The organism is Dehalobacter sp. DCA, assembly GCF_000305775.1.
In the GTDB taxonomy this organism is placed as follows: Bacteria; Bacillota; Desulfitobacteriia; order Desulfitobacteriales; family Syntrophobotulaceae; genus Dehalobacter; species Dehalobacter alkaniphilus.
In genome coordinates this window covers 57,672-115,342 of sequence record NC_018866.1, presented here as the reverse complement: position 1 = coordinate 115,342, position 57,671 = coordinate 57,672, and the positions used below count along the sequence as shown (strand labels likewise).

Here is a 57,671-nt window from a genome sequence, read left to right as displayed (position 1 = left end):
TTGCCCCCAGCCATCCTCGAAGAAACGATAACGTTGTAAAAGTCCCTGAAAGATTGCAGTTTTAGTAGTATTGATATTTTATATATGACCGTGTCGAATTCTTCCCCATTATTCACCCGGGACTGGATTCGGCTAAACAAAGACCGCATTCGAGGCGGCATGCCAGCAATTGAATCCCAGGTTGCAGCTTCAAGATTATTACGGACAATATAATTGTTTAATATAAGATTGAAAGTGTTCAAGGCTTGTTTATTCAGCATTCTTCGCATACTGTGATAGATTAAATTTAACAATACCCACGGGATCATGAAGCCGACAATCATAAAAATAACAATCCCGAAAATATTATGGCTTACGATTATAGCCCCCGGATTCTGATAGATTGGATTCGGAATTTTTTCAGAAAGGATCACTATTGACAGGAAAAAAGCAATAAAACAGAAAACTATACTAATAAAAAGAAGAGCTTTTAAGCTCAACTTCAAATTTGTAATATAGATTCTTTGATTGCAATATCTTGCAAAATTACTTATCCTATTGTTATTTTTCACTTTGTCATGCAAATAGTTTATTCTTTTATTTATGAAACCTGATATTTGCTTCTTTTCTTTTTTCCCGAGAAACCATACAATTACAGACAATAAAAGCCCAATGCTTATTCCATAACAAAGAACAAGCCTCATACCAACCACCTCTTAACATCACCAGCATTTTTTCTGCCCTTGGCAATAAGACGATAAGCAAGTTTTTTGCTTATGGGGATAAAGATCATTTTCTCGTCGCTGTCTCTTTTAAAAATATCTTTAATGACTATATTACATTCCGAATCCAGGTCTAATTCAGCTACTTGGGTGATTTCAATTTTTCTGTCCACTATCCCTAACTGGATAATAATATCCACTGCCGTGACGATTTCCGTATTAATGACCTTATCACTGACATTGGAGATAGCTTGAACCTTGGTTCTTAATTCCTGACAACAGGATTCAGCATCATACGTATGAATTGAAGCCATTGTATTTGCATGGCCGGATCGCATGGCCCGCAAAGTATACATTGCCTCGATCGGGAAACGGATTTCACCAACCAAAATCACATCAGGGTCCATTCTCATAACCTGCGGGTAAATCTCCTCTACACCTATAGGATTGTATTTTGTGTCGCGTTCAAGCATTTCAACTACCTCCAGGCCAGGGTAGTATTTAACCAGCTGCAACTCCGGCCCATTTTCGATAGTTATTATTCGCAAACCGCTTTCGGGATCGCCCGGACCGTTTTCATCCGGAATGATATCTTGAAAAATTGAGGCCAAGGTACGAATCAAAGTTGTTTTCCCTGTGTGAGTCCCGCCGCTGACTATGATAGTCGCACCCGCGCTTACCACATCCCGAATAAAATCAAGCTGTCGATAGGAATGTTCTTCGCTTGGAATACTTTTGATCTCTTCATACTCTCTATTAAGAGAGCTACGAGATTTGCTTCTCTCAGCTATTTTTAACGTCCCGATCTTTTCAAGTTCTTCCAGGGAAAAGTTTTTATCCCTAAATCTCCGGATATTTAATGTGATTCCGTGGCTGGGGACGATTGCGCTTTTATTGATTACAACCCTGCTTCGATCCGGAAGCCAGGCATTATCCACCATAGGGCTGCCTTCGTTGGCTTCCGAGTGGCAGGTGAGCAAGATGCGTTCTGTTATTTTTTCAAGATGGGCCAGATCGGTAAACTGAATTTCTTTTGCCAAATACCTGATTCCACTCTTTTTATAAGTAATTTGATACGGACCATTTACGCAAATTTCCGTTATCTCCGTATCAAGAAGAAGGTCATGGATAACATCATACCCAATAATGTATTTATATACCTCCCAAGCAATTTCATCGATACTCATATTAGGTACATCGAGTTTCTCATGACGAATGATATCTTTTATAACATCGAGAATTTGTTTTTGACATTCTCCGACCCCATAAATAGCATCATTAAGTAATTTTTGCTGATTTTCAGTCAATATTGACTGTATAATACTTGTTGTTTTATATAGATAATTTTTGCCCTCTGTGTCATATGTTTTTGGTTCAACAGCTTTAGCTGAACTGATTCTCATATAAATATCCCCCAATTCGAATTCTGCATCAGCGCGAACTCCCCAAGCGCGGTGCGGTAAAAAATATACGGTGTTTTTTTACCGCTTTATACAAATGAAGCTGTAACAAAATATCTCCAATTGATTTATCAAACTTGCCGTATTTTAATAATGGAATCAACGAAACAGTAGAGTTATCATAATTTACCTTGGAAACACACGGTATTGTCCCAAGCAAGGGCAGCGCGAGATTGCTCTCAATTTTATTTTTCGTGTACAGTACCTTATTTGAATATTGGTTTATGATCAGTTTGAATTTACTTATTTCCATATTTCGGGCATGCAAATTGTTAAGCCATTTAGCGGTGTTCTCAATCGTGTTTCTGTTTTGGTCAACAACAACCAAAACATCTGTTGCTGCTTTAAGCGCTACGTCGGTAGGAATAATCAGCGTATCGCTTTGTACGTCAATAAAGAGAATATCTACGAGATCGGACAACTCAGAGATTATTGTACGAGCTTGAATATCCCCAAGTTTATCTATCAATTCAGGTTTTTTCATTAATCCCGTCCAACATAATAAATTTGGAAGGTTCTTATTTATGTGGGCGTTTTCCTTAAGTAACTCGTGATAAGAATAATTATCCTGCCAAGACTTAAGGATATATTCAATCGAGCTTTCTTTATCTTCCAGATCTAAAAAAAAGTGGAGACAGGGCGTTATTAACGAAAAATCCAACAACCCTATTTTGAAGTTTGTTTCCTTTGCCAGTTTTCGGGCAAGATTGCATGCAAGTGTCGACTTTCCAACACTGCACACACTCCACAACGCGATTATTTTCTTCACCTGCTCATTAACCGCTTTATTTTCATCAGCCATAAGATTTCCTCCAATAACATTTACTTTTGAAGCTGAAGCAATGAAACAATAAAATCTTTGCCAATATTCATCTGTGAATTTTCGATAACACTGTTTATGTTGTATAGATCCTTAGCATTCTTATCGCGCTGCCCCAATGAAATAGTTCCCATTGTTTCGGCTTGTTTTATTACTAAAAACTGTTTAGGCGTAACCTTTGCTATTATTTCTGTCGGGATACCGGTTGTTTGCTCACTGCCTGATAAACTCACAACAGATGTTGATTTATTTAAATTCGGGATATCTGCAGAAGATAATATCTTCCCCGATGAATCAGCAGTCGCTTCAATAAATAAATCAGTGATAATATATCCTGCAAGCGATAAATTGCCTGTTTGTTTCGGGTCAAGAGTTAAAACAAGGTCGACGGTTTGTCCGTATTTGGCGAGACCGGCAATGGATCCGTTGTAATCTGTTTTGAAGGCGATTAATCGCGAATTCTCAACCTCCGCCTTCGTGTTTTGTTCTATCTTATCCAACCGCACCGGATCGCCTTCTTTTAAAGGCCAATTAAGAGACTTATTTACTACCTGGTTGATACTTGCTGCAACTCCTGAAGGCACACTTTCCCTTGGAACACTTTTAACTTTTAATTGCTGTGCGCTTATAACGGTATCTTCAGTAATATTTGTGGCGGCATAAACCACAGGAATCAAACCTTTTGCATAATCCATATAAAAATAAAGGCCTATGCCACTTCCTAAAGCGATAACTAAACCCAAAATGAAAAATACCTTTCTCAAAAAAAACACTCCTTAATTTATAATTTTAGAAACCGGTAAATATAGTTTTTCTTTGTTTTTGCCACGATAGAATATTTTGCAACAGGGAGAGAGCATCTTCTACTTATTCCCCGTTACAATCACCTTTTCCAAATAATTTCAGGTTTTCCGAGGAAGTAACCTTGTCCATAGTGAGAACCATTTATCCTTGCCGCCTGCAATTGTCCACGGTTTTCTATGCCTTCAACAATCACCTTGGTATCCAGCCTTGTAGCATGTCCAACAAAAGCCGTAATCAAGCTATCACGGCTTGCAACATTCTTTGATTGGATGAGACTTTTATCAAGCTTAATATATTCAGGCTCGACAAGGCACAAAGATTCTAATGTTGCCGAACCGGTACCAAAATCATCTAAAGCCAAAGTAAACCCTAAGTCTCTTAGGATATTTAAAGCAGGAAAGCAAATTGTATCCGATTCCGTTATTTCTAAAATCACATTTTGACCTTTTAAACATTCCCAAAAATAAGGATCGGGCAAGCTTGGATGAACGTTAATAAACGTCTTTCCTTTAGTACTTTTTCCGATCCGGCATATTTTCGCCAAAATCAAAGTTTCCAATTCCAGCACTAAATTATTTTGGGCAGCCTCTAAAAAAACTTCATCCGGCCTAAGATTTTCCCATCGGGCTAATGCTTCAAAACCGAATACCTTCATTTTCTGCAAATCCCAAATTGGCTGAAAAGCTATTTCTGTTTTTATCCTACCGGACAAAATATTGTCCAGAAAACAGGCTGAACTTTTTGATTGGCAATTCGTGATAATCACCCGCCTTTACTTTCCAAAAAACTTTGGTCTGCCAATTGTATAGAAGCCTGATGAACTTGCACCGGAAACACTGCTTACCGCTACATTGTTCTGTCTGGCATTGCAATTGGCAATCAACAGCTCTCCGTTTTGCTTGCCTACAACTATGCCCACATGGCTTAAATCGGAATAAAACGCCAGATCTCCCGGCTGTGCCTGATTCCAACTTACCGCAGTACAGGCAGTATACTGACTGGAGGTACCGAATCCGATTCTATCCGCGACATCTGAATTTTCCGTAGCATTGGCAAACACCCATGCCACATAGCCCGAGCAGTCCAATCCGAAAGGCCGTACTGTTCCGGTGGTAGGACTTCCCTCGGCTGTTACCTTGGTAAGTGTTCCCCACCGGCTGTCCCAGCCGATAACTGTGGATTTGCCGCCCCAAAAATAGTTTACTTTGCCAAGAAGGGAATAAGCAGCCAGCACAGTGTTTTTCCGTTGTTCATCCAAATCTTCCGGCAGGTTTTGCGTAATAGCCGCAATTTCCTGCGGGGAAAGGGTAATATCCGTATAGCTGCCGATAAGCCTCATAAATAGCTGCTGGTATTTATCCTGCATAAGCTCGTTCAACATTCCCGCTTGCTGCGGATTGAAATTGTATTCGACGATCATGTTCGAATAAGATTTAGAGGTGACATGAATATGCAAGACTGTCTCGGTGCTGGTAACCGTTTCTTCGCTTGTGTTACCGTCCTTGTCTGTGGTGGTTGCCGTTCCCTCATGCTCAATCGTTTCTAGCCAGTAGTCGATTTTGTTCATATCCCAAAAAATATTCCGCAGGATCCCAACTTTTGTGTCGTCAAGGGTGGCAACTTCAATGCCATTTTCCGGATCAGAGGCCACTTTTACCGCGTAAACCGCCAGTATGTCCCGCCAGTTACTGACCATATTGCTACTATCGTTGTTGGATAAATCCAGCGTGTCATGCGGGTTTTCCTTCTCTATCTGATCAAGTTTTGTCGCAAATTCTCCGTTCAGACGGCTGACGGTCTCCGTCATAACCGGCGTGTTCTTACTGATATCTTCATTGGAAAAGAAAACCCCGAAAACTGAGCCTGACATAAGCCCCACCAGGCATACCAGCAAGATAACAACAACCGCCGCCCAGCCGCCTGCGGTAATCATTGTAATCAGGCTCTTCAATGCTGCAATGATCGCTTTAATTGTGGCCGCCATTGACTTTGCCACCGTTTTTGCCGAAACAGCTGCTACTCTCGCTGCCGCCCGCGCTGCTTGTACCGCCCTTTTGGTGGCTTGTGCGGTTTTGGAGGCGCTTTTTGCCGCCGACTGTGAGGTCTTAATGGCAGTCTTTGCACTGTGCTCAGCGGTTTTGACTGTTCTTTGCACCGCTTTAATCGTACCTTTAGCTGCTTCCTTTACAGTTTTTTCACCGACTTCGGCAGATCGCTTAATCGTACGCCCTGTTTGGCCGGAGGTATTGCCGATCTGCGCAGCTGCTTTTTCTACCCGTTGGAAAACAGGGTTTTGGACAGTCTGCGCAATTTTTCTTTCAGCCGCTTGTTTCGCCTGAGCTTGAGCGGCTTTTTGATTTGACGTCTGCATTGCTTTGCTCTGAACAAATTTCTGCTCTATCCTTGGATTGCTGGTTTCACTTTTAGAGATATGCCGCGCCTGATTCCCACTTAAAGCACCAGAATATGAAGCATCTGTATTCCCCATCCGGCGTTTTCTGATTTTTCGAACCGTATTTTTGCCGTAGTTTCCCGTAGTATATCCCGCTTTTCGGGTAATGGTTTTCGTGCCACTTTGTACTCTATCCCCTGCATTGTCCACATAATTGCAATCATCGTTTTGCCCGTTCTGTTTCGCCTGATCTTTGGTGCGGATATAGGCATTTTTCATTCTGTGGGATACATCCGTGACTTTATCCAGCGCTTTAATGTCCTTGATAGTCGATTTGATTTTGATTTCTTTCAAAGCGCGTACCTCCTTCCGCAAGTGAACTCAAGTTTTTCCTGCAAAATTACCGTTCCTTTGTGGAAAAATGCGGCATTGGATGCTCTAGGCTCCTGCAATATTCGGGATAACGTAGCGGGATTGCTTCAAAAAAGTACGGCGCAAAGCGACAGTCAAACAGTTCATAAGGTGTTGAGTATTTCTCTTTTTCGTCCTCCGTCCACCCGTTCCAAAGGTTAAAGGCCAGACGGCACAATCGGGTAGTGCCGCCTGTCTGCCAAGCCGCCACAAGGTTTTGTGGCCGGATACAATTCTCCTCAAAGTTAAACAAGGAACGGATATGGTTCCTTGTTTCCGCACTGATTCCCATCGTGTAGAAAAACGCCCTGTGGTACACATCGGTATTGCCTGCCGCTGCGAGCATATTGAAATAAAAAGCCTCATGCTCTTTGTTGGCAAACCGAATATTTTCCATTGTCTTTTCCTCCTCAATAATGATGGAAAAAGTCGTCCGTTTATTTGCCCAGCCTTTCGCCTTAGCTTATAGGGTTAGACTTCCGCCTGTTCCCCCGGTTTTGTGGTCATCAAGCGGTAGAGCTTGGTGTTGCGCGGGAATTGATCGGCGAAGGGTACAAGGGAGCTTCCCACCTTAATCAGACCGTTCCCCGCATCCACGTTGGTGATGTAGCTTAACTGAAGGTCGGAAATATTTAAGAGCCTGGCAAGCTCCATTCTGTCTGTAGAAGCCTGATTGAGCATGACAATAAACTCAGAATTCGCAAGCATTGTTCTTGCCGTGTGGCTCTGCAAAAGATCGTCCACATTCTGCGTGATGCCAGTGCAAAACGCCCCGTATTTCCGGACGCGCTTCCACAGGGTAAAAAGAAAATTGGCGGAATACTCATGTTGGAACAGCAGATAGATTTCATCAATGATGATGAAGGTGTTTTTGCCTTTTGCCCGGTTCTGCGTAATACGGTTCAGGATACTGTCCAGCACCACCAGCATTCCTATGGGGAGCAGCTGCTTGCCGAGGTCAAGGATGTCGTAACAAATCAGGCGGTTGTTCACGTCCACATTGGTCGGTTTGGCGAAGGTGTTCAGACTGCCGCTGGTGAACAACTCAATCGCCAGAGCAATTTCCTGCGCTTCTGATTCGTCCTGCTTTATGAGCTCTGCGTGAAAATCCTGCAAGGTGGGCGTAATTCCCTGGAAATTGCTTTGCAGGTACTTCCGGTACACGCTCGCGGTGCAGCGGTCAATCAGGGATTTCTGCTTGGCACCTAGGTTTTGGCCGCCGATTAACTGCTCACACAGGGACAAGACAAATTCGGATTTCAGAATGACGGGGTTTGCGCCGTCACCGTAATCCCGGTTCATGTCCATGGCGTTGATGTGGTTCGGGGAGGTCGCGGAAATATGGATGATCTCGCCGCCCATCGCTTTGACAAGGGAGGAATATTCGCGTTCTGGATCAATCAGGATAATATCGTCATCACTGGACAGAATCTGATTGACGATTTCCCGTTTGGCGGTGAAGCTCTTGCCGGAGCCGGATACGCCCAAAATGAAGCTGTTGCCGTTTAAAAGCAGCTTGCGGTTGGCGATAATCATGTTTTTACTGATAACGTTCTGCCCGTAGTAAATGCCCCCATTCTGAGAGATTTCCTGCGCTCGGAAAGGAATAAACACCGCCGTACTTTCGGTGGTCAGCGTCCGGATGGCTTCGATTCTCCGCAGTCCGTAGGGCAGCGCCGTGTTCAATCCGTCCATCTGCTGGAAAGTCAGCGTGGAAAATTGACAAAGGTGCTTCCGTACGGTGGTAAGCAGAGTTTCGGTGTCGCTATCCAGTTGTTCCTTGCTGTCCGCAATGTGCACCATCGTCAGGACAGCAAACATCATCCTTTGATCACGGGTTGTCAGGTCGTCGAGGAATTCCTTGCTTTCTTTGCGCTGTTGCTCCATATCGTAGGGAACCACAGCGGAATAATTGTTGCTCTGATTCTGCCGCCTTTGCCAGTTGGTGATATTGGTTTCTACGCCGAGCAGCCTGTTTTCCACTTCTCGCACGGCTTCGTCCGTGGGAATGGGGATGATATCCAAAGACAGCATCATACTTCGGTTTAAGTCGCATAGCTCGGACACCATGCTATCCTTGATGTAGCTGGCATATTCCCGCAGGAAGATGACGCGCCCGTATTTATTCCCCATGCGGAAGTGGTCTTTTTCAAATTCAAAGGTGTCTGGGCAGATATAGTCCTTAAAGTCGTGCCCTTTTCTCATCATTTCGGAAAAGTCGAAATGAAAATCCGTTTCCTCACCGGAACGGAAAAAATCGTGCAGGATGCGCAGTCGGTCGATCGCATCCAATTCCACGCACTTAGAACCCAGATGGGAAAAATGGGTGATCAGGTCGGTGCCGATGCGGGAAAAATAGTTCCGCGCTTCCTCAACGTTCTTTTTCAGCACCGATACAGTTACATATTTATCCTGCACAATACTGTTAGAACCCGTGGCTTTATCCAAAAGCATCTGGTTGTATTCCCTGCGGTATTCGTCCAGCCCATCCTCCATTAGCGGGATCAGGATGGAGCTTTCAAAGTCCGCTTTGTTTAAGCGGCGGTTGTTGATGGTAATTTTGGTGGTCGCTCCGCTGTCAAAGGAATTGAGAAGCTCCGAATAGGAGAGAAACATCGCTTCCTTATCTTCTTTAGACGCCACCGCGTAGTTAATGTCCTCAAAGCGAAAGGATTTGGAAAACTTGTTGCCCACCCGAAATATCCCATCCGGCCAGATGGCACGGACAGGGATGGCCTGCTGGATGCCTTTGGGTACGACAAACCTTTCTTTATCCTGCTTCATGATTTTTTGCAAAGTCTTAATCATGGCGTTTCCATTCCTCCTTTTCGCGGTTTTGAATGTTCTGTTTCAATGCTTCGTAATACACATTCGTCGGATAAAAGGTCAGCTTTTTGGGTATGAGAAACTCCGATTTGATATACGCCCATAAAAACTGCTCAGCCGTCATGCCGTGGTATTTGATAAACCCCAACGCCGCAAACGGAAACGCCCCCAAAATGCACACCCAGCTCACAGTTTCCGTGCCCAATAAATTCCGCAGGCCGAAGTATATGCCAACGGCAATAGTGACAGCCAAGACAGAAAAAACGAACTGCCGCATGGACAGTCCAAAGAACAAGCTTTCCGTGTAATCCCGGATTTCCCGGTTGATTTTGACTTCCAAAATTCAATCGCCTCCAAATAAAAAATAGCACCTAAATAAAGCGCTATCAGAATTTTTATCGTTCCTGCCGGTTTTCTTTGTGCTTTTCTTTCTCTTTTTGGATCTTAAATACCAATTCGTCAACCTTGCGGTTCTGAGACATAAAAGCCTCGTCCTCCCTGAGGGGGATACCCTTTTTCATGGCTTCATCCCCAAGTTTATGGAGTTTTTCCTTTTCTTTTTCCAACTTTTCGTTTAAGCTTTCCTTTTTCATCCCGGTACCTCCTTTTGTCTTAATCAGCGCAATACCCTTCCATTTTTTTCCTTACTGCGTCATAATGGAATCAGAAAAGGAGGGTTAATTGATGTTGTACGTATCGATCTGCATATTTTTGTTGATGTTCGTGTTAAATTTCCTGTTTAAAATCGCGTCGTTTTTCCGGTTGGGTATTCCCCTGCTTTATGCCTTTGTCGTGCCGCTTTTCTTCACGGATTGGCTTCATAATAATGAAGCCCTCGCCATGGGCATCTGGTATGTGCTGATCGGTCTTGTCTTATTGAGCTGGATTGTAAGCATCCGCAAGAAAATCCGGTGCAGACGGGAGCTGAAGGAGAGCCGGTATAATGAGGACATCAATACTTGACAGCCTTACAGTCCCATCATCTCCCGCACCACGCGGTCGGCCATTTTCACCGCGCCGACCAGCACCAGCATATTAAAAATCAGTTCCCCGACGTAGGACCATACCATGGTCACGGCGCTGGCGCTGGTATCCACCACCGGCGGGGAGGACGCAAAAACGGAAAAAATAATACAGGCTAGGACAATAATCGCCCCTTCCAGGCAGGTGGCGGCATAGCCTTTTAAAAAAGATACGCCAATGCTCTGGCTCGGCTCCCCTGCAAAAGAGGACAAAGGCACGGGGGCAATGGCGGTGTATAAATAGAGTTTAAAAAACCTGCCGTACACCGTCATGATCATAATGAAAGACAGCACCGTGATAAACAGGCCGCCGATCAGCGTCACGGCCCATAAGGGGATGCTCTCGAAAAATCCACAGTTCTGAATCGCTTGGACGATAGGTTCCGGCAGGACGGATTGGTCAGCCGTCCCGAAGCCGGCACTGCTCATGATGGTAGAGATAATCCCCTGCACAATGTTGAAGAGCGCCATCATCAGATCCAGCCCGTAGGTTACGACGGCTTTGGCCAGGGCGAACCGGATGAAAAGCTTCAGGGCGTGTTCCGGCTTTTTGACTTCCGCAAAGCTGCCGCAGGTCTTGGCCACGCCGATGACAAAAAACAGTACCAGCAGGGCAAGACCGATGGCCTGCAGCGCGCCGTGAATATTTACGATGACGTTCCAGATACCGCCGCCTTTAAATTCCGTGGGCGATTGGGAGATTATTTGGAAAATCTCCACCAGCTTTTCGTTCCATGTTTGCAGGGCGATATTCAGATTGTCGATTACCCAGTTGCCGCTTGACACAGCGTAATCACCTCCTTAAGTACATTGGGGGAACAGGCTTTTTCTTCGTCTGTTCCCCTTAAACGTGTGACGCTTCATCCGCCTGTAATAAGAGTCAGAATCTCTTTGGCAAAGGTAATAATCACACCGCCCGCCAGGGTCAGAAAGCCGTTTGCCCGCTGGGACGGGTCATGAGATTTGAGGGAAAGGCCAATTTGCACAATGCCGAAGCCTAGCAGGATCATCCCGATGGCGCGGATCAATCCGAAGATAAAATCGGACAAGTTGTTGACGACGGTTAGCGGATCATTTGTCGCATAAACGGATAAGGGAAAGAGGGCAATTATTAGCACGAGTACGCTATAAACAGCAATCGTCCTTTTTATTTTTTAGACATTTTCAAAAGATAATACCTCCAGATATTTTTTAGGATTGCAACAGGGTTTCGAGTTCTTCCTCAGAGAGAAGCTCGTAATCGCCTTCTTCGTTTAAGGTTGTGGTTTTCCAGTCCAGAGCGTTTTCCGTACCTCCATGCCGGTACGGCTCACCGCCGCCGTCAACTGTCAGCTTTAAATTGGGATGTTTGAGAATATTGTATTTGTCGTCCATAACTGCCCGTTCGCCCCGGATGAACAGCAGGGCATAGCGGTTGTCCAGCATCCGTACTTCGTCGGGAGTCAGAAGCTCGCGCCCCGACAACTGGTAATTGGTAGAGTAGCTACCGTTCCTGCCCCGGCTCTGTCCGTAACTGTTTACGTCGATGGTTTCCTTTCCTAAAAGCTCGGACACATACTTATGTGTAGATTGCTCGTTGCCTCCTAAATATAAAAACTCGTCGCAGTTGCCGACAATGGACTCCCAGGTATCTTTGAACAGGGCTTTCAGCTGCGCCAGATTTTGCAGGATGATGGACACGCTAATCTCCCGGGAACGTACGGTGGAAAGCAGCTTGTCAAACTCGTCCGGCAGGGCGACATTGCTGAATTCATCCATCACAAAATGAACATGAACTGGAAGCCGCCCGTCGTACACGTGGTCGGCAAGGAAATAGAGCTGCTGGAATAGCTGCGTATAAAGCATTCCGACAATGAAATTAAAGGACGAATCGTTGTCGGGTATTACGGCAAAAAGCGCTGTTTTGCGCTCTCCGATGAACGGCAGCTCCAATTCGTCCGTGGCGGTAATCCCGGCTATGGAGGCAAGGTTAAACTTCTCTAAGCGGACACCCAGGCTGATCAGAATTGATTTTGCTGTTTTGCCCGCCGCCAGCTTGAAGATGTTGTACTGCTTGATCGCCAGGTGCTCCGGTTCGCGCATTTCCAGCCGTTCAAACAACTCGTCAAGCGGGCTTTGGTATTCCTCGTCCTCCTCCCGGACTTCGGCAGCGGCGATCAATTCCATGACCATCGGGAAATTCTGTTCTTCCGGCGGCGCTTCGTACAGCAAGTATAGGATTAAAGCTTCCAGCAGCGCGGTTTCAGAGCGTTCCCAAAAGGGATCGTTGGTATTGGAGCCTTTGGGCGTGGTATTGCGGATCAGGTTAGTCACCAGCTTGAGCACATCCTTGTCGTCCTGCAAATAGGCAAAAGGGTTGTAGCAATACGAAAGGTGCAGGTTGATAAGATCAAGTACCTTGATTTCATAGCCCTTTGCTTTCAGTAAATTTCCCGAGTCCCGCAGGATTTCGCCCTTGGGGTCGAGCACGACAAACGAGGTGTTGGCCTGCATAACATTGGGCTTCGCGTAAAAGCGGGTCTTGCCTGAGCCGGAGCCGCCTACCACCAGCACGTTTATATTTCTTTTGTGTTTTCTGCCGTCCAGACCGATGCGGACATTCTGTGTCAGGATTTTATTCCTGTGTCGGTCGTTATTCCTGTATTTTTTGTTGACAGCCGCCGCCCCTCCCCAGCGGGCGCTACCGTGTTCCTCCCTTCGCCGGTAATTGCGTTTAGTGGAAAGGTAAATTCCGATGCCAAGACCATAGGCGGCTATAAACAGTAGAATGCATTTGGGCGTATCCTTTACCCACTCAATATCAAAAGGACTATTCATTGCCGCAGTGAGCTTGGCAAGAATCTCGGGAAGCCCTCCCGATAAGGCAGGAGCAATCAGTAGAGCTGCCCACACAACAGGAATTAAAAAAACCGCAAAGAGTATGAATTCACTCTTTGCGGTATCAGCGCGCTTCATCTTGTTTTCTGCTTTTCAGCCTTTTTGTTGGAGCGTCAATTGTTTTAAGTAGCAGTTCGTCCACTGCATCGGTCGGACGTTCTTCTTTAATCAGGTCGTTCCTGAGTTCATTTAAGGCATTCACTACTATGCCGTGTTCGTAAGTGTCAAGGGTGAGTGCCCGTTCCTCATCTTTCATGCCACATTCCTCCTAACGTACTGGTTCCTTCCGTAAATGCTCTCTCTGCTGCGCCAGCATCCGGTTCATCCTGCCGCAAATTTCACCGGCAGCTTCCCTTATGACAGAAAGCTCGGCGCGGATTTCCTGTGCATTCATGCCCTTCAGCATTTCCGGAGCGCGACCAAAGCGGTATTCGCCCGTATCTACGCCGTACTGCCTGCAGAGCATATAGGACACAGAGTAGGCGTGGAAGGCATGATCAGTTCGGCTGTAATTTTCGTTTCCCGTATCCATTTCCGCATGGGCAAGCTCCTGGGACAGAGTTCGAAAGATATTGCCTGCATCCATTCCCCTCCTGATTTGGATTTCCCTTACTTCCGGATAGTACAAGGCGTTAACACCTTCCGGCAGAGCATCGCTGATTCGAATCGGCACGAGCGCGTGTTCCATCAGGGCCTTTAGGCGGGTGCGCTCATCCGAAACTAGCGCAGGGTCTTGCCTTTTGCGGTTTCCTGTCTGGGAAATGTCAAACATCTTTTTCGGATTGTAGCTGATGCCCACGGAACCGTCTTCGCGCTGATATTCATCGCCCGGCTCCAGGATATAAAAGCCGCTTTCCTTTTTGCGGATGAAAATGCCTTGCTCCTTCCATGTATCAAAATCCGCAATTCGGGTAGCATCCGGCTTCTGCGCAAGGATTAAAAGAACGTTGGCCACGCTGTAACGGTCAAAGCGGCTTTGCAAATCTAGATATTTTTGGTAAGCAACACCGTCCTGCGCTACGGTTCCCGCCGCATCGTCGATTATGGAATAAACCAATTCCCGCTGTTCCTGTTTCTGCTGCTTCCATGCCTCTTTGTCAAAAGGCAGGCCGTTTCCGGGGATAGGCTGTTCATTTTCCGGCCTGAACAGGTCGTCATAAGTACTCATCAAGACTTACCTCTCTTTCGGTTTTAATTTTGGAGATTTTGATTTTCGCCTCTTTGGCTTGGCGTTCTGCTTCACGGCTTGGGCTTGTTCTTTGACTGGTTCGCGCTTAGGTCTTGCCGCCTGTTCCTTTTGAGCGTCCTTGATTTTCCGCAGTTCTCCGCGGACGGATTCTCTTGGCGGCTCAACACCCTCGGCGGCTTTCCCGCTGCGCTCGGAGATAGGCTCGGACGGACGGGATTTCTCCGTCGTCGCCGTCGTGGGGTTTGGGTTTCCAACCGGTTCTGCGGTTTTTTCTTGTTGAGCCGGTTTTGACATCAGCTCATTCAAAAAATCCTCGGTGCTTTTCTCGGCTGGAGTAACTTTGACGGCAGGCTCAATACGGGATTCTCGGGCGGCTTTAGTTTTCTCGATTTCACTCTTGATGCTTGCCGTATCCACGGTGGCCAGCTTAAATCTTTCCACAATGCGGTTGATCTTGGAAGCGTCCTCCGCCCGCACCATGATATCGCACATCCCGTCCAGGCTCTTTTTGTCCCTCAGGGCGCAGTATAGAACGCCGTAGCGTTTGGCTTCCTGACAAAACTTTTGTAAATCATCGTTTTTGACCGCAAAGACTTTTAGCTCCTTGCCACTCCGCAAAAGCCCCTCCAGACGAGTTTTACCTTTGGTTTTTTTCTGGTCCTTCAGGACGGCATACAGGTAGGTGGCAAGGTTTTTAGCACCTTCGCCCGAGATTTTGGCAAATACTTCAATCCCTTTAAGACTCATATTGACGATTTGGTCTGCTGCGTCGGCTCCGCTGTTCATATTCCTTTTCCTCCCTTCTTAGCTCGTTTTCCTCAAGGCTTATCCGGGACAATTTCTTCTTCATTACCTCGGAACGGGACAGGATGCCCGTGCAAAGTTTCACCTCCTTCCCAAGCAGAGACAGCTTCTTGGAAAGTCCCGCAATCTGCTGTTTGCAGTCCGCAACCTGCGAATCGTCTTTGCATCGGCGCAGGCGGTGGTAAAGAGATTTACGGTCGCCGGATAAGGCTGTCATTTCTTGCTCCAGCTTGGACTGATGGGTGGAAAGCTGCTCTTTGTTCTCAATCCGGTGGATACATAGCAGCTTTGTTTGAGCAGTCAGTTCCTCCATGTGCCGGATGTCCTCGCGCAATAAAAAATGCGTCCGTTTGTTGGACGCAGATTGTTTCGGCAAAATGCCCATCTTATATAGGTAGTGAAAGTATAACGCCCGCAAGCCTTTGAGTTTTCTAGCCTTTTTAGGATTGGGCCTGCTTCTGGCGATATAGCGTTTTCGTTTCGGCTCCGGCAGAACTTCCTGCCGCTTCGGGGTACGGTTCTTAAGTATCCGTTGCTTGATGATTTCCTCGGTATAATCCTCCCCAATGGTCTTCAGCCGGACAAACCGTTCCTTCCCCTGCGGACGCACCGCTATATATTTCACGCCCGTCTTTACTTCGTAACCCTGATTTCTAAGAGTGGAAATAAACTGGCTGAAGGTCATGGATGCGGAGATTGCCTCGTCCACATCCTCACGGATGAGTCCCCGCCAGGTTGGTTTGCCTTCTTTCTCGGCTTCCCACTCGGCGTAATGTTTGGATTTACCCTCTTGCGGGTTTTCAATGACGGACAGAGAGTATTCTCTGCACAGCCGGTCGGATGCCTGTCGCATGAGGGCATAGGTGGCCTTGTTGTCGTAATACCGCATCCCGTCCGCAAAAGATACGGAATTGAGTACGAAATGGTTGTGCAGGTGGTTTTTATCCAAATGGGTGGAAACGATAACCTCAAAGCGTCCGCCCCAAAGCTCCTGCGCCAACTTTACGCCGATGGCATGGGCGGTTTCGGGGCTGGCTTCCCCTGGCGCAAAGGACTGGTAGCCGTGAAAGGCAAGAATGCCGTCCGTTTTCTGGAATTGCAGCTTGGTCTGCGACATCTGCACATAGGCAATGGCCGGATCACAGTTGATGCCGTCAACATAAAACTGCTTTTCGGTCTTGTCGTCGCGTGCGGTGTATTCCAGCACATTCAGCAAGCTCTGAAAATTTGGGCTTGCAAAATCCAGGTTCTCGGTTTTGTTGGGATTTGCGGCATAGTTTATTACCCGATCAAGCCGGTCTGTCACATCCCATATCGCTGTTGCCGCCATAGTTCACTCCAGCTTTTGCGGCGACGTGACCGCAGCCTGAATATCCAGCACGACCTTGCGGAGCCGATTGGATTCATACTGAAACACAGTCCTGTCGATATGACCTGTGGCATTTGCCTTTGCCGCAATCTGATTCAGGTTGCCGCCGATGGCGTGAAGCTCCCTCATTATGACGTAGTAGTCGGGCGGAGGAAGCTCTTTGGGCACATAGCCGTTTATTAGGGTGCGCAGATAGGTTTCTTTGGAAAGCCCTGTTTTTTTGGCATTAGCTTGAAGTTTTGTTTTCTCTTCTTTGTTGAGCCACACCTGAACACGAATGTTGCGTCTTCTCATCTCTCCGGCTCCTTATGTTTGGGATGGGCAAGCTCTTTTTCTTTTTGCATAGCAATCCGCGCCGCCTGATTTAGAATGACGGGATGCTCATACAGAGACAGGGCAAAAATGCGCATCGGCTCTTTCTGTTCTGCAGGTGCTGGTTGAATTGCCGGATAGCGGTTTGCCCATGCTTTAATCTCGCCCGAATAGCGCCCGTCCCACGGAGCTTCCCTGATGGTGTTGGACAGCAAAAGGGACACATGCTCCAAACCATGCGTCCCGATAAGCTGTTCCATAAACTCCCTGAATGTGTGATTGTTGTAGGCCTGAGATAAGGCATAGTCATCCATCATTGCCTTTTTGCAGTCCTGTAATTTGCAGTAGTATTCGTCACGCCAACGCTCTACAGTGTCATAATTTCTCATACCTTCTCCTCCCTTTCGTATCAAATGTTGTTTTTGAAAAAAACATAAAGGCGGAGCCAATGGCGTCGCCTTATAACTAAGCATTCATTTAGTAATTAGAAGGCCGCTGTACGGGGAGTGTCACTCACTCAGAGTACGGCGGCCCGGTCTCCGCGAGCGCTTTGATGTGCCATCATTCATGGTTCCGTGCATGGGCACATGAGAGCGCGAGCAAGACGGAATAGGAATACCCGCGAGCCCGGTATTCTTTTTGGGGTTTTAGGGGGTATCCCCTAACAAGCGAATTTGGGAGACCAAATTCAGTGCTTGCTGCAACACAAGACACAGGTCTTGTGTTGGAATGAAAGTTACGGTTGGTTTCAGATATTACCGACCGAAAAGAAAAGTCCATCGGTCATCGTTCGCACTCCCAAAAACCAAAATATTTGATTACAAAGATAAATGGGGAACAAAAAACCCGATCAACATTTCAGTTAATCAGGTAACTGTATACAAAAATAAAATTGTGATTTCTGAATCAATTCTGAATTGAAATGATACTATGGTCAACTAGGATACGAGTGATTCATAATAAGCTTTACGGCATCCTTGAAACCCTTCTCATAGCAAACCTCAGAGGTAACAGACCCTATACATAATGAAGCTCGTTCTATCTTCTCTATTAAATCTTTTTGCTCCTGGCTGATACCCGTTTTTGTTAACTCGTGCCAAGAATCACCGGCCTCATCTAGATATTTGTGGTATTCAGCCTCGTTTCTAATCATTTGATTTAGATTTTCATCATGATTGTTAATAAGGCTTAAAATTGACATACACTCTTCCCCCAAATAAATTAATTCTTTAATCTACTACATATCGAATATATTCTATTGCAAGTTGTATATTTGGTCAATTCTACGTTTTAGATTTTCTTTGATTTTCTTTGATATCTTATAGATTTTCTTTTATAATTTTGGAAAGGAGAAAAATACTATGCCTTTTACTTTTAACCCTTTATGGAAAATATTAATTGATAAGAATATGACTCGCGAAAACTTGAGAGTTGCCTTAAGGTTTTCTCCGTCCACCATAGGCAAAAATGAGCAAAGGTCAAAATGTCTCTTTAGATGTTATTGAAAAACTATGTAAGTATTTAAACTGCCAGCCGGGTGACTTGATGGAATATATACCTGATTAGATAGGCGTTGTTTATATTGTTCTTTTTTCACGGACAAATTTAGATACTAATATACTAGTAATGGGTGCCTTATGCTTATTAAAGTAGGACAGTTTTCTAAGGATGATTTATCTTTGTTCTTAAATGTGACAATGGCTAAAATCATTCAAAATATTGAAGCCAGAAACGGCAAATTAAAATCGTTTGATCTTAATTTCAACTTTGAGAACTCTAAATACACGCTAACCGAGAGAGACATAGGTGCTTTTAGAACAAGACTAAAGAAGTAAATAATGCACGAATTTTTTCCATTAATGGATATGCTATTATTATCCAAAGAAACATGCCTCTTTAAAAAACCTGCACGTGAAAATATCCTGTGTAGGTTTTGTTTTGTATATATAACATTCAAGGGAATTCATCTAACTGCCAATATTCAGAATAGATTAATGTTCTTATTGCATATAAAGAATACAAACAAACTCTAAACTTCAACAATTTAGAGTTTATTTGTATCTCTCAAAAACCAATTTCTTTGAAAATTTGGCTAATCGTATGGCAGACATCCGTAAAAGCAATGTCCTGTGCATAGTCAAAATCTGTTTGGTATTTTCTCCAGAAGCCTTTCAATTGTTCACTTGCGGCGATGTTTTCCATCGCCGTTTTGTAATTTGACATAATAGAAATGCTTTTTCGTTTGGAAGCAGTTTCCACTAAAGCGCTTTTCAACACCGATTTATCGCATTCATGGCCTCTGAGCTGATACAGAATGTAAATATCATAAAAGTCTCTTGGTCTTGTATTCGCAATTCCCCGGGTTATTACAGTTTCCAGCTTTTCCGCGAGCACCGTTTCCAGATTGTACGCCATGATTATGATCGTCCTGTCATCAAAAAGAAGTTTAAAAGAGTATTCGATTTCTCTGGGAGTGATTTTGTCTCCGGTCGTAACATCCACGGAAAGTGGAACAGCCAGTGGAGGATAATTGGCCCTCAAAGATACTCTGATTCCTGGATAATCATCACCTTCGCGGATATCGGATGTATTCAGCACTTCGAATTTGACATCATCCTCAATGGGAATGGAGCTTATTTCCTCAAAAATTCTCCGGATAGTATCATGGCTAACGTCAAATCCTTTTATTGTGGTATCCAAATCCATTGTTGCCCTTGTATCCAGCCCGACAATGGCAGAAATCAAGAATCCGCCTTTTAAAATCAGATTAGATTGATATTTGGATACAGAAATACGTTCCAACAGCCTTTCCATCATGTAGTTCTGCATGATAAGCTGGGCGGAAATGTTCTTTTCAGCGGCCATCTTTTTTATATATGCTTTCAATTGCATTGGATTGTTCGTTCTCATAGCAAAACCTCCATATAGTTCAGTATTTTAGGCTTTACCCGCACTTTCTCGGCATAGTCAAAAAGCTGCGTAATATTCTTCCCCGGCATCTTGGCATACTGCTTCATTGCCTGATTTACAATCTGAATGTCACAGGTGTTATTGCCTTTAACGATATCGCAAAGCGTCCGTTCCACATCGTACAGACATATCCGATTGCCACAGGGCGAAACGCCATTGGTCAACCCGAGTTCGTATAGATCCTGAACGGATTTTTTGATTACTACATTTTCTTCTTTCAAAGAATGCACATGATATCCATAGGGAAATGTCATGGTATATTTTTTGGGTGTCCTGTCCGTCAAGCCATGAATATACAAGGCCGTTTCGTGAGAAAAAATGCCTCTGCTGTACTTGTACTGCAATATATACATTTCATCTTCCCACATTTCCGGCTTGATATAAATCCCCCTGTCAACCTTGGCCAGGAACCCCATAACCAGCATTTTCTTCAGATAATGCCTTGGTATATTGGCCTCCGTAATCTGTGTAGTGGTAATTATTCCATTGTTTTGCGCGAGCATCTCTTGGATTTTTTCGATATTATCCATCATGCACCTCCTTTGCAGTACAAATACACTCTATATTATTTCATATTAGAGTGTATTTGTATACATTGTAAAGGAAAAGTGGTTTGAAATTTTTATCTCTCATGCAATGGATTCTTTATGACGGTCATTTTCAGATAGTCGTTATAATCCTTTCCGCGCTTTGGCGAATCGTCAAAAATAGTGTATTTAGACAGAAGAATGGTTTGAATCGTTTCTGACGCCTGTCGTCCGGCAGTGTCGTTGTCCAAATGCAGGGCAATGCCGTCAATTTGCGGGAAGTCTTTCAGGTATTGCATTAAAGCGGCAGGCGGGGTGCTTTCCCCAATGTCCTTTTTTGGTTTGTAAATGCCTGCAAGGGACAGGCAGGAATCCTCTCGCCAGTCCCTGCCTGAAAACAGCTCCAAAGTGCCGTAGGACATTAAGTCAACAGCACTTTCAAATACGTGCAGCTTGCAGCATTTGTTCCTTGCTGGAATGGAGAAGGAAAAATGCTTGTCGCTTCCGTTAGCTTCCCCCATAAACCTCCTGGCGGACGTCCCCCGGAGCGATGCGTACCGGGGAATGCCTTGCCGATCAAGACCGATAAAGACCGCGTTGTGGTAATTGCGACTTTCATACAACCGTTTAGTTTGGATGCAGTAGTCGATGATCTCCCGGTGGATACCTCGACCTGTCAGGTAGGTAATTACCTGGGCATTGTTTTCGTTTTTCTCCGGCAGAAGCAGCCTCTTCGGCTCGGTGGATATCGGCTTTTTTGACGGAATAGGCGACATTGCGGCCTGTCCGTCTATTTGAATTACCGCTTCGGGGAGGGAAAGGCCCCTCACTTTAACCAGGTAATCCAGGGCGGAACGCCCGCCGATGCTGTGCGACCACCAGCACCATTTTCCGTTGCTGATCTTCAAGCTATCATGGCTTCGTGTCGTAAAGACGCTGCCGGAAAAGTGCACCAGCTCCTGCGGCTCATAATATTTTAGATAGGTCAGCAGATCCATTTGTTTGGCCCGTTCGATCTGCTCAGGCGTAACATAGGTCATTCTCATCGCCTCATCTTTCATGGCCCACGGCCTTCTTTTCCTGAACCTCAAATTCTTCATCAGGCTCGCAGTCCAGGACTTCGTTTTCCCGTTTATCCATGTTGAGCAGGATGTTCAGTTCCGCCAACCGGGCAGATTTGCTTTGAAGCTCCTGCTCCTTTTCAAACGGGACGCCAATTTGCTCCTTCGCTGTTTCCATCTGGTGCTGGATCGTTTTCAACTGTTCTCTGCAATACTCCAGTTTTTTAGGCAATTCGCCTTGGGCGTTGTTAAGGCGGGTAATGTTGCCGTGAATGTCCGTACCCAATGTCACCGTATGGCTCAGAGCACCGCGCAGTGTGATCTGATACTTCTTGTTAAAGCTATCAAAAGAAAACAGCATCGGGAAGCCCATATAGTTTCCTAATTCCTGCGGCTCCGGTGAGATCATCAGTTTGCAGGCTTCGAGAATGGCCGCGCCTGCCTTGACTTTTTCGGCGTAATGAATGCCTTTGACAGTCATGCCCGCGAATTTGCTGTCCTCCGCACTGTCGGTATTTTCTTCAATGGGACCGGAAGTGCTGTGTAACTCGTACAAAGCAAGGTCTTTTTCATAGCCCACAATGCGTTCTTCGGTGAATTTGATCTGCTGCGGAAAGTGCTTGTACAACCGGTCCTCCAGCGCGTAACGCTGACTAAGATGGTTAGCTTTCAACAATTTCAGCTTAGAAACCTGAATGTCCAAATCCATCTTTTCGCGTATGTGCGGATTGCCGGTCGCCAGCGCCTTCACCTCCGCATAGGAAAGCGCCGTTTCGTCAATGTCCTCTGCGCTTCTCACGGGGGATTTGCTGGTCACGATCTGCGAAATGAAACGCTGCTTGTTCTCCAATATTTGATAGAGATAGGCGTCAAAGGTGTTCTCGGTGACATACCGGTAGATATGCACCTCGCCGTTTTTGTTGCCCTGCCTCACAATACGCCCGCTGCGCTGCTCCAGATCGCGGGGCCGCCACGGGCAATCCAGGTCATGGAGCGCAATCAGTCTATCCTGCACGTTGGTCCCGGCTCCCATCTTAAAGGTACTTCCAATAAGAACGCGCACCTGTCCTTTGCGCACCTTTGCAAACAGTTCTTTTTTCTTCGTTTCCGTGTTTGCGTCATGGATATAGGAGATTTCATCGGAAGGAACGCCTTTTCCAATCAGTTTCTTTTTTACATCATCGTAAACATTGAAGCTGTTGTCATAATGAGGCGTTGACAGGTCGCAGAACACAAGCTGCGTCAGCTTTTTGTCGTTATTCTCCTGCCAGAAGTGGAATATGCTGTCCACGCAGGCATTTACCTTGCTGTCCTCATGGTCGGGCAGCATTGGATTCGCAAGGCGCTGGTCAAGGGCCAGTTTGCGGCCATCATTGGTGATTTTGAGCATATTGTCCTCATACGGCTCCACCTCTCTGGCGCGTACTTTTTCCGCACGTTCCGCAAGCTCGGCCACCATATCCCGCTGAAATTCGCTTGGCTTCACCGCAACATTGTGGTAATTGGCTATCGGAACGGGGAGGTTGAGCATATCCGCCGTCTTGATATCGGCAACCTCTTTAAACATACTCATAAGTTCCGGAAGATTGTAGAACCGGGCGAACCTGGTTTTTGCCCGGTAACCAGTTCCCTCCGGTGCAAGTTCAATGGCCGTGACGGTTTCCCCAAAGGTAGAAGCCCAACAGTCAAAATGCTGTAAGCCGTTCTTGCGCAGGATTTCATATTGCAGATACCGCTGCATGGTGTACATTTCTGTAATGGAATTAGAAATTGGCGTTCCCGTGGCAAAGATAATGCCGCGCCCTTCGGTTAGCTCGTCGAGGTAACGGCACTTGGCAAACAGGTCGGAAGATTTCTGCGCCTCGGTCTGCGCCAGGCCCGCCACGTTCCTCATCTTGGTAAACAAAAACAGGTTTTTATAAAAGTCTGCTTCATCTACGAACATCCGGTCAACGCCGAGTTCCTCAAAGGTGACGACATCATCCTTACGGCTGGTGTCGTTAAGCTTATCCAGTTTCAGCCTTAGGGTCTTTTTGGTTCTTTCAAGCTGCTTAATCGCGTAACGCTCGCCGCGTTCATCTTTCAACTCCCGAATACCGCTGGTGATTTCCGCGATTTGTTCCTCCAACTGCTGTTTTTGACGCTCCGCAGAAATAGGGATTTTCTCAAACTGACTGTGCCCGATAATCACTGCGTCATAGTCGCCGGTGGCAATCCTCGCGCAAAACTTCTTGCGGTTTTTGGTTTCAAAGTCCTTTTTCGTCGCCACAAGGATATTTGCCGATGGGTAGAGCTGTAAAAACTCCCCGGCCCATTGCTCAGTCAAATGGTTGGGCACGACAAACATGCTTTTGTTGCAAAGCCCCAAATGTTTGCTTTCCATTGCCGCCGCCGTCATTTCATAGGTTTTTCCAGCGCCAACACAGTGTGCCAGCAGCGTGTTGCCGCCGTACAGGATATGGGCAACCGCATCCACCTGATGTTTGCGCAGGGTGATTTCCGGGTTTATTCCCGTAAAACGAATATGGCTGCCATCATACTCACGGGGACGGATGGAGTTAAATCGGTCGTTATAGAGCCTTGTCAGATGTTCCCGACGCTTCGGGTCTTTCCATAGCCAGCCTTGAAACGCCTCCTTGATGGCTTCCTGTTTTTGTTGAGCGATGGCGGTTTCTTTTTTATTCAGCACCCGCTTTTCGTTTCCATCCTCATAGACGGTATCAAAGATGCGCACATCCCGGAGATTGAGGGTTTCCTCGATGATCTTATAGGCATTGATGCGTTTCGTACCATAGGTGACGTTGGCCTTGATGTTGTCGCTGCGGTCGTCGCTTTTGCCCTTGACGTTCCAGTTGGCGGTATAGGTGGAGTAGAGAACATCAATGTACCGCTTATAGAGGTAAGGCGTTTCCAAAAACTCAAAGATAAAGTCCTTGACCACATCCGGGGGAAGCCAAGTCGCGCCCAGCCGGACGTCAATTTCAGAAGCGTCCAGATCCTTCGGCTGCACCGCTTCCAGCGCCGTGACGTTCACGCCGTAAATCTCCGAATGCATCTCGGCAAACTTCCGGGCTGCTTTCAGTTTTTCCCGCACGTTGCCGGACAGATAGGCATCTGCCGTTTCAAACATTGGCTTTTCTTCACTATCTAGCTTTTCAGGATTGCGGAAGATGACGCTCTGAAGGTCTTTTTCAAGTTGTTCATAGGAAAGGCCGGTCAAGCTCCGCATGAAGCCCATGTCTACACAGGCTTTTTCCGCGATAGAGATAGCCAATGCTTCGGTGGCGGTGTCCACATGGGAAATTACGGTGCGTTGCCGGATGGTGCGCTTGGTGAACATATCGGCCTTGCGCTCCATCTCTCCGTTTTCATCCAGAATTTCAAGGGAACAGAGCAGGCAGTAGGAGCTGTCGTCGGAAAACGCCATGTTGTTGCCGCGGCTGTTTAACAGTCCGTATTTGGCGGTAAAGGCGTCATACAGGCGGTTCAACCTGCGCTGCTGCTCGTGAATAGCCTCATCGCTGTAATCCTCGGTCTGATATTCGATTAAGTCCCTGACACAATCCCGGATGCCGATCATGCCCTTGATGCGGCCCTCTGCCGTGACTGAGGTTTCCACGCGGTTCATCCGACTGTTTTCACGGAAATAGATTCCGCCGTTCACAAGGCAATAGCTGAAATTGCGCACATTGGGGTCGGCAGGGATTGAAGTATCCTCGTCCTCGCTTATGTCGTCCATTTCGTACTCAGTGATTTCGGCATGGATACTGCTCATTGCCTCGCGAAGCTGGTCGGCAAGATCAGCGTTCTCATAGGGCGCACAAGTACATTCCTGCCGCCCGTATTGCGTGTTTTCCTCGGTGAGCTGTCCCAAAATCATGTCGGGATTTTGGACAAAATAACTGTTGACGGTGAAGCCTTCGGGAGTTTTGTCGAGATGCACCCAATCAGGCTCGATGTCTATCACGCGGTCGCGCTTTTGCAGGAAGATGATGTCCGCGACGACCTCCGTTCCGGCGTTTTTCAAAAATGCGTTGTTTGGGAGCCTCACAGCACCCAAAAACTCTGCCCGCTGCGCGATGTACTTGCGGACTTCGCGGTTTTGCTTATCCAGCGTGCCGCTGCTTGTAATAAATGCCACGATACCGCCCGGACGCACCTTGTCGAGTGTCTTTGCGAAGAAATAGTCATGGATGAGGAAGTTATGCTTGTCGTACTTCCGGTCCGCTACCTTGTAATTCCCAAAGGGCACGTTGCCGATGGCAAGATCGAAAAAGCTGTCGGGCAGGTTGGTTTCCTCAAAGCCCTGCACCGCAATGTTTGCCTGCTGGTAAAGCTGCTTGGCAATCCGTCCCGTAATGCTGTCCAGTTCAATGCCGTACAGCTTGGATTTTGCCATACTTTCGGGAACAAGACCGAAAAAGTTGCCGATGCCCATGGCAGGCTCCAGAATATTGCCGGTCTGAAAACGCATGTTTACAAGACAGGCATATATAGCCTTGATGACGGTGGGAGAAGTGTAATGAGCGTTTAAGGTGGAGGCCCTCGCAGAGGTGTATTCACCCTCGTCAAGCAGCTCCTTCAGTTCGGCGTATTCCTTCGCCCATGAGGAGTTGTTTTCGTCAAAGGCTTGCGGCAGGCCGCCCCATCCCACATAAAGTGCAAGAATTTCCTGTTCTTCGGCGGTTGCAAGACGGTTTTCTTGTTCCAGCCGGTTGAGCAGCCGGATGGCGGCGACGTTGTAGCCGTATTTTGTTTTTTGGCCACCCATGCCGAGGTTGTCGTCAGTAATATGGAAATTGATGTGTTCCTGTTTCGGCAGTTCAGGCAGCAGGTCAATGCGGACTCTGCCTACTTCGCTGCCTCTGGTTTTCTGCCAGATGGGTTCCTCCTGCCGCTCAAGTACACCACGCACAAATGCGATACTTTCCCTGCGGAAAATTGGGAAGCCCACACTGCGCTGGAAAGTAATATCCTGCAAGCTGACTGTTCCGGCTTTCTCGTCGATGCTGTCAATTGCATAGCGCCGATCCTCAATGGTAAATTCAATTCCCAAGGCCATTTCTTTTTTGGCTGGTTGCTTTTCTATTTCTCCGACTTCACCATCCGGCAGCTCCAGCTCAAATTCCACATAGGTTTTTTCGTGCTCGCTGCCGCTGTCGATGGTGACGGTATCGCCCTCGCAGGTGATAGTCATATCGCCGGTTTCACGCATCCATGCAGGTGCGCCGGGATCGTCGGCCTTAATGGTGTCCGTATCTCTTTTTTCTGTTTCTATTCTTTCTTCGGCTGATTGTTCCGTCGCAATAAGATGGTCGTTTAAAGGATTTTCCCGCAGCATCTTGTCAAAGGCACTCCGTGCAAGCTCCTTGCCAAGCAGCGGGAAGCTCACATTTCGGAGCTGCACCATACTTTCGTCAAAGGAAAAAATCTCATATTCATCAGCATCAATATAAACGGTATCGCCAAAAGAAAAGGCATAGCGGGCGTTTTCCCGTGGAGGCGGCTCCGGATCAGAAGGAACCGGTTCCCGATTCAAGATTTCACGGGCGTAGGCTTGCTCGGCAAGCTGTTGACGGCGTTCCTCCGTCTCCTGCTGGTAAATAGGCAGATGTTCCTTTTCCTTTCGGTTCAGGTAGCGATCGGCGGCGATCAGTTCGCCAAGGCGCTTTTGCACCTTTGCCCAGAGTAAAACAATCTTTGCATCCGGCCCGATGGTTTTTCCGCTGGTGAGGGTTATTCCCTTGCCATCATGCCATTCATGAATATCGGTGCCTGTCAGGGCGGGTGTCCGTCCGCCAATACCGTACTCATTTTTTAAAAAATCGGCGTTCTCTTTTGCGGAGGCATTTTGCTGAAATTGCAGATAAATCCTGTACTTTCCGTCCTGTATACCGCTTCCTTGCTGCAAAACCGAGTCAATAGCTCCCTGGGGAATCGAAAAAGCAGAGGATTTTTCGTCCTCTGCCTGTTCGATCAGGGTTATTTGCTGCTGCACCGATAGCAATGCCGGTTGCTCATCAAGAAATTCATTCAGCAGGATCATGCTTCCAATGTGTCCGGTAATAACGCCCCAATCATAGTGGCTCTGTGATGTTCTTGCGGCGTAGCTGCCCTCCCAAAGATGGAGAACATTTTGATAGGTCTTGTACCCAACGCGATGATCTCCGTTGATAGTCAGTTCTGTATAATCATTATTAAAAATACTTCTGATATACTCGATACGCTCGCTGCTATCATCAAAGGTGACGTAAAAGTCCACAATTTCCTGCTTTGTCGCTTTTAAGTGCGGGGTAGAACGGAGGATTTGGTTGATAAGTGATGAATCATGAAAAAACGGAAGACTTTTGTCCTCCGCTCTTCGGTCATACCACGCTAATTGTAAATCAGCTCCGTCAGCACTGTTTCCTCCGCCTGATGTCTCAGGCTGTTCATGTGTCCCACCCACGCCATTTGATTGCTCGCTTTGTCTGGTGCGGGGCTGTTCATTAAGAGTCTCGACGTGATCTGCTCGACGCGTTCCTTCGCCGTCCGGTCGATCTCCGCCAGGTGGCTGTTCAGCTTGACCGACAGCATCAGGCTGGCGTACATTCCTTTCTTGTGATTTTTCAGATATGTTTTGTGCAACATCCCATACTTGCCGATGGGCGCTTCTTTCTCCTGCAGTGTCAGATCGGGTATCAGGTAATCGCCCTGCTGCGTGTAGGTCAGTTCCATATTCACCAATCCTTTCGGGACTCATATTTTGCTTTACGCTTTCATTGTGACGCACATCCTGATTTCCTGCAAAGGTACGGCTTTGTTTTTTCTCCGCAAGTTGCTGTTCCTTGACCGTCGCGCCGATTTCACGCAGAAGCATTTCGGAAATGTCGCTGGTGGCAGCTCCCAAACGGGAAACGGTATCCAACGTATTGAAGTTGACAATACCCTGAAAATCCTCAAAAATCAGATATTCGTCGGCGGGATAGCCGCAGCGGACTAAGAGCATGTAGGCCACAGAGCTTTTCAGGACGTCCTTGAAGATTACTTCCACGTTCAGGTCGTCCAGTTCCTCCAAAAAGCTGTTTCCCCGGCAGTCAACCAGGTCGGAGAGATAATCGGGGAAATTGTCGTCCACGGCGTTGCGGGCGGCGGAAACCAACTCGGCAGGCAGTTCGCTTTTGTTGTCCAACTCACCAAAGGTATTTTCCAGCGTTTCCGCAACAGCTCCGGCATATCTGTCCTGCATCATCCAAAGCACAATGGGGCCATTCTGGCGGCTGTTGGTATCCGACACATCAAACACGTGGCGCAGAGCAAGACGGCTTCCGGTGTCTTCGATGAGGGCGATTCCCTTTGCGCCCCGGGTTATCCACCGGCCCAGCTTCTGATTCCAAAGCTCAATCGGAGCGCAGGCCGTTGCCTCGGGGCGCTGTGCATAGATTAAAAGCTGATCCTGAAAGGGATATTTGTAGTTCCATGCCGCCGTCTTCAGAAAGGCAGTCCAGTTGACAGGGTTTTTCACTACGGTATGTGTCGTCCTTTCCGAAAGCTCTGTAATCAGTTGCAGCTTCGTTGCCAACTCTTATCCCTCCTTATCTCTCCGGCTCCCGGCTTTTCTTTTCGGCATGTCGCACCGGCTTTTCGGATGCAACCTTTTCCTGCTGGAGGCTTTTCAAATGGTGGATTTCATCCAACGCCCGGTTGCACAAGTCTTCAAGGGCAGTTAGACGTTCATTGCAGTAATGCCCCCAGTAGTAATTCTTTTCACCCTTGTTGCATTTCCAGGTTACAAATTTGGCTGGAGCATTTTTGTTTTGACCAATGACAAATTCCTCGTTTCCGACGCTCAAACGATCGGTTATGGTATACCCTGCATTGTTTTCTTTCTCCATTCCCAGCACCTCCTAACGCACCTGTTCTTGCTTTTTCTGCTTGGCCTGTCTTTCGGCCTGTATCTGTTTCAGCCGTTCCTTTGCCCAATCAGGTAACTTTTCCGGCTTTACCGTACCTAAAATGTCCTCCCGGTTCCAGCGGGATTCTTTGCCGGAATAGAGGTTGACGGTGTAGACCGCTCGACCTCTGGAATTGGCCACAGCACCAAAGCCGCCCGTTGCCAGCACAAGTTGCTTGTCGGCGGTCCTAAATTCAGGACGCAGTCGTTCCGCACGAATAACCACTACCTTGTTTTCAATGCTTTCCCCGTAATCGTCAGGAATGCAGTGCTCTATGGTAAAAGGCTCCAAGGGAGTAGCTATCTTAGCCCGTTCCGCCTTTACAGCTTCAAGCTGCGCCGTCACACGGGTGGTAAATTCCGTCATCATTTCCAAATAATCTGTGCTTCCAACGGCTTCAAAAAAACAGTCAATCCCCAAAGGATTATCCCAAGTACAGTTGCACACCATATACGCGCAATCTGTTTTCCTGTCGTCCACCCCAAAGAGAATTTCCTTATCTCCAACACAGATGGCGTGTTTTACCTCATAGGTATCCACCGTCCGTTTTTCATCGTTCACTTTCATTCTCACTCCAATCCAAGCACAGAAAAAAGACGAAGTTGCCACTTTTTTCCGCCTGCCTTTATTTCATTTTTCTCCGGATGTGTATAAAGGACGCTTAGAAATTCCGGTTTTTCGTATTTTCAAATTGTTCTGAGTCCTCCTTCCATGTTGTTTTTGGTCATAAACGTAAAAAACCCCCTGTGTTTCCACAAAGAGCTGCTATTACCTGCCGAAAAAGAAAAGCGAATGTTTTTTGACCTCTTTTACAGACATTATCTACACCTTATCCACTTAATCTCCATTTAGCATCTACCCAATTCTGCTGTTGCCTTGTCAAATAAGGGTACGGAATGTTTTTGGGTTCGTCTGTTCTGTCTGTTCCACAAAAGGCTTTCTATATGTAGTTTTAGGAATATTACCTACTGATAGACAGAATATTTCTTTTTCGGCTGGTAAGCTTTTAGGGGGTGAGGTGTGGAGAGGGGGACGGCACAGAAACGCTTTGCGACGCCTGCAAAAAAACTGATAGACTACCCCCTTTGTATGACGCTTGGAAATTCATACGGAAAATATATAAGCCGGGCACTTTTTGCACACGGCAGGACTACATCTTATCGTTCCTGCTCTCTTTGCCGCTTTTTGTACCAGCTTTCCAGAAGCTGGACAATAAGGTCCTCCTTTTGCTTCTCGTTAAAGTTCTTAGGAAAAAAACGGTCAATGCGTTCACGCTGAATATTGATTTTTTCCTTTTGGTTTGGTTTTTCCTCCGTGAGAATGGAATAAATGACATCAGTATTCAGCCTGCCTTCCTGACTAAACTTCTTAAGCCGCTGCGCCTGAGATAAAGACGGAGTGTTCTCTTCCTGCTTCATCGTTGTAAGCAGCTCCACCTGTTCATTTTCGGTCAGGTAGGAGATTTCCACGGCAGGGTTAAAGGCAATCTGCTTTTCGTCCACCATTTCAAGGATGGGCACTATGAGTTCGGTTAAACGGATATAGCGGAATATCTGGTTTTTGCTTTCACCAACTTGTTCAGCTAAAACTTCACTTGATTTTTTCCCGTCCAACCTGTTCCCAACTTGGGAACAAGTTAAATCCGTCCTTTGTCCTTGCCTGTTCATGGCTTCCAGCTTCATTTTATAGGCAAGAGCTTTTTCGCTTGGCAGAATGCTTTCCCGTTGCAGGTTGCTGTCAACCATAGCGACAATTGCTTCGTCATTGTTCAGCTCGCGGACAATGCAGGGCATTGTTTCTTTGCCCGCCAGTTCGCTGGCTTTCTTGCGCCGGTGGCCGGCAACCATTTCATAACCACCGTCAGCTTTGGGCCGGACAAGGGCGGGGACTAAGATGCCATACTGTTTTACACTGTCCGCCATTTCTAGCATGGCTTCATCCGCCTTTACCTTAAAAGGGTGGTTCGGGAAATCGCTGATTTCCGATAAAGAAATATCCATGACCTTCTCGCGCTGTTTGTCCTCGCGGCTTGCATCCGTTTCAAAAAGTTCATCTACCGAGGTCAGCTTCATGTTTTTGACGTTGCTTTTTACCAATGTCCTGCACCTCCTTTGTGAAGGCTTGATAGGCCTTGGCAGCTATCCCATGCGGGTCGTGCGCGAAGATACTTTTTCCCTCTGCGCTCGTTTCGGCTGCCCGGATGGACAATGGGATTTCTGCTTTGAAAACGCACAGCTTGTCGCCGTAATCCCGCCGAAGGACAAAGGAAATATCTTTTGAAAAGTTGGTGCGGTTATCTACCATTGTAAGAAGAACGCCGTCAACCGTCAGTTTCGTATTGATTTGCCTTCTCACTCTGGCGATAGTCTGCAAAAGCTGCGTCATTCCTTTGGCAGGCAGATAGTGTGCTTGGACGGGAATGATCACGCTGTCCGCGGCAGCTAGGGCGTTGATGGTCATCATTCCGAGCGAAGGCATACAGTCGATCAGGATATAATCGTACTTCTGTTTGACGGCATTAATATAGCTGCGTAGCACCATTTCTCGGCTCATAGTGTTTACCAACGACACTTCGATGGCAGATAGTTCAATATTTCCCGGCATCAGGTCAACGCCTTCTTCTTGGCGCAGTATGCCTTCATCAGGATCATACTTCTCCTCGGTCATGATTTTTGTAAGGATTGTTGCCAAAGTTACAGGTAAATTGTCCGGTTGATGAAAGCCCAAGGAATCCGTTAGGTTGCCCTGTGCATCTGCGTCTACCAGTAGCACCTTTTTACCCTGTCTGGCAAGACCAATGCCGAGGTTAACAGCAGTTGTTGTTTTGCCTACGCCTCCTTTTTGGTTGGCGAGGGCGATTACTTTAGACATCTTGTTTACCTCCTTTAACGCAAAAAAGCCGCTTGCTTTCTTGAAACGATAAAGCAAACGGCTTCTTTACTCATTTTATATATGATAAAGAGAATGCCAGATAAGACCAGCATTCCCTTAATATTTTTCAATTAATGAAGAAGAATTTTAAGGCTTATATTTCCTTCCAAATAAATTTTTTTTGTCATTCCATCGCTCCATATAAAATCAGTTTTAACTATAATTTTAAATATTGTGGTCAAGGATTGTTCTTGCGCTAGGTGTAAACAACTTATCAAAGAGTATCCGATTTCTCTCATTAGCATCCCTAATCAATTTATCAAAAGAGATTACCTCGATATAAGCACCGGGATCTGGATTATAACCAAAGTATCCTTCTCCGTCTGGTGTAATTCGTAAACCTGCAAATTTTGCATCTTCCTTTAGTGAATCAGTCATATCTGCAATGACATAACAATAAAAAGCAGTGTTTGAGACATTCCCAAATGGTCTACCATTAGCACGCATTTTCTTGCCATTTTTTATTTCTTCCACATATCGTAGCACTTGATGAATTGGGTTTTTATCATCAGGCTTTAAGTCATTTCGATTAGGCTTTTTAAATTCAATAATCGTTATGGAGTTGAATGAATTATCCTTATCCGAGAACGATATAGCTTCGTCAAAAATAGCAATATCCATTCTGTCATCAGATTCCGAATCTATAACAGGTATGGATTTCATTTGCTTATCCGAAGCTAAAAAATTATGATAGGCTAATCTTTCATTTATAATCCAAAGATTCATTTCCTCAAAACTTATTTCATCTGATGTATATCGCATGGGACAAATTATTGAATGAACGCTCTCTTCAGAAGCATATTTCCCATCGGGTGTTATTTGAAGAGCATTTTCCAGCAGATCTAAAATTACTTTTCGCCTAACGATATATTCCGCAAGGCTGGTTTTACTCAATCCATTAATTTGCTTGTAATATTCATCATATCTTGCCTTTACGTCACTTGCTGAAAGAAGATTCTTAGACAAATCCTCTTGCAATTGTTCACCTGTCTTTTTCGTTTCTAAATCCCATTGTAGTAATTCTTTGTATAAAGCTATATCTAATTCTTTGTCGCTAATATTGGGAGCAATAGCATCATACGTAGTAGGGCGTTGGGCAACCAAATAACGATACTTAGGTTGGCGATGGGTTACATAGTCATTTATTCTTTTTTCCTTTTGTTTTATGATTTCGTCAAGATAATCATTTAAATAAGTAACAATGTAGTTGTTCGCTGCATCAATCAATTCTTTTTCGGGTAAATTTTGCTCTATGTCTATCTGACCGTTTTTCTCAAAATCGAAATTTGTTCTTGATGAGTTGACTGCGCCATCCAGATATGAACTGGATAAAAAGCCAGCATAATGAAAACTCTTTCCTGTTTCATCATAGATTCGGCCTTGCAAGTTGGGTAAATACTTATTGAGTTGATACGATTTCACTTCTCTTTTGTTAGCACAAAGATGTAATTCGTGTGCATTTGCACCCTCCGGCATCTTTATATGATATAATGTAAAACTTCGTTCTGCGATATTAAATCTATCTTGGTGCAAAGAATCTCTTATGAATCTGTCAAAGTAATCATTAAGCCAGAATTGTTCGCCTAAACTATCTTGTACAACAATTTTCGGACAATCATCAAATAAAAAATATACAAGACAATGCTCAATAATTTTTTTTGCTAGAACTTCTAAAGATATAGGGCACTTTTCACGAAAATTACGTTTAAATCCTTCAAGCGTTACTGTTGTTTGATATTCATTAGAAGCTGAATCCTGAATGTTGTCATCTGGAGTTGTTCCATTAAAATCAAACGAAAATAGTCTGTCTCTCCATTTGCCATCTTCAAAAAAAGTGCTAGATATCTCCACCTTCTCAAATGCTTTTAACCATAAGAAGCGCCCTATTCCCTTGCAACCTTTTTTCCATTTTAATGAGGAATCAGCTGTTCTAAAAGATTGATAATTATCGGATGTAAATCCATTACCATTGTCTGTAATAGAAAATGCTTCAAACGGAGTTACTTCGATTTTGCCATTAATATCATATTGGCTTGTTTCTTGCCGCTGTGCAAATACTCGAATTAGTTTATTGGACACAGTCTCTGAATCTTCAAGAGATTGAATTGAATTGACAACAGCTTCAAACAAAGGCCAAAGTGATTTAGACTCCGGCAAAAACGTATTATTTATTCTACCCTTCAAATCAACAGTAAACTGTGCCACAACAATATCTCCTTCCCATTATGGTTGTACCAATTCAAAGTAACAACTGACAGTTATTAGCTACTATATCCATTTAGGAGCGATTCCAACTTAACTAATAGTTACTACAGATTCTGCATCCCCTAAAATCTTCTCGTGATACAATCTTCTTGTTTTTGTAAAGATATATATTTTGTTAATTCTTTTATCCCGATATATTGCGACTTGGCAATAAGCCTAAATTACTGTCCGAGTATTTTCTATTTTATAACCGACAATGCCCTAAAATTATCTACGCTTACGTAATTTAGGTATTAAGCTAAAAATCATAGAATTGTGCTAAATTCAAAAAATGCAAGTTCAGTCACAGTCGCTTCATTGTCGAAGCCAAAAAAGCTCGTACATTAAGAGTGTTTCCTTCCATGTGCTCAACTGCTGAACGAAAAATATATCGATATATTTCGCTCTCACTTATATTTAGCTGCCGTGAAAGAAGATTAGCAATTTGTTCAGTCTCATTTTTGCAAGCGTTTCGAATGGTGCCACGTGTTTGAATAGTTGCATTGTAATCATTTTGTGTTGCGAAATCAGGAAGTGGATTATCATAATCAGCAAAATTTTGAATGTCTTGAACATTATAATTGAGTTGTTGATTGGAATAAGCACGTCTCATATGCGCAAGCAAGTCCGCACGATGATCTTTCATTTCTTGATATAGTAAAACTTCAGGTGTATAGGGTAGGAATTTTATTTTTCGAGTATTCGCTTCATACTTTTCAATAATATCCCTATTGCCAAATTGCTTAAAGGGTATAATATCTGTCTCTACATCCTTATCCAAAAACGCAGTAACATACACGTTGTCATAAAAGATATAATTCTCTGCCTCAACGTAGAAATTGATGATGTTTGGGTATCCACCCACACCTAAAACCCTTACATCCAAATAATAACTATCGGTACAAAGCGAATTATATTTATTTAATAGTGCCATGAAAAGCGCTTTGGCCATTTCATCCTCTACGATTACAATAATATCAGCCATAGTATCTTCACGCATTCCGATCGCTCCGATAGCCTTAGCTGGTGGACAATTATAGGTCACACATACACGCTGCAAACTCTGCTCCAACAGAATCACATATTTTTGTGATTTAATAATACTGGAGGAGTGAGTCGAAATAATAATCGTTAAATGCTTTTCATTCGCCAAATCTTTTAATAGCTGAATCAATCTAATCTGCGCTGCTGGATGCAACGCCATTTCCAATTCATCAATAAGTACAAGCGAGTTATGCTCGACCATTTCAATATCATAAAGTAGATTGAGTAAAACAATCTCCCCAAAGCTAAAATTTTGCTCAGTAAAGTATCTTCCTCTACTTTGCGGTATTGCAAATGCCGTATTTCTTCTGCGTTGATCTGCGTTTCCATTTCTTGATCTCAGATCTCCAACTGTAATTCTAATCATTGGAGTGAACCGTTCCGTTTGCATAATGCTGTTTAAGGCAGAAATAAGCCAAGCATCAGCACGTACTTGTTTTCTCGGAATATTAATTACTTGTGTAAAGATACGCTCACTTTTGGTACTAATATGTACAACATCTGTAAAGCCAAATTGTGAAAAAACATCACCATTTGTATCTGGTTGCCAACGACCGCTTGCACGCTTAGTATATCGTACGGACAATGTATCCGTACAATATGTTATAGATCCTGTATTCTCATCATAATTTTGTATACTTGTTGTGGGAAACCCAATGCGAAAAGCATTGCTGTTGCATATTCTGTTCAAACATGTGAGAAGTGTTGTTTTCCCCGTTCCATTTTCTCCGGTTAATATATGAACGCCATAAGAAGGTATTTCAAATTCCAGGTGTTTCACACTACGGATATTATCAATAACTATTTTTCTCATTTGCTACCTACAATCTTAAGAAAATTATGTTAGATTAATCCCCTAAATCCAAAATAGAAATTTGTGAATGTTTATAACCTTTATCTGTATTCTTACGCATCGTTTATAACAAAAAATTACCATATTAAGATTATCACATTTTTTAAAAAATGAACAGAAAAAGCAAAGCCTTTACTCCACTCTCTATTTAACTTATATCTGCAAATTTCAGAATCTGCTTTGCTATTTTCTACAAATCTCTTTTACAATAAACAAATAAGGAAGGTGAAAATTTTTGAGTATTGTATATGATGATGGAAAAAATGATTTACCATCCGACCAATTGCATCGATTATTCTAGTTGGTTGGCTGGTCCGAAGGTTCTGAATTTTAAAAATCGTATTTTATAAATGGCTCAGCTTTTATTTGCTCTCCTCTTAGCCAGATGCTTGAGAATGTAGGGTAATAGAGCCTTTGAGCTATATTATCAATTACTTTATTTTGTGAAACTGACACAAATGACAAGTAGATATTTTAAAAATATTCACTGTATATAAAAAAACTCTAGACTATAATTTAATCTACAGTTTTGGCTGTTTTTTTGTATTACTATTTTGACTGAACTTTTGACTGAATACTTAGAAATATTTACGACGTTTTACAGGTATTTAATTGAATAAAAATGATTTTGTCCAATCCCCATATTTAATTAAATCTCTACAAGTTCGCTTATACCAACGGTTTCAGGTTATTAGTTTAACTATCACCAATTTGGGAATTGGTGGGTTTGAGAGGACTCGAACCTCTGACCACTTAGTCCTCTCAAAAACATCAGTTAAATCCTCTATAAACTCTGGTTTAAACTTCCCTCATATTATTAATTGTCGTTTATTCTCCTTTAACATCAGGCATGAAGTCCTGCATACAGTCGTCCATATCCAGTAGAAAAGAGAATAGAAAGTATCGTTGTGCCTTTGGGTGGGTTGCCAACAGATTCACATCCTCCGGAAATTCCATGCCTACAACATCAAATAGAATTCTCAGGATGTCCAGCATTTCGCTTCCCCGGCTCGTGCTGTATAGCTTGGTAAGCATGTCCGAAATCCTGTTTATTGCTTCGATATTGTTGCCGGAGAAAGTCCAGATAGTTTCAATCAATGGGGCAGTCGTCGCTCCGGATATGAGGTTAATTTTGTCCTTGCTGATTAAGTTTTCAGAAATGAGGATACCCTTTTTAATAAGCGCGTTGTAATTGGTGTTAATCTCACTCATTGTCTTTGCCTCCTTTGTAATCATATGTTTTTCTTTGTTTCTTTCCATAACCTTTTATAGCCGTCCGTATAGTTTGATAACATTTTTACAACAATTTTCGAAAACAGGTGTTTTTATATTTACAATAAATGGATATATTTTGATAACAATTTTGATAACATTGATAACAATTAGGGCAAGAGCATATTTTCTCACCATTAGAAGGGTATAAAGAAACCCGCCTAAACTCAGTGTTCATGCGGGTTCGTGTATTCTTTATGGCGGAGAAGGTGGGATTCGAACCCACGTGCCCTTGCGGACAACCGCATTTCGAGTGGTCAAATTAAAAGAGAAAATAGAGGAAGTTATCGGTAAATGCATGTAGATAAAAACCCACGAAACTCTTATAGAATCAGGTTTCCAGAGAATTATTCCTTATTTACAAGGAAAGTAAAACATAGCAAAAAAATAACGAAAAAGTTGATCCAAAACCTGTTTTGGATAGAACTCGGATAGAACTAGAAAAAACTATCATTTTTAACTCTTAGATTTGCTTTCACCACTTGCCGTTGACAAATTCGAGAAAAGTGAGTGAAGCAAATGAATTTTGATGAATATTGTTCTTCAGTAATTGATCGTTATCCTGAATATGTCACACAGAAAGAAATGTGTGTCATCTTGGGTATTTGCACATCCACGGCCTACTCCATCCAGAAAAAAGGCATGATTCCATTTGAATATATAAACACATCAGAAGGAAGAAGACAACGGATAAAGATTATCGACATCCTGCGATACCAATACGAAACGATGTGCTTTACTGAATCAGAAAATAAATTTATTGAAGGTTTGCGCCGTTATTACCAAAAGCAATTGCGTAAAATTCCTAAACTGCTTTTAGTTTCTGATGTAATGCGTTTTACTGGATATTCAAAAACAGCAGTAAACAATTGGATACTGCGCAATGAATTGAAGCCTCTGAGCTTTAAAAACAAGCGAATACAATCATTTCGTAGAGGTAAGGGGTCCGTTATAACAAAAGATACCTTTCTTGATTTTTTAACCGGCCCGTATTATAGGAACATAACAAGGAAATCAGACGTGCATAAAGAGCAAGCCAGACAATATGAGCAACTCTTTGACACTTTCATGTCAAAGCGAGGTGCTGTGAATGTCTGATTATACCTTCCTTATTAATAGGTATCCCAATTTTGTAACGAAAGATCAGTTTTATAGGATATGCCATATCAGCAAAAAAACAGCGCTGTATTATCTGGAGAATGGCGTAATTCCCTGCATTGATTCTGGGAAAAAGACACGTAGATATAAAATTGCGTTGAAAGATATTATTTTCTTTCTACAAGACAGAGATGAAAACCCCACGAAATACCATCTACCGAATCATTTTAACAATCCTTTTTTACCGAGTGAAATTAGGCAGTATAAGACCAAACCACGACCTGATACTTATAAATACGTATACAAGCTAAAAGGCATAAAAGAAGTTAAAGATTATCAGAAATATCTAGAACAGCAATTTAAAGATTATCCAGATATGATGACCAATTTACAAATACAGCAAGTTACGGGACATTCAATTAGTACAATAGTTTCATGGTGTAAATCTGGAAAGGTAAGATATCTCATGCACCATAATGCTTATCTTCTACAAAAAAATAGTGTTATTACCTATTTATTCAATCGGGAGTTGCAACAATATAAAAGCAAATAAAAAAAATACCTTTTACTTTCATCAACTTTTAAAATTGAGCTAGCTGGAATTTGAAGTATTAAAGGTAATTTCCCTGACAAATCATGTGAAGTGCGTGCAATTCTGGAGACTGGGTAATGATGAAAGAATGTCGGTTTTTATGCGGCGTTATATTATAAAGCATGAAGAGTAAAAAAGCAGAAACAATTCTAGAATGTTAGAGATGTGCTTCTGCTTTTTTTATGCAATTTAATCGATTACGACCGATTACGACAAGATTCCCCTGGAAAATATCCGGATTATATAGGATAGTAGTATATAGTAGAGTTATATCTACCGCCTATTAAGGCGAAGCTGGCTGAATTCGATAAAATAGCAATAATGTGCAGCTCAATAAATCCGAATTTGATGGTGCGGTTGCTATAGTGATATTGGAAATTGATGGTACAATAAAGAACGCTTTATTTAGACTAAAAACATATAGGAGGTGATAAAAAATGTTTATGCCTTGTAAAGAATCAATTCTTGAGATGACTCCTACTGAATTTGAAAAGCACTCATTGCGTATATTGACTGAGCAGATACAAGATATTGGAAATTGCAACTTTCAACATAATAAGATTATGGAGGTACATGATGGAAATTATCAAATTGATGGATACATAGAGTTTGAGCTTATGGGCATTTATTATAAAACTTTAATAGAGTGCAAACATTATAAAAGTAGTATATCCAGAGAAAAAGTTGCTGTACTCTATGACAAAATACGAGCTTGTGGAGCAAATAAGGGTGTATTGGTGTCATCATCTAATTTCCAAAGTGGTGCAGTACAATATGCGTCAAAACATGGTATTGCATTAATTCAGTTGACTGATGCTGACAGTATATATGAAACACGATCTGATTTCACAGAAAAAGGTGGTGCATTTGCTACGCAAAAGAAAAAAGCATGCTCTTATATAGGTGTAATGCAGGTCGGGGATGAGCATATTGTAAATTGTTTGTATTTAAGTAACACAGAGTTAAATGTAAGAGATTTCTTAATTAAGAGAAGTCAGGAGGAGCAGAATGAGAAAGGCATTGTGTGTTGGAATTGATAGTTACGAAAAAATCAAGGATTTACATGGATGTGTTAATGATGCAAATGGGGTGAAAGCAGCGTTAGATAGAAATGGCGATGGAACACTAAATTTTTCTACGAAACTTCTATGTGCAACAAGCGAAGCATCTTACATTACTAGAGAGGGATTGAAAGATGCAGTTCAAGATCTTTTTAGAGATGAATCCGAAGTTGCTGTTTTTTATTATGCCGGACATGGTTCTTATGATGCACTTGGTGGATATCTATGTACTAGCGAAGTGGAAAGAGAAGATCAAGGGTTATCATTGAATGACCTTATGGGGATAGTAGCTGATTCCCGTGCACAAAACAAAATTGTAATACTTGATAGCTGTTTTAGCGGACGAGCAGCAAATTCAAAAGAAATGCAAAATTATTCTGTGCTACATAACGGCACAACTATTTTAGCGGCATGCGACGAAAATCAGTATTCATCGGAAGAAAATGGTCATGGTGTTTTTACATCGTTGTTGATTGAAGCATTATATGGTGGAGCAATGAATCTACTTGGTGAGGTTTCTCCTGGCAGCATTTATTCTTATATAGATAGTTCTTTGGGAGGATGGGAGCAACGACCAGTGTTTAAGGCAAATATAAAGCAATTTGTTTCGCTCAGAAAAAATGCTCCACCAATTGCTATTGGAGAATTGCGTCGCATTACGGAATTCTTTATTACGCCGTATGATGAATACGCATTGGATCCTACATATGAACCAGATAAACACGAGGCTGACATTAAAGATGTAAATCTTGAACATGAAGAGATATTTTCTATTTTACAAAAATATGTGAAGCTAAATTTAGTGGTACCGGTAAATGCTGATCATATGTACTACGCTGCGATAAAACATGAGTCGTGTAAATTAACAGCTCAAGGACAACATTATTGGAATCTGGTAAATAAAGGAAATGTTTAAAGATATTCATGATGTTAGAAGCGGCTATAAGTCCATGCATGTTGTGGACATTTAAGTATATAAATATTAAGTGGAGGTCATGAAAATGGGAAAAAAGAATGTGTTCATAAGTCATCGTTGGGATTATGAAGAGGATTACGAGAAAATTAGTGCAGTATTAGATAGGTCAAAATATGACGTGTCTGATCGTTCGATTGAGAGTTCTGATCCATTGGTGGGAACAAAAAAGCAAGTGACAGATGCAATAAAAGGCAAGATTGATAGTGCTAGTGTGATTCTTGCACCAGCACGTCCAGCAGCAGTTACGGCAGGCAGCATGGGACGTGCAGAAATTAATTATGCTATTAGTAAAGGAAAGAAAATTATAGCAGTTAACACTGGAACGACAACTAGTGTAGCATCTTTTTGGGAAGATAATGATATTGAAGTTATTGCATGCAGAAAAGATAGTTTGGAGAATGCTATAGGGTAAAAGTGAGTATTCTCTTTTATTAAAGTAAAATAGCGCATGATTAGAAATACTCTTATCCTACAAATTACAGTTTATCGAGTAGACTACATGCACGATCAATACGATTTGAGTTTCGTATTATGTTTAATAACAGTTTAATCCTGTCGCGTTTTGAACTGCACATTATCCATATTGCACAAATAATCGAATGAATTAGAGAAGATAGGCTCTTAGCTTATGTTCTCTTTTTATATATAACCAATTTAAGAAGCCGTTTGCCTTATTATCCCGATAAAGCAAGCGGCTTTTTTGCGTGAAAGGAGAAAATCAAAGTGTCTAAAGTAATCGCCCTTGCCAATCAAAAAGGCGGCACAGGGAAAACAACGACGGCAGTCAATCTTGGGATCGGTCTTGCGGTACAGAGTAAAAAGGTGCTGCTGGTGGACGCGGACGCACAGGGGAACCTGACGGATTCATTGGGCTATCAGGAGCCGGACAATCTGCCTATTTCGTTGGCTACCATCCTGACCAAGGCTATGATAGAGGAACCATATGAGTACGACGAAGGAATTCTTCACCATGCGGAAGGTGTAGACCTGATGCCGGGAAACATTGAACTGTCTGCTATTGAGGTGTCGCTGGTCAACACCATGAGCCGGGAAACGATACTCCGCACATATATCAACACGGTCAAAGACAGGTATGATTATGTGCTAATAGATTGCATGCCCTCTCTTGGCATGATGACCATCAACGCCCTTGCAGCCGCAGACAGCGTAATCATTCCCGTCCAGGCCCACTATTTGCCCGTTAAAGGAATGACACAGCTTTTACAGACCATTGCCAGGGTGAGAAGGCAAATCAATCCCAGACTTACCATTGAAGGTGTGTTGCTAACAATGGTGGATAACCGCACCAATTTCGCAAAGGATATTTCCTTTGTCCTGCGGCGGGACTACGGCGACAAGCTGCGAGTTTTTCAAACGGAAATTCCCCTGTCCATCCGGGCGGCTGAAACAAGCGCGCAGGGAAAAAGCATCTATGCGTTCGATCCGCACGGAATAGCTGCCAGAGCCTATCAATCCTTTACAAAGGAGGTGCAGGACATTGGCGAAAAACGACGTGCGAAACAGCATCAAGCTGACCTCAGTAGATGAATTATTTACCACGGAGGAAAACCGCGCAGATAGTCAGCTAGAAAAGGTTCTGGATATTCCCCTGTCGGAAATCAGTGATTTTTCAAATCATCCTTTTAAAGTAAAAGCGGATGAAGCTATGCTGGAAATGGCAGACAGTGTAACACAGTACGGCGTTTTAGTCCCCGGCCTTGTACGCCCCAAAGTAGACGGCGGCTATGAAATGGTGGCCGGACACCGCCGCAAAAAAGCAAGCGAGCTTGCGGGCAAGGAAACAATGCCCTGTATTGTCCGTGAATTGGACGACGATGCTGCTACAATTATCATGGTTGACAGCAACCTACAACGGGAAAGCATTTTGCCGAGCGAAAAAGCCTTTGCCTATAAAATGAAGTTGGAAGCCATGAAACGTCAAGCAGGCCGACCAAGCAAAGAAAATTCAGTTCAAGTTGAACTGGATTATAAAGGACAACAATCACGGGATTTATTAGCAAAACAAACTGGAGAAAGCGGCCCTCAAATTCACCGTTACATTCGCCTTACCTTCCTGCTCCCCTCTATTCTTGAAATGGTGGACGAAAAAGAGATTGCTTTTAATCCAGCGGTGGAAATCTCCTACCTGTCCGAAAATGAACAGCAGGACCTTTACAATACCATACAGTCGGAGGACTGCACCCCTTCCCTATCACAAGCACAGCGGATAAAGAAGTTCAGCCAGGAAGGCAGGCTGAACGCAGATGTCATTTATTCCATTCTCACGGAAGAAAAGCCCAATCAAAAAGAAAGATTCCATATTCAGCGTGACCGTATCGACCGCTATTTTCCTAAAAACTTTACCGAAAAACAAAAGGAGGAGTTAGTTGTCCAGCTTCTGGAAAGCTGGTACAAGAAGCGCCAGAGGGAGCAGCAGGAGCGATGAAACAGGTTACTACAGCTGCATAAAAATAATCATTTTGCTCTCAAACCAGCAGGAGCATTTTTTATTGTCCTTTTTTAAAAGGAGGTGCCTCCATGTACTTTACAGAAGGACAGTTGCGCAAATACGAACGCATCATGCAGGAAAAACCGGAATTTGACCGCAAAAGTATTATTACTAAAACGGTAGAAGAACGGGATTGCAAGCACTGTCTTTACTTTGTCAAGCATCACAGTAAATGCAGCAAGAAAAAGTGCGTTTTGTTTGAAGAGTAACAACCTTATAGAAATTGTATGCCAAGGGGGTGGTATGTCCATTTGTTTGCAGTCATCGAATTGGGGGCTTGCCGTTTCCCCCTCCCCACACCCCTCCCCTCAAAATTTACCAGCCGAAAAAGAAATACTCTTCGTCTGGTAAACCACTAAATTGATCCCAGAAAGGAACCTTTTTATGAAACAGACAGCAGAAAAGAAGCCGAAAGTCTTTCGTACCCTTATTCGCCAGGTTCATACGGACAATAAGGAGATACAGAAGGATAACAAAGTTCAGGCTACTGAGAAGGAGCGAAAAAACCAACCGCCCTTCTTTTTCGGCCTGTAATGGTGCTCTCTATTTAAACGCAGAGAGCTTTTTTTATGAACGGGACGGCGATTCATCCCTATTCCGCCATCCATTTGATTGGAGAGTGATAGCAAAATGGATGATTCTAAACGCATGGTTGATACCTATGAGGTAAAACACGCCATCCATGTCGGCGATAAAGAAATCCTCTTTCTGGTAGATGAGAAAATAACCTCCTGCCCGTATATTGTGTGCAACTGTTCCTGGGATAACCCTTTAGGCGTTGACCAATATAGTGATGCCATGGGAAGCGCGGACTATCTGGAAATGATGACGGAGTTTACCGAACGCGTAAGAAAACAGCTTGAAGCGGTTAATGCGGAACGGAACAAGATTACTGTTCCTTTACAGCCTTTTACTTTGAAGCATTGCATCCCAAGCGATTACAAAGAGAACATTGAAAACAAGGTGGTAATCATCCGCGCGGAATGCCTGCACCCCGAATACCGTACCGCCGATAAGCAGCTTGTGCTGGTCACTGGCGGTTTTGGCGCTTATGGCAATTCCAGAGGCCGCGCGGTCTACACCGTTAACCTTTACTCCGGCAAGGAATCGCGCTGGAACCGGGAGGATATTTTAGGTTCGCTTAAACCGGAATATATGCCCGATTGGGCAAAGAAACGCCTGAAACAGATACAGGCCGAGCGGCAGGCAAGGCATAAAAATCAGGAACAAGAGCGTTAGGGGGGTTGAGTTATGGAAAAAGAGATTAATGCCGGATATACCATTACCGACCGACTGACCGTAGCAAATGCTGAATTTGTCATCGGGCAGAGCGACAGTGCCCCCGCCAAATTTGTAACCTGGAAGGTCAAAAAGGGTGAAAGGGATTATTATTGGGGCCATTACAGCAATGACCGCCTGACTGCCCTTGAAGATCTGTGCAATCGCGCGCTGGATGAAGTCCATCATTTGAAAAGCCTCCGGCAGGAGCAAAACGCTGGCAAGAACCCGGTGAGGCAGAATGGGAAGAAAAAGTCTGTACCGGAGCGTTAGGAGGGTTATAGCAAGCGACTATAACTTCTATGCTTACTGCTTTAAAAAGGCAAAAGAACGGCTCATGATAAAGGTAAGGGTAAACAAATACAGCCCGCTCTCAAAAAGGAAAAACGAAGTCCGAAACGATAAAGGGCCTTGTTATTCGGAGCAAACAGGAAAGCTATCCACAACCAATACTCATTTAAGGAAGGAGGGATAAACGTTGGTAACGAAATTGCAGTTAATTACAGAGTTATCGCAGACAATAGCCCGCAGCATCACAAGAAACTATGTCAACTGGACCTCCTTTCTGAAAACGGCTGCCTGGAACTATAAATATCCTTTTCAGGACCAGCTTTTGATTTATGCGCAGCGACCCGAAGCTACAGCCTGCGCTCCCATCGAAATATGGAATCAAAAATTGGGCCGTTGGGTCAACCGCGGGGCAAAGGGCATTGCCCTCATCAATGATAGCGGGGACCGGTTGAGCCTGCGCCATGTGTTCGACGTGTCGGACACAAACAGCCGGAATAACCGTCCCTCCATCCTTTGGACAATGCGGGACCGGTACGCCGAAACCGTAACAGAAACGCTGGAGAATGCCTTTGGCGGCCTGGAGGATAAAAGCAGCTTGCCCGCCGCCTTGTTTTCAGCCGCCCACAATGCAGTGGAGGACAATTTTACGGATTATCTCCCCGACTTGCTTTCCTTTCGGGAGAACAGCTATTTGGAGGAGCTGGACGACCTCAATGTCGAAATCTATTTCAAAAACGCTTTAAAAAGCTCCGTGGCCTACATGCTCTTAGTTCGCTGCGGCTGTAATGCCGATCAATACCTGACTTTAGAGGATTTTCAAGACGTTGCCAATTTCAATACGCTGGATACCGTTTCCCGCCTGGGAACCGCTGCCAGCGATATTTCTGAAATGCTCCTGCGGGAAATCGAGACGACGGTCAAGGAACTGCAAATCACGGAGAAAAAACAAAACCGCACCTTTGCAAAAAATCAGGATGTTCCGCACAATGAAAGCGTAAAGCAAGCTCAAAAGTCTGAAAGGATTGATGAATATGGAACTGACTTACACGTTGCACGGCGATTATCTGATACCCGACCTGACGCTGCCGGAGGAAGCAACGCCCATAGGCAAGTATGGGATGTTGCGCAAAACATATCTGAAGAACCACAGGAAAGGGATGTACGCCAGCCTGATGCTGTCTGGCAAGCTGAACAGCCACCTGACGGAAATCGACCGGACGGCGAAGGAGCACATCGAACAAATCACGGTGAAGCTCTTGCAGAGAAGTCCCGCGCCGGACAAGGCGACCGACCCGCTGGGCTGGACGGGACACATGAACAGCCTGCGGCATTCGGCGGAGGAGACAGTCTTAACGGAGCTGATTTACAATTAACATGGTATGACAGGGAAACGGAGGATAGAAGTCTTCCGTTTTTCCATTCCACGCCGCTTATTAATCAAATACTTCGCTCGACACCTCATTTGAAAGCGACAAAGCAGGAAATTGTGGCTTTTTATACTGTTCACGAGGACAATAGCGAGCGTACTCAATACATTAAAAGCATCTTTAATAACGACTATACAGAGTTGATTATCGGTGAAGATCAGCATGTCGGGTATAAGACCTATCAAAACGTTCTTCATCTTTGGGAAGGCAATTACGCCTCAAGAATATCCCAAGGGTATTACGACTGGGGCGTCATTGCCGGACATTTCGGCAGCATGATATTGCTGAGCGAATTCCTTGATCAACCGATGTTACCCTCGGTTCAGCAGCAAATGACCCTGATCGAACAGGCGGAGGAAGAAAAATCCTCCGCTTTTTCTATTCCCCAGGAAGTTATTGATACGGTTTTACAGCAAGGAAGCGGTATCCAGGACGGCAAATACCGGATTTGTCTGCACTTTCAACAGAATGTTTCTACAAAAGAAACAATTGACTTCTTGAAAAAAGAATACGGCATAGGCGGGCGCGCACCCGTTCTGATCGGTTCCGATATCGACGAATGGCACGATTCCAAGGGCATCACTCTTACCAGAGGAAAGCACACCGAACCTGACATAAAAATAATTCTACCCTGGGCAAAGGTGCAAAAACGCCTTGGCGAACTGATTGCCGCCGACCGCTACTTAAACAGCAAGGAAAAGGAATACCTGCCTGTTTATAAGCAGCAGATGGAGGAACGCCGGCAACAGCTTGCCGAGCAAGCCTACGCCCGTGAAATCCTGAGCCGAGAACCAGCCCCCTTCAAAAAATCAGAGCCTCCGTCAAGGGAAAATGCCCATTGCTCCTTCTCTCTTGGCGACACTGTGTATCTTGGCGCGGATGAATATGAGATTTTTTCCTTTGACGGAGGCAAGGTCATTCTCCGAGATATAAGCTTTCCGCTGTTCAGCAAAGAGCTGGCACGGGATGACTTTGACCGGATGCTGCGGGAAAATCCCTTAAACGACCATCTTATTGCAGCCGAGGGGGGACCGGCGCAACAAGCCGAAGAAAAAACGGAATCCGCATCCCCCCGTGTGCTGTACCAGGTGTATTTGCCTCAAATCGTCAATAAGATACGAACTGACCAGATCTACCCATACCTCCGAGACAGGGATACCGACCCGGACCGCGCCGAACGGGCGTTAGGCGAGGCCATCGACCGCATTGTCTTTTCCATGCGGGAGGAACACCCGGCTTTTTATGAAGCCTATACCACCCTGCCCCAGTTTAAGGAATGGCTTGCCGAGGATGTATTCCAGCGAACTTATGAAGATTATCTAACAGAAAAAAGGGACAGCGTTACCCTTCATGCCGACGACCCCGACGCCCCTGCCTGGGTGCGGGCAACCGGCGATCCGGCCATTACCCGCGAAGGCGACACCATTGACAGCGGTGGCGAGGGTGAAAAACTCCATACGGAGTTTGATGCCGCCCTGCCGGATGCTCAAGCGGGAGAGACGGAAAAGCAACCGGCCGAAAAAGAAATGGCTGTAGGCATGGAATTTGCCATTGAGGACCGGCACTATGCCATAGACAGCATTAATGAGGGAGCCGGAACGGTCAGCCTACGGGATATTACCTTCCAACAAAACACGGGCCTCCCTATTTTCCGCAGGGAGAGCATTGAGTTTGTCCGCGGCGTTTTGGAGCAGGCGAAAGAACCCGTGGGGCAAAAAACTCGGGATAGTCAAGTATCGAAAGTCATCATTGACCTTCCGCAGGAAACGCCAAAACAACTACGCGTCGATTTCCGAATCATCGACGACAACCTGGGCGCTGGCGGCCAAAAAACCAAATATGGCTGGAATGCCGCCGCTATCCGGCTATTGAACAAACTGGAGGAACAAAACCGCCTTGCCACCCCGAAGGAACAGGAGATCCTTTCAAAATACGTCGGATGGGGCGGCATCTCGCAGGTGTTTGACGAGCAGAACAGTCAATGGGCGAAGGAATACACCGAATTGAAGGAGCTGCTCACTGAGGAGGAATATACATCCGCACGGGCCTCCACCCTAAATGCCCATTATACCTCCCCCACCATCATCAAGGCCATGTTCGCCTGTCTGGAAAACATGGGTTTTAAGACAGGCAATATTTTGGAGCCCGCCTGCGGCATCGGCAACTTTTTCGGCCTTGTACCGGAGAACATGAAAAACTCCAAGCTGTATGGCGTCGAACTAGACAGCATCACGGGGCGTATGGCCAAACAGCTTTACCAGCAAGCCAGTATCGCGGTGCAGGGCTTTGAGGAAACCAATCTGCCCGACAGCTTTTTCGACCTGGCTATAGGCAACGTGCCTTTCGGCAGCTACGGGGTGGCGGACAAAAAGTATGACAAGTACAAGTTTTACATCCACGATTATTTTTTTGCCAAAACTTTAGACAAGGTGCGGCCCGGAGGCATAATCGCCTTTATCTCTTCCAAAGGTACGATGGATAAGCAGAACCCCGAAGTCCGCAAGTACATCGCCCAGCGGGCCGAACTATTGGGAGCCGTCAGGCTTCCCAACAATGCTTTCCTTGCCAACGCCGGAACCGAGGTTACGACCGACATCCTTTTCCTGCAAAAGCGCGACCGGGTTATCGACATTGAACCGGATTGGGTGCATCTTTCCACGACTGAGGATGGCGTGCCAATCAATCAGTATTTCGCAGCCAACCCGGACATGGTGCTGGGCACGATGGCCTTTGACGATCGGATGTACGGCAACCAAAGCGAAACCACCTGTATCCCTTATGAGGGTGCCGACCTTACTGAGTTTTTGCGCGAGGCGCTGGAAAACATCCATGCGGAAATCACGGAATACGAACTTGATGATGTCACCGAACAAGCAGATACTTCCATCCCGGCAGATCCGAATGTGCGAAATTTCAGCTTTTGCCTGGTGGACGGCGAAATCTATTACCGCGAAAACAGCCGGATGAACAAGATAGAAGTTTCCGTCACGGCGGCCAACCGAATCAAGGGCATGATCGCCATCCGGGACTGTGTCCGTGAACTCATCGAATACCAAATCGAGGATTATTCAGACGAAATTATCCGGGAACAGCAACGCAATCTGAACCGCCTGTATGACGACTTTGTCGACAAGTATGGACTCTTGAACAGCCGCGGCAACAACATGGCCTTCTCCGACGACAGCTCCTACTGCCTGCTCTGCTCTCTGGAGATTCTCGATGAAAACGGCGAATTGGAGCACAAGGCGGATATGTTCACCAAACGCACCATCAAGCAGCGCACCATCGTCACCCATGTGGATACCGCCACCGAAGCATTGGCTATTTCCATCGCAGAAAAAGCCTGTGTGGACATAGATCTAATGCAAAGCCTGACGGGGCTTTCCCAGGAACAGCTTGTAAAAGACCTGGAAGGCGTCATCTTCCGCAGCCTCGGCGAACAAGACCCGGCACATGTGCCGCAAGCTTTTTTTGATATAACCCGTTGCCCCTTTGTTACAGCCGATGAATATCTTTCCTGCAATGTGAGAAATAAGCTCCGCCTTGCCAGAGGACTCGCCCAGATGCGGCCTGACCTTGCAGAGCAGATCGCCCCTAACGTCACGGCGCTGGAAGCGGTACAGCCGAAAGATTTGGACGCCTCGGAAATTGACGTCCGGCTGGGTGCAACCTGGCTGCCTCCTGAGGTGGTCAGGGATTTCATCTTTGAATATCTGGAAACCCCGCATATGTACAGACGCTATATCGACGTTTTTTATTCCTCCTATACCGCCAACTGGAATGTTAAGGGCAAAGGCGACGACCGCAGCGACAATATCAAAGCCAACGTCACCTACGGGACCAAACGCATCAATGCCTACAAAATTATCGAGGAAACCCTGAATCTCCGGGATGTGCGTATTTTCGACACGGTTTATGAGGACGGCGCTGAGAAGCGTGTGCTGAACAAAAAGGAAACCGCCATTGCCCAGCAGAAGCAGGAGGCCATCAAGGAAGCGTTCCAAAGCTGGATATGGAAAGATCCCCAGCGCCGGGAACAACTTACAAGGCTCTATAACGACCGTTTTAACTCCATCCGTCCCCGCGAGTACGACGGCAGCCATATCCGGTTTACCGGTATGAATCCGGAAATAACTCTGCGTAAGCACCAGGTGGATGCGGTCGCTCACATCCTGTACGGCGGCAATACTTTATTGGCACACTGTGTCGGTGCGGGCAAAACCTACGAGATGACGGCGGCTGCCATGGAAAACAAGCATTTGGGGCTTTGCAACAAAAGCATGTTCGTCGTTCCCAACCACCTGACCGAGCAGTGGGCCGGGGAATTTTTGCAGCTCTACCCATCAGCCAATATCCTTGTGGCGACGAAAAAAGACTTTGAAACCAAAAACCGTAAGAAATTCTGTGCGAGAATCGCTACTGGCGACTACGACGCGGTAATTATCGGCCACAGTCAGTTTGAGAAAATTCCCATTTCCGCTGAGCGCCAAAAGCGGCAGCTGCAGGAGCAAATTGAGGAGATTACCAACGGTATCCAGGAACTCAAGGAGGAACGCGGTGAACGCTACGCCATCAAGCAGCTTGAAAAGACAAAGAAAACCTTAAAGCTGAAGCTGGATAAGCTCAATGACACCAGCCGTAAGGATGATGTCGTCACTTTTGAGGAATTAGGCGTTGACCGCTTATTTGTGGACGAGGCCGATTTTTACAAGAACCTGTTCCTGACTTTAGAAGATAAAAGACGAAAAATCGCTGAATCACTTGATGCGCAAGAGATTCAGCGATTTTAAATTGTCCTATTATTTTAGGTTTATTGTTAGATCCAATTTTGTGCATGAACGGAACTTGGTCAGTGTCATGTTTGTCTTTAGAGGAGTCAGTTTGAGTATCGATGCGAGATCGAGATAAGTCTGGGAAACTTGGGTTGGGGTAACGATATTATTTGGGTATTCTCCCTGAACTAATGCAAGGGGGTCCTGTATTGCTTCCATGATTTGCGCGGCCGAAACGCTCTTGCCCATTGATTGTTCGAGTAAGTACTGTGCATAACGGAGTATGCATAACGCGATGAAACACATGGCAAAGTGCCCCTTAATATGTTCGTCATTCCATACGAAAACCGGTCGTGCTCTAAGGTCAGTCTTAAGTATTCTAAAACTCTCTTCGATCTTCCATAGTCCTCCGTATATCTTGGAAACCTCATCTGTGCTCAAGTTCAGGTTGTTGGTAATGACCGCATAATACCCATCATAGCGGGCGGCTTGCTCAATTTTTGCTTCATCCAGCTTCCAATCTTCTGTGTCAAGCTCCATCTGCAAAAACTGATTGCAACCCCGTTTTACTGCAGCCTTAAGCTGATAGGGTTTGTCAAGGCGTTTCTTGAGCTTCTCTAGTACGCGTTCCCTGTCGGATCTGTCTTTGTTAGCCCGTTTGGCCGACCAGGTTAAGTGTATCTTTACGGGAATTTTTTCAATAGTGTACTTCCTGGGCCTTCCTCTTTTTTTCTTTTCAGCACTTTCCTCATCCTGATCTATGGGAACCTTGACCTCCAGTATTTGCTCTACGATCTTGGAACGAGAGGTTATCTCCCCTGTGGCAAGGTCCACACTATCTTGCCATCCTTCGTCGTTCCATACAAGTTCCTTAAAGGAGTCAGGAGAACGCTTTAAAGTATAGCTGATGACGAAGTCGTGCCCACCCTTGCAGAGGTACTCAAGATTGCTGCCGCTGTTGAGTCCTCTGTCGGCAACCACCGTGATCTTTTCCAGCCTGTACAGACTCTTAAGCTTCTCTACCGATCGGGTCAGAGTACACTGATCCATCGTGTTGCCTGGAAAAAGTTCATACGTTATGGGTATGCCGTTGTTGTCCAAAAGCAGCCCCATGACCACCTGAACTTCGTTATTTTTGTGATCCTTCGAGAAGCCAAACATTCGTAATTCGCCCCAGCGGGTGCTCTCAAAAGCGTACGTTGTGACGTCATAGTATGCTTCAGGACCACTGCGGCTGGTTTTCTTTTCAAAGAAGTCAGCAAGGTGGCTTATGATGGCCTCTTTCTGCTGGGAGAGTACATCAAGAACATCGTAAAGGACATCGATCCCAAGAGAAAGGATACCCGCATAGGAATTCTGTTCCAATGCACTCGCATGGATACTGCAAGGATCTGCGCAGCGATGGGCGACAAGGTAGAATAGAGCTTGTCCAACAGCTGTAGCATTGCGCTTTCCGCAATTAGCAAGAAAAAAGGCGTCTAACCCCATAGTGCTCCAAAGCTGTTTGATTAGCGCATGACCGAACCTGAAGGAAGGAACAACATCCTGAGGTGATGTGATGTCCATAACGGTAACGCTTAAAGCGAGAGGAGCGTTCGTTTCCTTCTTTGCCCTTGTCAGTTCAGCTGCTTCAGCCTTAAGCTTGGCAATAATGTCCGGATCCTCAGCGAGCATTCGTTCATAGTTACCAATCGTCTTCACGACATGCGTCTTTTTCTTCGTTGTTCCCGGAATACGGGTATCTTCTCTAAACTGTATGACCCGGGCCTTGCCCGAGCCTGTTATGGCAACGTACATACAGAAGGCTCCTCTGGATAAAAATATCTAAAACTATTATACCATAATCGCAACTAATATAAAAGGACATAATAGGACAAAATATAATATATTTTCTACATAAAAATCAGCCCTGAACTCCGCTATCTAAACGGTTTTCAGGGCTGAGTGCTAGCAGTTTTTCGTCTTATAAGTCCTAAAGTCAGGAAGACAAAGAAAACCTTAAAGCTGAAGCTGGATAAGCTCAATGACACCAGCCGTAAGGATGATGTCGTCACTTTTGAGGAATTAGGCGTTGACCGCTTATTTGTGGACGAGGCCGATTTTTACAAGAACCTGTTCTTATATACCAAAATGCGCAACGTGGCAGGCCTGTCCCAGACTGAGGCGCAGAAGTCCTCCGACATGTTTGCCAAGTGCCGTTACCTGGATGAACTGACGGAGGGGCGCGGCATTATCTTTGCCACAGGAACGCCGATCAGCAACTCCATCACGGAGATGTACACCATGCAGCGGTATCTGCAATATGAAGCTCTGCGCCAAAACGGACTCCAGCATTTTGACTGTTGGGCCTCTACCTTCGGGGAAACCGTGACGGCCATCGAGCTTGCGCCGGAGGGGACAGGCTATCGGGCGAAAACCAGGTTCGCCCGCTTCTATAACCTGCCGGAACTCATGAATATGTTCAAGGAAATCGCCGACATCAAGACTGCGGATATGCTTAACCTTCCCGTGCCGAAAGCCAACTACCATAATGTTGCGGTCAAGCCGAGCGAATTCCAGCAGGATATGGTAGCCGAGCTTGCGGAGCGCGCCGAACGGGTGCGCAACCGGATGGTAGAACCGAATGAGGACAACATGCTGAAAATAACCAACGACGGCCGCAAGCTGGCTCTTGACCAGCGGCTGGTGAGTCCCATGCTTCCCGATCACGAGAACAGCAAGGTAAACGCCTGCGTGGAAAATGTGTTTCGTTTCTGGCGGGAAAACAGAGATAAGAGGCTCACTCAGCTTGTGTTCTGCGACCTGTCCACACCCAAAGGCGATGGGAATTTCAACGTATACGATGATGTCAAGCAAAAGCTCGTTTTCCAAGGTGTTCCCGCCGATGAGCTTGCTTTCATTCATAATGCCGACACGGAAACGAAGAAAAAAGAACTGTTTGCCAAGGTGCGCAAGGGACAGGTACGAATCCTGTTAGGCTCCACCTTTAAAATGGGGGCCGGGACCAACGTGCAGGATAAGCTGATTGCCCTTCACGATCTGGACTGCCCTTGGCGTCCCCGTGATCTGGAACAGCGAAGCGGCAGGATTGTCCGCCAGGGAAACAAAAACGACGAGGTGCATATCTTCCGCTATGTGACGGAAAACACCTTTGACGCCTATCTCTATCAGGTATTGGAGAACAAGCAGCGGTTTATTTCCCAGATTATGACCAGTAAATCCCCCGTGCGAAGCGCCGAGGACATTGACGAGACGGCGCTTTCCTATGCCGAAGTGAAGGCACTGGCGACAGGTAACCCCTATATACGCGAAAAGATGGATCTGGACATTCAGGTTTCCAAGCTGAAATTACTGAAAGCCAATCACTTAAGCCAGCGTTATGCTTTGGAAGACAGATTGCTCAAACATTATCCGCAGCAGATCAAAACCACCGAGGAACGCATTGCGGGCTATGAAAAAGACCTTACCCTGTATGAGCATCACAGCGTATTGGAACCCACCGAAGGCAACACAGAAGACAGCCAATTTGCAGGCATGACGGTGAAAAACGTTGCCTACACTGAAAAAGCCAAGGCAGGCGCGGCAATTCTGGAAGCATGTAAGCTGATGACTTCTCCCGAACCGCAGGAGCTGGGCAGCTACATGGGTTTTCCAATGCTGTTTTCCTTTGACAGCTTCCATAAGCAATATCAAATCACCCTGCAGGGCACTCTAAGCCATACAGTATCACTGGGTACGGACATTTACGGGAATATTACCCGACTTAACAATGCCCTTGCTGAAATGCCCAAAAAACTGGAATATTGCCGGGAGCAATTAAGCACTCTTCGCCAGCAGATGGAAACGGCTAAAGAACAGATTGACATCCCCTTTGAGAAGGAACAGGAGCTGCAAACCAAGTCTGCGCGACTGGCAGAGCTGAACATTTTGCTCAACATGGATAAACATGAAAACGAGGTGATCGACTGCGAGCCTGACGAGGATATAGATGTTCCGGAAAAGAAAACTGTGGGTTATGAAAGGTGAGGTGATAAAGAAATGCCTTATGTAACACCAGAGCAGATTGAACGGGCCAAGCAAATGGATCTGCTGACTTATTTGCAATATTACGAGCCGCATGAGCTGGTGCACTTTTCCGGCAACGTCTATACCACCCGCACTCATGACAGCCTGAAAATCAGTAACGGAAGATGGTGCTGGTGGTCGCGCAGCATCGGCGGGCGCTCTGCATTGGACTATCTCATCAAGGTTCGAGGTATGACGCTCCCTGAAGCAGTCATTCAGATAGACGGACGGGCGGCTATCATGCCGCCGGTCCCGTCAAAAGCACAAGAACCCACCAACCAGAGAAACTTACTTTTGCCGGAAAAAAACAAAAACAACAACTGTGTGATTGCTTATCTCTCCGGGCGCGGCATCCACAGGACTTTAATTGAATACAGCATCCGGACCGGACGGCTATACGAAGGCCACGAACATCATAATGCTGTATTTGTCGGTTTTAACCGCCAGGGTGTTCCCAAATATGCGACGTTTCGTGGAACAACCGGCAAACGGTTTTTAGGGGAAGCCGAAGGAAGCGACAAGCATTTTTCCTTTTCCATTCCGGCACGGCAGGGAAGCCGTAAACTCCATCTTTTTGAAAGCGCCATTGACCTCCTTTCCTACGGCACGCTGGAGCTGTTTTCCGGCAGGGACTGGAGGAAGGAAAACTGTCTGTCCCTTGCGGGAATCTATAAGCCGAAAAAGATTATCGAACAAAGCACCTCACCCGCCGCGCTCGTCCAATACTTAAAAGACTTCCCGCAGATCAAGGAAATTGCGTTACACCTGGACAACGATACGGCGGGACGGCTGGCGGCAAAAACCCTTCAAACCATCCTTTCCCCTGCTTACGCTATTTCCGACGAACCGCCGAAGTGCGGGAAAGATATGAACGATTATCTGAAAAATGTATTGGAAAAACGACATGGACAGGAGCGATAACTATTTTATTATTTGCCTGTTATCACCTATAAAACAATGATAGGATGCAAAAAGCAAAATAATTTTATATATTTATAGGGTTATAACCCTAAACGTTTTATGTATATCTGCACCGTTCTGTGGTATAATACCAATAAGGCGGTGGTTATCATGATCCAAAGAGATTTATACATGAAGCAAATCAGGCCGTTCATCGGGAAACCGTTTGTTAAGGTGCTGACAGGCATCCGGCGCTGTGGGAAATCCTCCATTCTGATGATGCTGCGGGATGAGCTTCAGAGCAGCGGCGTTGCACCGGAAAACATCCTGTATATCAATTTTGAAAACCTTGATTTCTCCGACCTGAATACGGCGGAGAAGCTGCACAGTTATGTGAAAGCGCGCATGACAGGTGAAGGCCGATATTATATCCTTTTAGATGAGATCCAAGAAGTCAAGCGCTGGGAGAAAGCGGTCAACTCTCTGCTGGCAGGCGCCAACTCCGACTTGTATATCACAGGCTCAAATTCGCGCCTGCTGTCATCCGAACTTGCGACCTACATCGCAGGCCGTTATATCGAGATTAAAATCAACACACTCTCTTTCAAGGAATATCTGCTGTTTAAGGAGGTGCGCACAGGCGAGAAACCGGTCAATATGCGGGAGGAAGTCAGGGACTATATCCGTCTTGGCGGGTTTCCCGCCGTCCACATCGGTGATTATGAAGAAGACACGGCTTACCGCATTGTGAACGACATCTATTCTTCGGCAATTCTCCGCGACACCGTACAGCGGCATAACATCCGCAATATCGAACTGTTGGAGCGGGTGGTCAAGTTTGTGTTTGACAACATCGGCAATACCTTTTCCGCAAAAAAT

Annotated in this window: 52 protein-coding genes and 2 pseudogenes (2 of these 54 cut by a window edge); 19 read left to right on the top strand and 35 right to left on the bottom strand. The window is 45.2% G+C overall.

What is annotated here, in order from left to right; all coding sequences use genetic code 11:
• The 10 genes from DHBDCA_RS00545 to DHBDCA_RS00500 all read right to left on the bottom strand — a co-directional run.
• Positions 1 to 683, bottom strand: the 5' portion of a protein-coding gene (locus DHBDCA_RS00545; protein ID WP_015042178.1) for a type II secretion system F family protein. It extends 274 nt beyond the left edge of the window; 683 of the gene's 957 nt are visible here — the first part of the coding sequence; the start codon lies at positions 681 to 683; the stop codon falls past the left edge of the window.
• Positions 680 to 2,104, bottom strand: a complete 1,425-nt coding sequence (locus DHBDCA_RS00540) for an ATPase, T2SS/T4P/T4SS family (protein WP_015042177.1) — start codon at positions 2,102 to 2,104, stop codon at positions 680 to 682. Before DHBDCA_RS00540 ends, DHBDCA_RS00545 begins: the two co-directional genes overlap by 4 nt.
• 28 nt (positions 2,105 to 2,132) lie before the next feature.
• Positions 2,133 to 2,963, bottom strand: a complete 831-nt coding sequence (locus DHBDCA_RS00535; protein ID WP_015042176.1) for an AAA family ATPase — start codon at positions 2,961 to 2,963, stop codon at positions 2,133 to 2,135.
• Between the two features lie 20 nt (positions 2,964 to 2,983).
• On the bottom strand, positions 2,984 to 3,754 hold the full coding sequence (locus DHBDCA_RS00530; RefSeq protein WP_242824935.1) for an SAF domain-containing protein: 771 nt from the start codon (positions 3,752 to 3,754) through the stop codon (positions 2,984 to 2,986).
• Between the two features lie 110 nt (positions 3,755 to 3,864).
• The gene (locus DHBDCA_RS00525; protein ID WP_015042174.1) at positions 3,865 to 4,551 is read right to left on the bottom strand and encodes an EAL domain-containing protein; all 687 of its coding nucleotides are present in this window, start codon (positions 4,549 to 4,551) and stop codon (positions 3,865 to 3,867) included.
• A gap of 6 nt (positions 4,552 to 4,557) precedes the next feature.
• The gene (locus tag DHBDCA_RS00520; protein ID WP_015042173.1) at positions 4,558 to 6,531 is read right to left on the bottom strand and encodes a C40 family peptidase; all 1,974 of its coding nucleotides are present in this window, start codon (positions 6,529 to 6,531) and stop codon (positions 4,558 to 4,560) included.
• Between the two features lie 46 nt (positions 6,532 to 6,577).
• Positions 6,578 to 6,985: a DUF6075 family protein gene (locus DHBDCA_RS00515; protein WP_015042172.1), complete on the bottom strand. Its 408-nt coding sequence runs from the start codon at positions 6,983 to 6,985 to the stop codon at positions 6,578 to 6,580.
• Between the two features lie 74 nt (positions 6,986 to 7,059).
• Positions 7,060 to 9,396 carry a VirB4-like conjugal transfer ATPase, CD1110 family gene (locus DHBDCA_RS00510; RefSeq protein WP_015042171.1) on the bottom strand — a complete coding sequence of 779 codons (2,337 nt, stop codon included), beginning with the start codon at positions 9,394 to 9,396 and terminating at the stop codon, positions 7,060 to 7,062.
• A complete protein-coding gene (locus DHBDCA_RS00505; protein ID WP_015042170.1) occupies positions 9,389 to 9,754 on the bottom strand; it encodes a PrgI family protein in 366 nt (121 codons plus the stop codon). Before DHBDCA_RS00505 ends, DHBDCA_RS00510 begins: the two co-directional genes overlap by 8 nt.
• A gap of 55 nt (positions 9,755 to 9,809) precedes the next feature.
• Positions 9,810 to 10,007 carry a hypothetical protein gene (locus DHBDCA_RS00500; RefSeq protein ID WP_015042169.1) on the bottom strand — a complete coding sequence of 66 codons (198 nt, stop codon included), beginning with the start codon at positions 10,005 to 10,007 and terminating at the stop codon, positions 9,810 to 9,812.
• A gap of 91 nt (positions 10,008 to 10,098) precedes the next feature.
• On the opposite strand from DHBDCA_RS00500, the gene DHBDCA_RS00495 reads away from it, so the two are divergent.
• Entirely contained in the window at positions 10,099 to 10,377 is a 279-nt protein-coding gene (locus tag DHBDCA_RS00495; RefSeq protein ID WP_015042168.1) for a hypothetical protein, read from the top strand.
• Between the two features lie 5 nt (positions 10,378 to 10,382).
• Here DHBDCA_RS00495 and DHBDCA_RS00490 read toward each other — a convergent pair whose 3' ends face one another.
• From DHBDCA_RS00490 to DHBDCA_RS00445, 10 genes are all read right to left on the bottom strand, one after another.
• The gene (locus DHBDCA_RS00490) at positions 10,383 to 11,222 is read right to left on the bottom strand and encodes a hypothetical protein (protein ID WP_015042167.1); all 840 of its coding nucleotides are present in this window, start codon (positions 11,220 to 11,222) and stop codon (positions 10,383 to 10,385) included.
• A gap of 74 nt (positions 11,223 to 11,296) precedes the next feature.
• Entirely contained in the window at positions 11,297 to 11,575 is a 279-nt protein-coding gene (locus DHBDCA_RS00485) for a glutamyl-tRNA amidotransferase (RefSeq protein WP_242824997.1), read from the bottom strand.
• Positions 11,576 to 11,627: 52 nt separating this feature from the next.
• Entirely contained in the window at positions 11,628 to 13,391 is a 1,764-nt protein-coding gene (locus DHBDCA_RS00480; protein WP_015042165.1) for a VirD4-like conjugal transfer protein, CD1115 family, read from the bottom strand.
• Positions 13,378 to 13,569 carry a hypothetical protein gene (locus tag DHBDCA_RS00475; protein WP_015042164.1) on the bottom strand — a complete coding sequence of 64 codons (192 nt, stop codon included), beginning with the start codon at positions 13,567 to 13,569 and terminating at the stop codon, positions 13,378 to 13,380. Before DHBDCA_RS00475 ends, DHBDCA_RS00480 begins: the two co-directional genes overlap by 14 nt.
• A gap of 12 nt (positions 13,570 to 13,581) precedes the next feature.
• The gene (locus tag DHBDCA_RS00470; protein WP_015042163.1) at positions 13,582 to 14,481 is read right to left on the bottom strand and encodes a hypothetical protein; all 900 of its coding nucleotides are present in this window, start codon (positions 14,479 to 14,481) and stop codon (positions 13,582 to 13,584) included.
• 6 nt (positions 14,482 to 14,487) lie between these two features.
• The gene (locus DHBDCA_RS00465) at positions 14,488 to 15,288 is read right to left on the bottom strand and encodes a DUF3801 domain-containing protein (RefSeq protein WP_015042162.1); all 801 of its coding nucleotides are present in this window, start codon (positions 15,286 to 15,288) and stop codon (positions 14,488 to 14,490) included.
• On the bottom strand, positions 15,239 to 16,636 hold the full coding sequence (locus DHBDCA_RS00460) for a relaxase/mobilization nuclease domain-containing protein (protein WP_015042161.1): 1,398 nt from the start codon (positions 16,634 to 16,636) through the stop codon (positions 15,239 to 15,241). Before DHBDCA_RS00460 ends, DHBDCA_RS00465 begins: the two co-directional genes overlap by 50 nt.
• Before the next feature lie 3 nt (positions 16,637 to 16,639).
• Positions 16,640 to 16,969 carry a plasmid mobilization protein gene (gene mobC, locus DHBDCA_RS00455; protein ID WP_015042160.1) on the bottom strand — a complete coding sequence of 110 codons (330 nt, stop codon included), beginning with the start codon at positions 16,967 to 16,969 and terminating at the stop codon, positions 16,640 to 16,642.
• Positions 16,966 to 17,376 carry a DUF3849 domain-containing protein gene (locus DHBDCA_RS00450; protein ID WP_015042159.1) on the bottom strand — a complete coding sequence of 137 codons (411 nt, stop codon included), beginning with the start codon at positions 17,374 to 17,376 and terminating at the stop codon, positions 16,966 to 16,968. Before DHBDCA_RS00450 ends, mobC begins: the two co-directional genes overlap by 4 nt.
• A gap of 545 nt (positions 17,377 to 17,921) precedes the next feature.
• Positions 17,922 to 18,188 carry a DUF6809 family protein gene (locus DHBDCA_RS00445; protein WP_041226320.1) on the bottom strand — a complete coding sequence of 89 codons (267 nt, stop codon included), beginning with the start codon at positions 18,186 to 18,188 and terminating at the stop codon, positions 17,922 to 17,924.
• A gap of 266 nt (positions 18,189 to 18,454) precedes the next feature.
• On the opposite strand from DHBDCA_RS00445, the gene DHBDCA_RS15935 reads away from it, so the two are divergent.
• Entirely contained in the window at positions 18,455 to 18,553 is a 99-nt protein-coding gene (locus DHBDCA_RS15935; RefSeq protein ID WP_343217387.1) for a helix-turn-helix domain-containing protein, read from the top strand.
• Positions 18,554 to 19,051: 498 nt separating this feature from the next.
• Here DHBDCA_RS15935 and DHBDCA_RS00435 read toward each other — a convergent pair whose 3' ends face one another.
• The 5 genes from DHBDCA_RS00435 to DHBDCA_RS15635 form a co-directional block, all read right to left on the bottom strand.
• Positions 19,052 to 19,897, bottom strand: coding sequence for a nucleotidyl transferase AbiEii/AbiGii toxin family protein (locus tag DHBDCA_RS00435; protein ID WP_015042157.1), 846 nt, complete (start codon positions 19,895 to 19,897; stop codon positions 19,052 to 19,054).
• The gene (locus DHBDCA_RS00430) at positions 19,894 to 20,490 is read right to left on the bottom strand and encodes a type IV toxin-antitoxin system AbiEi family antitoxin domain-containing protein (protein ID WP_242824934.1); all 597 of its coding nucleotides are present in this window, start codon (positions 20,488 to 20,490) and stop codon (positions 19,894 to 19,896) included. The genes DHBDCA_RS00435 and DHBDCA_RS00430 overlap by 4 nt, the downstream gene beginning before the upstream one ends.
• Before the next feature lie 89 nt (positions 20,491 to 20,579).
• The gene (locus DHBDCA_RS00425; protein WP_015042155.1) at positions 20,580 to 21,524 is read right to left on the bottom strand and encodes a DUF3991 and TOPRIM domain-containing protein; all 945 of its coding nucleotides are present in this window, start codon (positions 21,522 to 21,524) and stop codon (positions 20,580 to 20,582) included.
• Positions 21,525 to 21,534: 10 nt separating this feature from the next.
• Positions 21,535 to 26,607 carry a DEAD/DEAH box helicase family protein gene (locus tag DHBDCA_RS15640; RefSeq protein ID WP_343205470.1) on the bottom strand — a complete coding sequence of 1,691 codons (5,073 nt, stop codon included), beginning with the start codon at positions 26,605 to 26,607 and terminating at the stop codon, positions 21,535 to 21,537.
• Positions 26,608 to 27,920: 1,313 nt separating this feature from the next.
• Positions 27,921 to 28,262, bottom strand: a complete 342-nt coding sequence (locus tag DHBDCA_RS15635) for a TnpV protein (RefSeq protein WP_081580492.1) — start codon at positions 28,260 to 28,262, stop codon at positions 27,921 to 27,923.
• 28 nt (positions 28,263 to 28,290) lie between these two features.
• On the opposite strand from DHBDCA_RS15635, the gene DHBDCA_RS15630 reads away from it, so the two are divergent.
• On the top strand, positions 28,291 to 28,527 hold the full coding sequence (locus DHBDCA_RS15630; protein WP_081580491.1) for a hypothetical protein: 237 nt from the start codon (positions 28,291 to 28,293) through the stop codon (positions 28,525 to 28,527).
• Positions 28,528 to 28,580: 53 nt separating this feature from the next.
• On the opposite strand, the gene DHBDCA_RS15625 is transcribed toward DHBDCA_RS15630, so the two are convergent.
• From DHBDCA_RS15625 to DHBDCA_RS00385, 8 genes are all read right to left on the bottom strand, one after another.
• A complete protein-coding gene (locus DHBDCA_RS15625) occupies positions 28,581 to 28,760 on the bottom strand; it encodes a hypothetical protein (RefSeq protein ID WP_242824933.1) in 180 nt (59 codons plus the stop codon).
• A 359-nt stretch (positions 28,761 to 29,119) separates the two neighbouring features.
• Complete coding sequence (locus DHBDCA_RS00415) at positions 29,120 to 29,419, bottom strand: hypothetical protein (protein WP_015042153.1); 300 nt, start codon at positions 29,417 to 29,419, stop codon at positions 29,120 to 29,122.
• A 12-nt stretch (positions 29,420 to 29,431) separates the two neighbouring features.
• Positions 29,432 to 30,046, bottom strand: a complete 615-nt coding sequence (locus DHBDCA_RS00410; RefSeq protein WP_015042152.1) for a hypothetical protein — start codon at positions 30,044 to 30,046, stop codon at positions 29,432 to 29,434.
• A 590-nt stretch (positions 30,047 to 30,636) separates the two neighbouring features.
• Complete coding sequence (locus DHBDCA_RS00405; protein WP_041225753.1) at positions 30,637 to 31,551, bottom strand: ParB/RepB/Spo0J family partition protein; 915 nt, start codon at positions 31,549 to 31,551, stop codon at positions 30,637 to 30,639.
• On the bottom strand, positions 31,529 to 32,350 hold the full coding sequence (locus DHBDCA_RS00400) for a ParA family protein (RefSeq protein WP_015042150.1): 822 nt from the start codon (positions 32,348 to 32,350) through the stop codon (positions 31,529 to 31,531). The genes DHBDCA_RS00405 and DHBDCA_RS00400 overlap by 23 nt, the downstream gene beginning before the upstream one ends.
• A gap of 225 nt (positions 32,351 to 32,575) precedes the next feature.
• On the bottom strand, positions 32,576 to 34,615 hold the full coding sequence (locus DHBDCA_RS00395) for a hypothetical protein (protein ID WP_015042148.1): 2,040 nt from the start codon (positions 34,613 to 34,615) through the stop codon (positions 32,576 to 32,578).
• A gap of 343 nt (positions 34,616 to 34,958) precedes the next feature.
• Entirely contained in the window at positions 34,959 to 36,512 is a 1,554-nt protein-coding gene (locus tag DHBDCA_RS00390) for an AAA family ATPase (protein WP_015042147.1), read from the bottom strand.
• A gap of 867 nt (positions 36,513 to 37,379) precedes the next feature.
• Positions 37,380 to 37,763, bottom strand: a complete 384-nt coding sequence (locus DHBDCA_RS00385; protein WP_015042146.1) for a hypothetical protein — start codon at positions 37,761 to 37,763, stop codon at positions 37,380 to 37,382.
• Positions 37,764 to 38,342: 579 nt separating this feature from the next.
• Here DHBDCA_RS00385 and DHBDCA_RS00380 point away from each other — a divergent pair.
• From DHBDCA_RS00380 to DHBDCA_RS00335, 11 genes are all read left to right on the top strand, one after another.
• Positions 38,343 to 38,921, top strand: coding sequence for a hypothetical protein (locus tag DHBDCA_RS00380; protein ID WP_041225752.1), 579 nt, complete (start codon positions 38,343 to 38,345; stop codon positions 38,919 to 38,921).
• Complete coding sequence (locus DHBDCA_RS00375; protein WP_041225751.1) at positions 38,914 to 39,474, top strand: hypothetical protein; 561 nt, start codon at positions 38,914 to 38,916, stop codon at positions 39,472 to 39,474. Before DHBDCA_RS00380 ends, DHBDCA_RS00375 begins: the two co-directional genes overlap by 8 nt.
• Before the next feature lie 476 nt (positions 39,475 to 39,950).
• Positions 39,951 to 40,550 (top strand): restriction endonuclease, encoded by a 600-nt coding sequence (locus tag DHBDCA_RS14670; protein WP_051014011.1) that lies wholly within the window; start codon positions 39,951 to 39,953, stop codon positions 40,548 to 40,550.
• Entirely contained in the window at positions 40,522 to 41,490 is a 969-nt protein-coding gene (locus DHBDCA_RS00365; RefSeq protein WP_015042145.1) for a caspase family protein, read from the top strand. Before DHBDCA_RS14670 ends, DHBDCA_RS00365 begins: the two co-directional genes overlap by 29 nt.
• A gap of 85 nt (positions 41,491 to 41,575) precedes the next feature.
• Positions 41,576 to 41,962, top strand: a complete 387-nt coding sequence (locus DHBDCA_RS00360; protein WP_041225750.1) for a hypothetical protein — start codon at positions 41,576 to 41,578, stop codon at positions 41,960 to 41,962.
• A 311-nt stretch (positions 41,963 to 42,273) separates the two neighbouring features.
• Positions 42,274 to 43,098: a ParA family protein gene (locus DHBDCA_RS00355; protein WP_015042144.1), complete on the top strand. Its 825-nt coding sequence runs from the start codon at positions 42,274 to 42,276 to the stop codon at positions 43,096 to 43,098.
• Positions 43,049 to 43,996, top strand: a complete 948-nt coding sequence (locus DHBDCA_RS00350; RefSeq protein WP_015042143.1) for a ParB/RepB/Spo0J family partition protein — start codon at positions 43,049 to 43,051, stop codon at positions 43,994 to 43,996. The genes DHBDCA_RS00355 and DHBDCA_RS00350 overlap by 50 nt, the downstream gene beginning before the upstream one ends.
• 92 nt (positions 43,997 to 44,088) lie before the next feature.
• On the top strand, positions 44,089 to 44,268 hold the full coding sequence (locus tag DHBDCA_RS00345) for a hypothetical protein (protein WP_015042142.1): 180 nt from the start codon (positions 44,089 to 44,091) through the stop codon (positions 44,266 to 44,268).
• A 175-nt stretch (positions 44,269 to 44,443) separates the two neighbouring features.
• Entirely contained in the window at positions 44,444 to 44,593 is a 150-nt protein-coding gene (locus DHBDCA_RS15330) for a hypothetical protein (RefSeq protein ID WP_015042141.1), read from the top strand.
• A 96-nt stretch (positions 44,594 to 44,689) separates the two neighbouring features.
• Positions 44,690 to 45,298: a hypothetical protein gene (locus DHBDCA_RS00340; RefSeq protein ID WP_015042140.1), complete on the top strand. Its 609-nt coding sequence runs from the start codon at positions 44,690 to 44,692 to the stop codon at positions 45,296 to 45,298.
• Positions 45,299 to 45,310: 12 nt separating this feature from the next.
• Positions 45,311 to 45,610, top strand: a complete 300-nt coding sequence (locus DHBDCA_RS00335; protein WP_015042139.1) for a hypothetical protein — start codon at positions 45,311 to 45,313, stop codon at positions 45,608 to 45,610.
• Positions 45,611 to 46,433: 823 nt separating this feature from the next.
• On the opposite strand, the gene DHBDCA_RS15620 is transcribed toward DHBDCA_RS00335, so the two are convergent.
• On the bottom strand, positions 46,434 to 46,577 hold the full coding sequence (locus tag DHBDCA_RS15620) for a hypothetical protein (protein WP_242824932.1): 144 nt from the start codon (positions 46,575 to 46,577) through the stop codon (positions 46,434 to 46,436).
• A gap of 76 nt (positions 46,578 to 46,653) precedes the next feature.
• Here DHBDCA_RS15620 and DHBDCA_RS15615 point away from each other — a divergent pair, with 76 nt between their 5' ends.
• Positions 46,654 to 47,001, top strand: coding sequence for a TnpV protein (locus DHBDCA_RS15615; RefSeq protein WP_081580489.1), 348 nt, complete (start codon positions 46,654 to 46,656; stop codon positions 46,999 to 47,001).
• Between the two features lie 1,841 nt (positions 47,002 to 48,842).
• Positions 48,843 to 51,779, top strand: a pseudogene (locus tag DHBDCA_RS15610) (DEAD/DEAH box helicase family protein); the annotation flags it as partial.
• 75 nt (positions 51,780 to 51,854) lie between these two features.
• On the opposite strand, the gene DHBDCA_RS00325 reads toward DHBDCA_RS15610, so the two are convergent.
• Positions 51,855 to 53,624, bottom strand: a complete 1,770-nt coding sequence (locus DHBDCA_RS00325) for an IS1634 family transposase (protein ID WP_015042137.1) — start codon at positions 53,622 to 53,624, stop codon at positions 51,855 to 51,857.
• A gap of 177 nt (positions 53,625 to 53,801) precedes the next feature.
• On the opposite strand from DHBDCA_RS00325, the pseudogene DHBDCA_RS00320 reads away from it, so the two are divergent.
• From DHBDCA_RS00320 to DHBDCA_RS00310, 3 genes and pseudogenes are all read left to right on the top strand, one after another.
• A pseudogene (locus DHBDCA_RS00320) lies at positions 53,802 to 55,853 on the top strand (helicase-related protein); the annotation flags it as partial.
• A gap of 12 nt (positions 55,854 to 55,865) precedes the next feature.
• Positions 55,866 to 56,813 (top strand): DUF3991 and TOPRIM domain-containing protein, encoded by a 948-nt coding sequence (locus DHBDCA_RS00315; protein WP_015042135.1) that lies wholly within the window; start codon positions 55,866 to 55,868, stop codon positions 56,811 to 56,813.
• A 150-nt stretch (positions 56,814 to 56,963) separates the two neighbouring features.
• Positions 56,964 to 57,671 carry the 5' portion of an ATP-binding protein gene (locus DHBDCA_RS00310; protein ID WP_015042134.1) on the top strand. Its footprint extends 513 nt past the window's final position, so 708 of the gene's 1,221 nt are visible here — the first part of the coding sequence; the start codon lies at positions 56,964 to 56,966; the stop codon falls past the right edge of the window.

Bases quoted from the DNA above. Each gene is read 5' to 3' on its own strand.
- DHBDCA_RS00360 (WP_041225750.1), top strand. From the start codon at position 41,576: ATGGGAAAAAAGAATGTGTTCATAAGTCATCGTTGGGATTATGAAGAG.
- DHBDCA_RS00515 (WP_015042172.1), bottom strand. From the start codon at position 6,985: ATGGAAAATATTCGGTTTGCCAACAAAGAGCATGAGGCTTTTTATTTC.
- DHBDCA_RS00375 (WP_041225751.1), top strand. From the start codon at position 38,914: ATGTCTGATTATACCTTCCTTATTAATAGGTATCCCAATTTTGTAACG.
- DHBDCA_RS00390 (WP_015042147.1), bottom strand. From the start codon at position 36,512: ATGAGAAAAATAGTTATTGATAATATCCGTAGTGTGAAACACCTGGAA.
- DHBDCA_RS00335 (WP_015042139.1), top strand. From the start codon at position 45,311: ATGGAAAAAGAGATTAATGCCGGATATACCATTACCGACCGACTGACC.
- DHBDCA_RS00385 (WP_015042146.1), bottom strand. From the start codon at position 37,763: ATGAGTGAGATTAACACCAATTACAACGCGCTTATTAAAAAGGGTATC.
- DHBDCA_RS00535 (WP_015042176.1), bottom strand. From the start codon at position 2,963: ATGGCTGATGAAAATAAAGCGGTTAATGAGCAGGTGAAGAAAATAATC.
- DHBDCA_RS15635 (WP_081580492.1), bottom strand. From the start codon at position 28,262: ATGGAACTGACCTACACGCAGCAGGGCGATTACCTGATACCCGATCTG.
- DHBDCA_RS00540 (WP_015042177.1), bottom strand. From the start codon at position 2,104: ATGAGAATCAGTTCAGCTAAAGCTGTTGAACCAAAAACATATGACACA.
- DHBDCA_RS00435 (WP_015042157.1), bottom strand. From the start codon at position 19,897: ATGAGAACGAACAATCCAATGCAATTGAAAGCATATATAAAAAAGATG.
- DHBDCA_RS00465 (WP_015042162.1), bottom strand. From the start codon at position 15,288: ATGAACAGCGGAGCCGACGCAGCAGACCAAATCGTCAATATGAGTCTT.
- DHBDCA_RS15935 (WP_343217387.1), top strand. From the start codon at position 18,455: ATGAGCAAAGGTCAAAATGTCTCTTTAGATGTTATTGAAAAACTATGT.
- DHBDCA_RS00380 (WP_041225752.1), top strand. From the start codon at position 38,343: ATGAATTTTGATGAATATTGTTCTTCAGTAATTGATCGTTATCCTGAA.
- DHBDCA_RS00480 (WP_015042165.1), bottom strand. From the start codon at position 13,391: ATGAAGCGCGCTGATACCGCAAAGAGTGAATTCATACTCTTTGCGGTT.
- DHBDCA_RS00510 (WP_015042171.1), bottom strand. From the start codon at position 9,396: ATGATTAAGACTTTGCAAAAAATCATGAAGCAGGATAAAGAAAGGTTT.
- DHBDCA_RS00495 (WP_015042168.1), top strand. From the start codon at position 10,099: ATGTTGTACGTATCGATCTGCATATTTTTGTTGATGTTCGTGTTAAAT.
- DHBDCA_RS15640 (WP_343205470.1), bottom strand. From the start codon at position 26,607: ATGGCCTTGGGAATTGAATTTACCATTGAGGATCGGCGCTATGCAATT.
- DHBDCA_RS00400 (WP_015042150.1), bottom strand. From the start codon at position 32,350: ATGTCTAAAGTAATCGCCCTCGCCAACCAAAAAGGAGGCGTAGGCAAA.
- DHBDCA_RS00470 (WP_015042163.1), bottom strand. From the start codon at position 14,481: ATGAGTACTTATGACGACCTGTTCAGGCCGGAAAATGAACAGCCTATC.
- DHBDCA_RS00475 (WP_015042164.1), bottom strand. From the start codon at position 13,569: ATGAAAGATGAGGAACGGGCACTCACCCTTGACACTTACGAACACGGC.
- DHBDCA_RS00445 (WP_041226320.1), bottom strand. From the start codon at position 18,188: ATGTCAATTTTAAGCCTTATTAACAATCATGATGAAAATCTAAATCAA.
- DHBDCA_RS00325 (WP_015042137.1), bottom strand. From the start codon at position 53,624: ATGTACGTTGCCATAACAGGCTCGGGCAAGGCCCGGGTCATACAGTTT.
- DHBDCA_RS00345 (WP_015042142.1), top strand. From the start codon at position 44,089: ATGTACTTTACAGAAGGACAGTTGCGCAAATACGAACGCATCATGCAG.
- DHBDCA_RS00410 (WP_015042152.1), bottom strand. From the start codon at position 30,046: ATGAAAGTGAACGATGAAAAACGGACGGTGGATACCTATGAGGTAAAA.
- DHBDCA_RS00405 (WP_041225753.1), bottom strand. From the start codon at position 31,551: ATGAAGCTGACCTCGGTAGATGAACTTTTTGAAACGGATGCAAGCCGC.
- DHBDCA_RS15330 (WP_015042141.1), top strand. From the start codon at position 44,444: ATGAAACAGACAGCAGAAAAGAAGCCGAAAGTCTTTCGTACCCTTATT.
- DHBDCA_RS00365 (WP_015042145.1), top strand. From the start codon at position 40,522: ATGAGAAAGGCATTGTGTGTTGGAATTGATAGTTACGAAAAAATCAAG.
- DHBDCA_RS00425 (WP_015042155.1), bottom strand. From the start codon at position 21,524: ATGACCTATGTTACGCCTGAGCAGATCGAACGGGCCAAACAAATGGAT.
- DHBDCA_RS15615 (WP_081580489.1), top strand. From the start codon at position 46,654: ATGAATATGGAACTGACTTACACGTTGCACGGCGATTATCTGATACCC.
- DHBDCA_RS15625 (WP_242824933.1), bottom strand. From the start codon at position 28,760: ATGCCGGAGCTGTTGCGGAAACGCTGGAAAATACCTTTGGTGAGTTGG.
- DHBDCA_RS00500 (WP_015042169.1), bottom strand. From the start codon at position 10,007: ATGAAAAAGGAAAGCTTAAACGAAAAGTTGGAAAAAGAAAAGGAAAAA.
- DHBDCA_RS00430 (WP_242824934.1), bottom strand. From the start codon at position 20,490: ATGATGGATAATATCGAAAAAATCCAAGAGATGCTCGCGCAAAACAAT.
- DHBDCA_RS00340 (WP_015042140.1), top strand. From the start codon at position 44,690: ATGGATGATTCTAAACGCATGGTTGATACCTATGAGGTAAAACACGCC.
- DHBDCA_RS14670 (WP_051014011.1), top strand. From the start codon at position 39,951: ATGTTTATGCCTTGTAAAGAATCAATTCTTGAGATGACTCCTACTGAA.
- DHBDCA_RS00460 (WP_015042161.1), bottom strand. From the start codon at position 16,636: ATGGCGGCAACAGCGATATGGGATGTGACAGACCGGCTTGATCGGGTA.
- DHBDCA_RS00315 (WP_015042135.1), top strand. From the start codon at position 55,866: ATGCCTTATGTAACACCAGAGCAGATTGAACGGGCCAAGCAAATGGAT.
- DHBDCA_RS00450 (WP_015042159.1), bottom strand. From the start codon at position 17,376: ATGAGAAATTATGACACTGTAGAGCGTTGGCGTGACGAATACTACTGC.
- DHBDCA_RS00415 (WP_015042153.1), bottom strand. From the start codon at position 29,419: ATGGAGAAAGAAAACAATGCAGGGTATACCATAACCGATCGTTTGAGC.
- mobC (WP_015042160.1), bottom strand. From the start codon at position 16,969: ATGAGAAGACGCAACATTCGTGTTCAGGTGTGGCTCAACAAAGAAGAG.